Source organism: Microbulbifer maximicatervae (SeqCode) (assembly GCF_052466985.1).
On the sequence record NZ_CP174298.1, the window covers coordinates 3,307,672 to 3,365,342 of the forward strand.

The 57,671-nt window shown below is 49.3% G+C and carries 50 protein-coding genes and 1 tRNA gene (2 of these 51 only partly in view); 19 read left to right on the forward strand and 32 right to left on the reverse strand.

Features of this window, described 5'->3' with window-relative positions:
• A protein-coding gene (locus ACJJI3_RS14695) for a helix-turn-helix domain-containing protein (RefSeq protein ID WP_444940123.1) crosses the window boundary here: on the reverse strand, nucleotides 1–492 show its 5' portion. The gene continues 81 nt to the left of window position 1, outside the view; 492 of the gene's 573 nt are visible here — the first part of the coding sequence; its start codon is at nucleotides 490–492; the stop codon falls past the left edge of the window.
• Nucleotides 493–1,024: 532 nt separating this feature from the next.
• Here ACJJI3_RS14695 and ACJJI3_RS14700 point away from each other — a divergent pair.
• The 5 genes from ACJJI3_RS14700 to ACJJI3_RS14720 all read left to right on the forward strand — a co-directional run bounded on the left by ACJJI3_RS14700 (nucleotide 1,025) and on the right by ACJJI3_RS14720 (nucleotide 6,262).
• Nucleotides 1,025–2,245 carry a multifunctional CCA addition/repair protein gene (locus tag ACJJI3_RS14700; protein WP_444940124.1) on the forward strand — a complete coding sequence of 407 codons (1,221 nt, stop codon included), beginning with the start codon at nucleotides 1,025–1,027 and terminating at the stop codon, nucleotides 2,243–2,245.
• Between the two features lies 1 nt (nucleotide 2,246).
• On the forward strand, nucleotides 2,247–2,966 hold the full coding sequence (locus tag ACJJI3_RS14705; RefSeq protein ID WP_444942562.1) for a pteridine reductase: 720 nt from the start codon (nucleotides 2,247–2,249) through the stop codon (nucleotides 2,964–2,966).
• Between the two features lie 108 nt (nucleotides 2,967–3,074).
• The gene (locus tag ACJJI3_RS14710) at nucleotides 3,075–3,770 is read left to right on the forward strand and encodes a response regulator transcription factor (protein ID WP_413664232.1); all 696 of its coding nucleotides are present in this window, start codon (nucleotides 3,075–3,077) and stop codon (nucleotides 3,768–3,770) included.
• On the forward strand, nucleotides 3,754–5,001 hold the full coding sequence (locus tag ACJJI3_RS14715; RefSeq protein WP_444940125.1) for a sensor histidine kinase: 1,248 nt from the start codon (nucleotides 3,754–3,756) through the stop codon (nucleotides 4,999–5,001). Before ACJJI3_RS14710 ends, ACJJI3_RS14715 begins: the two co-directional genes overlap by 17 nt.
• Before the next feature lie 202 nt (nucleotides 5,002–5,203).
• Nucleotides 5,204–6,262, forward strand: coding sequence for a type 1 glutamine amidotransferase domain-containing protein (locus ACJJI3_RS14720; protein ID WP_444940126.1), 1,059 nt, complete (start codon nucleotides 5,204–5,206; stop codon nucleotides 6,260–6,262).
• A 21-nt stretch (nucleotides 6,263–6,283) separates the two neighbouring features.
• On the opposite strand, the gene ACJJI3_RS14725 is transcribed toward ACJJI3_RS14720, so the two are convergent.
• Nucleotides 6,284–6,745, reverse strand: a complete 462-nt coding sequence (locus ACJJI3_RS14725; RefSeq protein WP_444895328.1) for a winged helix-turn-helix transcriptional regulator — start codon at nucleotides 6,743–6,745, stop codon at nucleotides 6,284–6,286.
• 415 nt (nucleotides 6,746–7,160) lie between these two features.
• Between ACJJI3_RS14725 and ACJJI3_RS14730 the strand changes: the two genes are divergently transcribed.
• Nucleotides 7,161–8,273, forward strand: coding sequence for an NADH:flavin oxidoreductase (locus tag ACJJI3_RS14730; RefSeq protein ID WP_444940127.1), 1,113 nt, complete (start codon nucleotides 7,161–7,163; stop codon nucleotides 8,271–8,273).
• A 69-nt stretch (nucleotides 8,274–8,342) separates the two neighbouring features.
• Here the strand turns inward: ACJJI3_RS14730 and folK are convergent, their stop codons facing one another.
• From folK to tsaD, 3 genes are read right to left on the reverse strand one after another with little or no spacing between them, the layout of a single operon-like run.
• A complete protein-coding gene (folK, locus tag ACJJI3_RS14735) occupies nucleotides 8,343–8,834 on the reverse strand; it encodes a 2-amino-4-hydroxy-6-hydroxymethyldihydropteridine diphosphokinase (protein ID WP_444940128.1) in 492 nt (163 codons plus the stop codon).
• 2 nt (nucleotides 8,835–8,836) lie between these two features.
• Entirely contained in the window at nucleotides 8,837–9,226 is a 390-nt protein-coding gene (gene folB, locus ACJJI3_RS14740; protein WP_020411528.1) for a dihydroneopterin aldolase, read from the reverse strand.
• A gap of 44 nt (nucleotides 9,227–9,270) precedes the next feature.
• Entirely contained in the window at nucleotides 9,271–10,305 is a 1,035-nt protein-coding gene (gene tsaD / locus ACJJI3_RS14745) for a tRNA (adenosine(37)-N6)-threonylcarbamoyltransferase complex transferase subunit TsaD (RefSeq protein ID WP_444940129.1), read from the reverse strand.
• Between the two features lie 173 nt (nucleotides 10,306–10,478).
• On the opposite strand from tsaD, the gene rpsU reads away from it, so the two are divergent.
• The 7 genes from rpsU to ACJJI3_RS14780 all read left to right on the forward strand — a co-directional run bounded on the left by rpsU (nucleotide 10,479) and on the right by ACJJI3_RS14780 (nucleotide 16,692).
• A complete protein-coding gene (gene rpsU / locus ACJJI3_RS14750) occupies nucleotides 10,479–10,694 on the forward strand; it encodes a 30S ribosomal protein S21 (protein WP_020411530.1) in 216 nt (71 codons plus the stop codon).
• 197 nt (nucleotides 10,695–10,891) lie between these two features.
• Nucleotides 10,892–11,338, forward strand: a complete 447-nt coding sequence (locus tag ACJJI3_RS14755; RefSeq protein ID WP_108731584.1) for a GatB/YqeY domain-containing protein — start codon at nucleotides 10,892–10,894, stop codon at nucleotides 11,336–11,338.
• Between the two features lie 15 nt (nucleotides 11,339–11,353).
• Complete coding sequence (gene dnaG / locus ACJJI3_RS14760) at nucleotides 11,354–13,318, forward strand: DNA primase (RefSeq protein ID WP_444940130.1); 1,965 nt, start codon at nucleotides 11,354–11,356, stop codon at nucleotides 13,316–13,318.
• Between the two features lie 196 nt (nucleotides 13,319–13,514).
• Nucleotides 13,515–15,383 (forward strand): RNA polymerase sigma factor RpoD, encoded by a 1,869-nt coding sequence (gene rpoD, locus ACJJI3_RS14765; protein ID WP_444940131.1) that lies wholly within the window; start codon nucleotides 13,515–13,517, stop codon nucleotides 15,381–15,383.
• An 89-nt stretch (nucleotides 15,384–15,472) separates the two neighbouring features.
• Entirely contained in the window at nucleotides 15,473–15,892 is a 420-nt protein-coding gene (locus ACJJI3_RS14770) for a diacylglycerol kinase (RefSeq protein WP_444912029.1), read from the forward strand.
• A gap of 284 nt (nucleotides 15,893–16,176) precedes the next feature.
• A tRNA-Ile gene (locus ACJJI3_RS14775) sits at nucleotides 16,177–16,253 on the forward strand.
• Between the two features lie 307 nt (nucleotides 16,254–16,560).
• Nucleotides 16,561–16,692 carry a hypothetical protein gene (locus ACJJI3_RS14780; protein ID WP_444940132.1) on the forward strand — a complete coding sequence of 44 codons (132 nt, stop codon included), beginning with the start codon at nucleotides 16,561–16,563 and terminating at the stop codon, nucleotides 16,690–16,692.
• A 368-nt stretch (nucleotides 16,693–17,060) separates the two neighbouring features.
• On the opposite strand, the gene ACJJI3_RS14785 is transcribed toward ACJJI3_RS14780, so the two are convergent.
• From ACJJI3_RS14785 to ACJJI3_RS14800, 4 genes are all read right to left on the reverse strand, one after another.
• The gene (locus ACJJI3_RS14785; protein WP_444940133.1) at nucleotides 17,061–17,360 is read right to left on the reverse strand and encodes a hypothetical protein; all 300 of its coding nucleotides are present in this window, start codon (nucleotides 17,358–17,360) and stop codon (nucleotides 17,061–17,063) included.
• A 19-nt stretch (nucleotides 17,361–17,379) separates the two neighbouring features.
• Complete coding sequence (locus tag ACJJI3_RS14790; protein WP_444940134.1) at nucleotides 17,380–17,697, reverse strand: hypothetical protein; 318 nt, start codon at nucleotides 17,695–17,697, stop codon at nucleotides 17,380–17,382.
• 88 nt (nucleotides 17,698–17,785) lie between these two features.
• Complete coding sequence (locus tag ACJJI3_RS14795) at nucleotides 17,786–18,208, reverse strand: hypothetical protein (protein WP_444940135.1); 423 nt, start codon at nucleotides 18,206–18,208, stop codon at nucleotides 17,786–17,788.
• A gap of 3 nt (nucleotides 18,209–18,211) precedes the next feature.
• Nucleotides 18,212–24,751 carry an RHS repeat-associated core domain-containing protein gene (locus tag ACJJI3_RS14800; RefSeq protein WP_444940136.1) on the reverse strand — a complete coding sequence of 2,180 codons (6,540 nt, stop codon included), beginning with the start codon at nucleotides 24,749–24,751 and terminating at the stop codon, nucleotides 18,212–18,214.
• Nucleotides 24,752–25,654: 903 nt separating this feature from the next.
• Between ACJJI3_RS14800 and ACJJI3_RS14805 the strand changes: the two genes are divergently transcribed.
• On the forward strand, nucleotides 25,655–26,668 hold the full coding sequence (locus ACJJI3_RS14805) for a zinc-dependent alcohol dehydrogenase family protein (protein WP_444940137.1): 1,014 nt from the start codon (nucleotides 25,655–25,657) through the stop codon (nucleotides 26,666–26,668).
• Nucleotides 26,669–26,726: 58 nt separating this feature from the next.
• Here the strand turns inward: ACJJI3_RS14805 and ACJJI3_RS14810 are convergent, their stop codons facing one another.
• Entirely contained in the window at nucleotides 26,727–27,671 is a 945-nt protein-coding gene (locus ACJJI3_RS14810; protein ID WP_282934496.1) for a GlxA family transcriptional regulator, read from the reverse strand.
• Between the two features lie 508 nt (nucleotides 27,672–28,179).
• Between ACJJI3_RS14810 and ACJJI3_RS14815 the strand changes: the two genes are divergently transcribed.
• Both ACJJI3_RS14815 and ACJJI3_RS14820 read left to right on the forward strand, forming a co-directional pair.
• The gene (locus tag ACJJI3_RS14815) at nucleotides 28,180–29,268 is read left to right on the forward strand and encodes a hypothetical protein (RefSeq protein WP_444940138.1); all 1,089 of its coding nucleotides are present in this window, start codon (nucleotides 28,180–28,182) and stop codon (nucleotides 29,266–29,268) included.
• 128 nt (nucleotides 29,269–29,396) lie between these two features.
• Complete coding sequence (locus tag ACJJI3_RS14820; RefSeq protein ID WP_444892674.1) at nucleotides 29,397–29,672, forward strand: hypothetical protein; 276 nt, start codon at nucleotides 29,397–29,399, stop codon at nucleotides 29,670–29,672.
• 62 nt (nucleotides 29,673–29,734) lie between these two features.
• Here the strand turns inward: ACJJI3_RS14820 and ACJJI3_RS14825 are convergent, their stop codons facing one another.
• The 5 genes from ACJJI3_RS14825 to pepB all read right to left on the reverse strand — a co-directional run bounded on the left by ACJJI3_RS14825 (nucleotide 29,735) and on the right by pepB (nucleotide 35,908).
• Nucleotides 29,735–30,451 carry a CARDB domain-containing protein gene (locus ACJJI3_RS14825; protein ID WP_444940139.1) on the reverse strand — a complete coding sequence of 239 codons (717 nt, stop codon included), beginning with the start codon at nucleotides 30,449–30,451 and terminating at the stop codon, nucleotides 29,735–29,737.
• Between the two features lie 290 nt (nucleotides 30,452–30,741).
• Nucleotides 30,742–31,788, reverse strand: a complete 1,047-nt coding sequence (locus ACJJI3_RS14830; RefSeq protein WP_444940140.1) for a DUF3667 domain-containing protein — start codon at nucleotides 31,786–31,788, stop codon at nucleotides 30,742–30,744.
• Nucleotides 31,789–31,855: 67 nt separating this feature from the next.
• Nucleotides 31,856–32,998: a DUF3667 domain-containing protein gene (locus ACJJI3_RS14835; RefSeq protein ID WP_444940141.1), complete on the reverse strand. Its 1,143-nt coding sequence runs from the start codon at nucleotides 32,996–32,998 to the stop codon at nucleotides 31,856–31,858.
• A 232-nt stretch (nucleotides 32,999–33,230) separates the two neighbouring features.
• A complete protein-coding gene (locus ACJJI3_RS14840) occupies nucleotides 33,231–34,385 on the reverse strand; it encodes a DUF3667 domain-containing protein (RefSeq protein ID WP_444940142.1) in 1,155 nt (384 codons plus the stop codon).
• Nucleotides 34,386–34,618: 233 nt separating this feature from the next.
• Nucleotides 34,619–35,908: an aminopeptidase PepB gene (gene pepB, locus ACJJI3_RS14845; protein WP_444940143.1), complete on the reverse strand. Its 1,290-nt coding sequence runs from the start codon at nucleotides 35,906–35,908 to the stop codon at nucleotides 34,619–34,621.
• 165 nt (nucleotides 35,909–36,073) lie between these two features.
• Here pepB and ACJJI3_RS14850 point away from each other — a divergent pair, with 165 nt between their 5' ends.
• Nucleotides 36,074–37,492 (forward strand): hypothetical protein, encoded by a 1,419-nt coding sequence (locus tag ACJJI3_RS14850; RefSeq protein WP_444940144.1) that lies wholly within the window; start codon nucleotides 36,074–36,076, stop codon nucleotides 37,490–37,492.
• Nucleotides 37,493–37,549: 57 nt separating this feature from the next.
• Here ACJJI3_RS14850 and ACJJI3_RS14855 read toward each other — a convergent pair whose 3' ends face one another.
• The 9 genes from ACJJI3_RS14855 to ACJJI3_RS14895 all read right to left on the reverse strand — a co-directional run bounded on the left by ACJJI3_RS14855 (nucleotide 37,550) and on the right by ACJJI3_RS14895 (nucleotide 49,325).
• Complete coding sequence (locus ACJJI3_RS14855; RefSeq protein ID WP_444906538.1) at nucleotides 37,550–37,915, reverse strand: thiol-disulfide oxidoreductase DCC family protein; 366 nt, start codon at nucleotides 37,913–37,915, stop codon at nucleotides 37,550–37,552.
• A gap of 35 nt (nucleotides 37,916–37,950) precedes the next feature.
• A complete protein-coding gene (locus tag ACJJI3_RS14860; RefSeq protein ID WP_444906539.1) occupies nucleotides 37,951–38,418 on the reverse strand; it encodes a cupin domain-containing protein in 468 nt (155 codons plus the stop codon).
• A 53-nt stretch (nucleotides 38,419–38,471) separates the two neighbouring features.
• Nucleotides 38,472–39,875 (reverse strand): rhomboid family intramembrane serine protease, encoded by a 1,404-nt coding sequence (locus tag ACJJI3_RS14865; protein ID WP_444906540.1) that lies wholly within the window; start codon nucleotides 39,873–39,875, stop codon nucleotides 38,472–38,474.
• A gap of 138 nt (nucleotides 39,876–40,013) precedes the next feature.
• Nucleotides 40,014–42,176 carry a mechanosensitive ion channel family protein gene (locus ACJJI3_RS14870; RefSeq protein WP_444940145.1) on the reverse strand — a complete coding sequence of 721 codons (2,163 nt, stop codon included), beginning with the start codon at nucleotides 42,174–42,176 and terminating at the stop codon, nucleotides 40,014–40,016.
• 99 nt (nucleotides 42,177–42,275) lie between these two features.
• The gene (locus ACJJI3_RS14875) at nucleotides 42,276–42,860 is read right to left on the reverse strand and encodes a DUF6515 family protein (RefSeq protein ID WP_444942563.1); all 585 of its coding nucleotides are present in this window, start codon (nucleotides 42,858–42,860) and stop codon (nucleotides 42,276–42,278) included.
• A gap of 114 nt (nucleotides 42,861–42,974) precedes the next feature.
• Nucleotides 42,975–44,093: an efflux RND transporter periplasmic adaptor subunit gene (locus ACJJI3_RS14880; RefSeq protein WP_444940146.1), complete on the reverse strand. Its 1,119-nt coding sequence runs from the start codon at nucleotides 44,091–44,093 to the stop codon at nucleotides 42,975–42,977.
• A complete protein-coding gene (locus ACJJI3_RS14885) occupies nucleotides 44,090–47,185 on the reverse strand; it encodes an efflux RND transporter permease subunit (RefSeq protein ID WP_444912011.1) in 3,096 nt (1,031 codons plus the stop codon). The genes ACJJI3_RS14880 and ACJJI3_RS14885 overlap by 4 nt, the downstream gene beginning before the upstream one ends.
• Before the next feature lie 231 nt (nucleotides 47,186–47,416).
• Nucleotides 47,417–48,232, reverse strand: coding sequence for a LytR/AlgR family response regulator transcription factor (locus ACJJI3_RS14890; RefSeq protein ID WP_444940147.1), 816 nt, complete (start codon nucleotides 48,230–48,232; stop codon nucleotides 47,417–47,419).
• A 4-nt stretch (nucleotides 48,233–48,236) separates the two neighbouring features.
• Nucleotides 48,237–49,325, reverse strand: a complete 1,089-nt coding sequence (locus ACJJI3_RS14895) for a sensor histidine kinase (RefSeq protein WP_444940148.1) — start codon at nucleotides 49,323–49,325, stop codon at nucleotides 48,237–48,239.
• 121 nt (nucleotides 49,326–49,446) lie between these two features.
• Here ACJJI3_RS14895 and ACJJI3_RS14900 point away from each other — a divergent pair, with 121 nt between their 5' ends.
• Complete coding sequence (locus ACJJI3_RS14900; RefSeq protein ID WP_444940149.1) at nucleotides 49,447–49,917, forward strand: EVE domain-containing protein; 471 nt, start codon at nucleotides 49,447–49,449, stop codon at nucleotides 49,915–49,917.
• Here ACJJI3_RS14900 and ACJJI3_RS14905 read toward each other — a convergent pair.
• From ACJJI3_RS14905 to ACJJI3_RS14935, 7 genes are all read right to left on the reverse strand, one after another.
• Nucleotides 49,914–50,105 (reverse strand): DUF3094 family protein, encoded by a 192-nt coding sequence (locus ACJJI3_RS14905; RefSeq protein ID WP_413664201.1) that lies wholly within the window; start codon nucleotides 50,103–50,105, stop codon nucleotides 49,914–49,916. The two genes, ACJJI3_RS14900 and ACJJI3_RS14905, sit on opposite strands and share 4 nt — an antisense overlap.
• A 109-nt stretch (nucleotides 50,106–50,214) precedes the next feature.
• A complete protein-coding gene (locus ACJJI3_RS14910; protein WP_444940150.1) occupies nucleotides 50,215–51,996 on the reverse strand; it encodes an acyl-CoA dehydrogenase C-terminal domain-containing protein in 1,782 nt (593 codons plus the stop codon).
• Between the two features lie 180 nt (nucleotides 51,997–52,176).
• Nucleotides 52,177–52,536, reverse strand: coding sequence for an HIT family protein (locus ACJJI3_RS14915; protein ID WP_444940151.1), 360 nt, complete (start codon nucleotides 52,534–52,536; stop codon nucleotides 52,177–52,179).
• A gap of 118 nt (nucleotides 52,537–52,654) precedes the next feature.
• Nucleotides 52,655–52,972 carry an HIT family protein gene (locus ACJJI3_RS14920; protein WP_444940152.1) on the reverse strand — a complete coding sequence of 106 codons (318 nt, stop codon included), beginning with the start codon at nucleotides 52,970–52,972 and terminating at the stop codon, nucleotides 52,655–52,657.
• 139 nt (nucleotides 52,973–53,111) lie between these two features.
• Nucleotides 53,112–54,146 carry a S66 family peptidase gene (locus tag ACJJI3_RS14925; RefSeq protein WP_444940153.1) on the reverse strand — a complete coding sequence of 345 codons (1,035 nt, stop codon included), beginning with the start codon at nucleotides 54,144–54,146 and terminating at the stop codon, nucleotides 53,112–53,114.
• A gap of 56 nt (nucleotides 54,147–54,202) precedes the next feature.
• The gene (locus tag ACJJI3_RS14930; RefSeq protein WP_444940154.1) at nucleotides 54,203–55,093 is read right to left on the reverse strand and encodes a hypothetical protein; all 891 of its coding nucleotides are present in this window, start codon (nucleotides 55,091–55,093) and stop codon (nucleotides 54,203–54,205) included.
• Nucleotides 55,090–56,121, reverse strand: a complete 1,032-nt coding sequence (locus ACJJI3_RS14935) for an amino acid--tRNA ligase-related protein (RefSeq protein WP_444940155.1) — start codon at nucleotides 56,119–56,121, stop codon at nucleotides 55,090–55,092. Before ACJJI3_RS14935 ends, ACJJI3_RS14930 begins: the two co-directional genes overlap by 4 nt.
• 235 nt (nucleotides 56,122–56,356) lie before the next feature.
• Here ACJJI3_RS14935 and ACJJI3_RS14940 point away from each other — a divergent pair, with 235 nt between their 5' ends.
• Nucleotides 56,357–56,932 carry a 3'-5' exonuclease gene (locus tag ACJJI3_RS14940; RefSeq protein WP_444940156.1) on the forward strand — a complete coding sequence of 192 codons (576 nt, stop codon included), beginning with the start codon at nucleotides 56,357–56,359 and terminating at the stop codon, nucleotides 56,930–56,932.
• Nucleotides 56,933–56,997: 65 nt separating this feature from the next.
• Here ACJJI3_RS14940 and bioD read toward each other — a convergent pair whose 3' ends face one another.
• Nucleotides 56,998–57,671: the 3' portion of a dethiobiotin synthase gene (gene bioD / locus ACJJI3_RS14945; protein ID WP_413664193.1), read on the reverse strand. The gene runs 25 nt beyond the window's last position; the window shows 674 of its 699 coding nt (coding positions 26–699); its start codon lies off the right edge, out of view; the stop codon is at nucleotides 56,998–57,000.

The window sequence follows — 57,671 nt, forward strand, 5'->3', positions numbered from 1 at the left end:
TCCAGCATCCAGCCAACGGGCTTTCTCGCCATCGTCATCAGAAGGCACAACCAGAATGCTCAAATTTGAATACTCACTGCGGGATCTGAGGTAGTCCAGCACCTGAAACCCACTCTCCCCAAGCAACCCAGTGTCAACCACTAACAACACCGGCTTGGCACTCGCCATCAAGATACCGGCGGAAAAACTATCACTAGCTACTTCAACTTCACACCCCATCTGCTGAAGTGCCTGGCGTCCACCTGAAGTCAGCTCAGGATCAGTCGTTAACAAAAGCACTTTTCGACTGGGAACTGCCAGGTCGTTCGGAACTGGCATTGAGTTGTCCCGCAGGAAGCCCACGAAATCCTCAACACAGATACGGTGGTCACCACGCCCTGGAAGTTTGTATGCCTTGAGCTGGCCACGCTCAATCCAGCGAATCACCGTTCGGAAGTTAACACCGCAGTACCTGGCTGCTTCCCCGGTGGTTAGCACATGTAATTCGCTCATCTTTATTCTCCCCAACAACTGCGATTAAAAAGAAGAACAGTCAACTTCCCGAAAGTATCCTCTGCCCCACAGAGTTACACGTGAAATTATCCTGCCCAGCTGAACCGCCCCTATAAATTATGCTGTTTAATGCTGCAAACCCAGCCCGAAATTCGGTCCATGTAATTTATTAACGAACAGCGGAACAACCCCCTCAAAAAATACTAATAGATATAGTTGACAGGTAAGACAGGTTTCTTAGAATGACACTAGATTCGTGACTTGGGACTTGTCACGGGATCCTTTCCAGTGGTGTGGCCGTTAAGTCAGAGCCCCCACAGTTGGCAAAGAAATGTTTGCTAAGCGAATACCCTAAGACCCTGGGCCCCCTTGTTTTTTCGGGGCCTTTTTTTTATCTTGCCGAAGCTTCTTACACTCCTACCGCTCATCCTCCGTCCAGCAGACAAACCTGGAACAACGCCGGAACAAATGGACTTATGGCAGTACAATCACCTATCAGATCACTGGTCCCTCCAGCTCTGGAGCAAATGCTTTGAAGATCTACCTTGTTGGCGGCGCAGTGCGCGACAGTCTTTTGAATCGCCCAGTCACCGAGCGTGACTGGGTAGTGGTTGGGGCAGATGCAGATAGAATGCAGGACCTCGGATACAGCCCAGTCGGCAAAGATTTTCCAGTATTCCTACACCCTGAGACCGATGAAGAATACGCGCTCGCTCGCACCGAAAGAAAGAGCGGCCACGGCTATGGCGGTTTTACCGTTAACGCCGATGCCAATATCACTCTGGAAGAGGATCTCCTGCGGCGAGACCTCACTATTAATGCCATTGCAGAAGACATCGACGGCAAGCTAATAGACCCCTACGGCGGGCAGAAAGATCTGGAGGCACGGCTTTTGCGCCATGTTTCTCCTGCATTTGCCGAAGACCCCCTAAGAATACTGCGAGTGGCCCGCTTTGCCGCCCGCTACCATCACCTTGGCTTTAGCGTTGCCCCTGAGACCATGATACTCATGCGCCAGATGGTAGAAGCGGGTGAAGTGGAATATCTGGTGGCCGAGAGGGTCTGGAAAGAGGTAAGCCGGGCGCTTACCGAGCCAGACCCCGATATATTTATTCGAGTACTGCGAGACTGCGGTGCCCTCTCGGTACTGTTACCAGAATTAGAGAATTTGTTTGGTGTTCCCCAACCGCCCAAACACCACCCCGAAGTGGACACTGGAGAACACGTACTACTAGCCCTGCGCGCCGCACCGGCAGAGCTCCCCTTGCGTTTTGCAGTACTGCTACACGACCTGGGCAAAGGACTGACTCCCGAGGAGATTCTCCCCAGCCACCACGGCCACGAGGCCGCAGGCGTACCTCTTGTAAAGGCCGTCTGTGAGCGCTGGCGTACCCCAAAAGATCTGACTGCACTAGCTGTCGGGGTCTGCGAATATCACCTGCACTGCCACAGAGCCTTCGAATTGCGCCCACAGACCATTATGAAAATGATCCGCAGTCTGGATGCCTTGCGACGTCCCGAGCGATTTGAAAACTTTCTTCGCGCCTGTGAGGCAGATGCCCGAGGTCGTGAGGGGCTGGAGAATCGAGATTATCCACAGGTGGAATTTTTGCGCGCCGCTCGAGATGGGGCAGCGGCAGTAACTGCCGAGGAGTTGATTAAACAGGGCTACCAGGGTGCGAAACTGGGGCAAGCACTGGACCGGGAGCGCATCAAGGCAATCGCCAGAGTAAAGGATAACTACATTGCGTAATGTGTTGATTACCGGTGCCGCCGCACGCCTGGGCCGTGCTATTGCTGAAGAGCTGCATAGAGATCACAGAGTTGTTATTCACTATCGCAACTCGGCTGATGCTGCCAAGGCCCTGGCAAACGAGCTGAACCAACGTCGCCCCAACTCTGCCATAGCGTTGCACAGTGAGTTGAATAGCGCCGAAGCCTGTTCCAATCTGGCCCAACGTGCACAAGAGGCCTGGGGCGGTATTGATGTTCTGGTCAACAATGCCTCAGCATTTCACCCCACACCTGTGGGAAGTGCAACCGAGGAGGACTGGGATCGGCTGGTAGGCAGCAACCTCAAAGCTCCCTTCTTTCTCACTCAGGCCCTGAAAGAAACACTCAGCCAACAGCTGGGTTGCGTTGTTAATATGGCGGATATTCACGCCGAGCGCCCGATGCCCAAGCATACTATCTACTGCGCCGCCAAGGCTGGGCTGGTAATGCTGACAAAAAGCCTCGCTCTGGAGCTATCGCCCCAGGTGCGGGTCAATGCAGTCGCCCCCGGTGCCATTCTTTGGTCGGAGCAAGAGGCAACTAACGAAGCCAAGAAAGCACAAATCACCCAGCGCATTCCTTTGGCCCGAACCGGTGACCCCAGCGATATCGCCAAAACCGTGCGCTTCCTGATCTGTGACGCCCCCTATATCAACGGCCAGGTTATTGCCGTTGACGGCGGCCGCAACCTCAATATCTAGAGCGGTCCAACCAATATCTAAAACAGTCCAACAACGGGGCTTCACTTCAATTTCACCGGCACTCTGTCAGAATGCTTTGTAACTTCCTCTGCCAAAAGAGATTTGCCGGTGCGCTCACTGAAGATATTGTTGATTGAAGATAACCCCACTATCGCCCGCCAGCTTGCCGAATTCCTGCACGCTGAGGGCTGGCAGATAGATTATGCCCAGCGGGGCCGCCAGGGCTTACAGCTGGCCCTGGAACAAATCTTCGACCTGATTATTCTCGACCTGGGCCTGCCAGATATGGACGGCTTAGAGGTCTGCGAAAAGATCAAAGCACAAGCGCCAGTTAACATGCCAATTCTGATGTTAACTGCCCGAGATGCTCTCGCAGATAAAGAACGCGGATTTGGTATCGGTGCCGATGACTACTTATGTAAGCCCTTCGAACCAAGGGAACTGATATTGAGATGCCGCGCCCTGGCACGTAGACACCAGCTACATACCAGTGAAGAAATTAAGGTCGGTGATTTACAGATAAACCAGCGCCAGCAAACGGCCTACCGGGATAAACAGCCTCTGCCCCTGACAACTATCGGTTTTCGCATTCTCACTATGCTCGCCCAGGCGTCGCCAGCACCAGTAAGCCGCTCGGCAATAATCCACCATATTTGGGGTGATGAACCCCCAGAAACAGACGCCTTAAAATCCCACATTTATAGTCTTCGCCAAACACTGGATAAGCCTTTCCAGGCCCCTATGTTAAAAACCATCACCAATCTCGGTTATCAGTTGGAAACTCCCAATGCGCGAAACCAGTAATTTACAGAGGAAGGTCTTCGCTATTTTTGGCAGTTTTACCCTGCTGCTATGCTTGGTGTTTTTTGCCATTTGTATGATGGTGGCCTATGTAGTTGAAGATCATTTACTCGATAACTTATTGGCCGGAGAAGTCCGCTACCTCGAACAGCAGACAAGACTGACTAATACGACCCCAGAGCCACGCCTACCCTATTTAACGCTATACACTGAAAGCAAAATAATTCCGGCCGAACTGCGCACTGCCCTACCAAACTATGCAGAAAAGGCTGAGTGGTTTAGTGATACTGAACATCACTTCCATTTACGCAGAGTACATTTTCCGGACAACCATTCCGCCGTTCTCGTAGCTGAAGTCAGTGAATTGCTCACTGTTACGCAACAATCTTCAAAACTTCTTTGGCTCTTTGCCTGCGCCTGTATCTTGACCCTACTCTTAGCCCTCTATTGTGCTTTTCGTATTTCCCGTAAAACCATCGCTCCTGTAGTAACCCTTGCTAAAGCAGTTCAGCAGCAGAGAAACTGCGATTCTCAAATTTCCCTGCCCTATAACAATGAACAAGATGAAATCGGTTATCTTGCAAGTACGTTGCAAGATACACTTAACCAGCTCAAGCTAACATTGCGCAGGGAAACTGAGTTTACCCGGGATACGAGCCATGAGTTGCGCACCGGGCTAACCATTCTGAAAAGCACACTGGCTCTCAGTCAAAATCGGGAAATGACTTTAGCTGAGAAAAATGAGCTATTAGAAACTGTTACCGGTATGGAAAAAACCGTTAAGACACTATTAGCCCTCGCCCGCTCTGAGTCTCTACAGTCGGAAGATATCCCATTGTGCGCTTTACTAGAGGAACGTCTTTTAGCTCAACACCAGTTAATTGTACAAAAGCATTTTAATGTTGATTTAAAGTTAGGGCACAAAGTCAGAGTCCTGGCCAATCGACACCTGGTAAGTCTGCTCTTCGACAACTTGATCAGCAATGCATTACAGCACGCTACCAGCCCTGAATTGGTTATTACCTATAAGGGGGACACACTCTTTTTTGAGAACGCCACAGACAACCAATTAGATCTAGAAACCACCCTCTTACCCGGCCAAAAGAGGGAAGGCAGTGACGGCATTGGTCAAGGCCTTTTCCTGGCCAAGAGAATCTGTGAAGCCTTAAATTGGACCATCTCTATCCAGTGTAAAAAAAATATTTATCAGTGCGCTCTATCTTTTACACAGTAGCGTTCTAAGATTCAAATTTTTACCGTATGCGCTCGAGATGCACAGTGAATCGGCATCCATACCTTATACGATCTCGAGTGCAGCTTTTTCTTTCTTCCTAAATAGCAATTACAATCTCACCTGAATTTCACCTTCCATCCCTTATTCTCCTACGAACTCACTAGAAGATTTTCCGTCTGCTACTGCAATTTTGGAGATTAATATGTTGAAGAAAATTGTTATTTCCCTGGCACTGACTTTGTCCGTATTTTTTGGTTTTATTATTTGGATTAAGGGCCTAATTCCACCCCAAGAGCAGGACTTTTCCACTACGACAGTAAGTGACCTGCCGTATTTACAACAATTACCCAGAGAAAGCCGAGGAAAAATCTTAGCTGTTGTCACCAGTACTGAAACGATGGGAGATAGTGGCAAGGCAACTGGTTATGAATTAACTGAACTGGCACGCCCCTATTACATTTTTTCAGCTAACGGATTTATTGTCGATATTGCCAGTCCCAAAGGCGGCAAACCGCCTGCGGTGATCGATAAAGATGATCTGGGGCCTTTCGACTATGCCTTTCTCAATGACCCGGAGGCACAACAAAAGGTCAACAACAGTATTCCTATCGATCAGGTATCAGCAGAGGATTACCAGGCCGTATTTTTTGTCGGCGGTAAAGGCACCATGTTCGATTTCCCCGACAATCCCCATATCCAGTCCCTGGTGCGGGAAATCTATAACAGCGGCAAAATTATCGGAGCGGTATGCCACGGGCCAGCAGCCCTTGCCAATGTCACCCTGGATAATGGCAAGCCCTTAATCGCCGATCGGCAGATCAGTGCTTTTACTAACGCAGAGGAGCTTTTTCTTATCCCTGATGCCGAGCAACGATTTCCATTCCTGCTTGAGGATCGCTTACGTGAGCAAGGCGCGTTTTTTCAGGCTGGGCCCACTTACCTGGAACAAGTCAGTGTGGATGGCCAGCTTATTACCGGGCAAAACCCCTGGTCCACCTGGCTGGCGGCAGAGAGTATGGTAAGCGCGATGGGGTATACCCCTGTTCCACGCCAAATCACTCCGGCGGAGCAGACCGTCAAATTACTACTCACTTATGAGCAGCGCGGCTTTACCGAGGCCACAGAGAAATTACACAAGCTGCAGGAGAAAGGGGAAATAGACCAGCGCCTACTGGCCATGCACGGCGTTGTCTCTGTTATGCGTTGGGAGCCGGGCAGGGCTCTGGACATAATCAGACTGCTGTCCAAGAGCCAGGGTTGATAGAGCCCCTCAAAAAGCCAGCTAGCCAGCCTGCTCTAGGGGTTGGCCATTTTCATCCACAAATAATACATCGCGAATACTGAGTTTTTGTCCCTGGGCATTTTGCACAGCCACTTCGGAGATAGGCTCACCACTGTTTTTATCGACCAGGTGCATCCCATCTTTATTGCCGTTCCAGCGCAGATTCCACTGGCGCAGGGCGATTACCACCGTAAACAGGTCCCGGCCTTTTTCCGTTAAGCGGTACTCGTAGCGAGTGCCGTGTTCACCCGCATCAAAGCGTACCAGCACCTCGTTATCCACCAGACGTGATAACCGATCCACAAGGATATTTTTGGCAATTCCCAGGTTTCTTTGGAAATCCACAAAACGGCGGGTACCCAGCATCGCCTGCTTAATTATCAGCAGGGACCACCAGTCCCCCACTTCATTCAGAGCGCAAGCCAGGGAGCAATTGAGATCATCAAAGCGTTTACGTGACATATAGGGAGCCTCTAAATAACTCCGTGATACCTCTGGCATGCAGAGCGGTTCACAATCAAGGCGCGGCTTCACAGGAATGTCTAGACCTTTCAAGAAGTCGCAACGCGGAGTGTGAATCGCTCTGCACGCCCCAAAGGGCGGGCCTTGAAGGCCACAGCTGCTGCGTTGCAGCCCTTGCAAAGGGCTGCGGCCATTCGCGGCGAGCTGCGCCTAACATCTGCAGCCCTCATGGCCCGCAGAGGCATTACGGAGTTATTCAGAGGCTCCCTAGCCATTATACCGACAAAAGAGTTGCAATACGAAACCAAATGTTGAACTCAACTTCAAAATAAGGTCTTATAACGCAACCATTTTAGTTGTGACCTAGTGGGACCAATAAGTCCCAGTGTTGAATCGAGACATTCAGGAGAGAAATATGAGTGGTTCCCTGGACAACCTACTGCGTCCTTTCGAGCATAAATCCCTAAAGCTGCGCAACCGGGTCGCAATGGCCCCCATGACCCGCACTATGTCACCGGGCTACGCCCCCAATGACCAAGTGGCCGGCTATTACCGCCGCCGCGCCGAGGGCGAAGTGGGACTAATTATTACCGAAGGCACCTTCGTTAATCATAAAGCCGCAAACGGCTACGAGAATGTTCCGGCAATCTACGGTGAGGCCGCTCTCGCCGGCTGGAAAAAAGTGGTAGACGAAGTACACGCTGCCGGTGGCCAGATTATCCCGCAGTTATGGCACGTAGGCTCCGTGCGCAAAGAGGGCATAGGCCCGGATAAATCAGTGCCCGGCTACTCCCCCTCAGGCCTGTTCAAACCCGGCAAGCCCAATGGCCAGGCGATGAGCAAAGAGGACATCCAGGAAGTTATACAAGCTTTTGCAGACGCAGCCAAAGCAGCCAAGGAAATTGGGTTTGACGGTGTAGAGATTCACGGCGCCCACGGCTACCTGATCGACCAGTTTTTCTGGGAAGGTACCAACCAACGCGATGACGAGTACGGTGGCTCCATCGAAAATCGCACCCGCTTTGCAGTAGAAATTATCAAAGCGGTACGTGAAGCCGTAGGCGAAGATTTCGCCATAGTGCTGCGCTACTCCCAATGGAAGCAGCAGGATTACGAAGCCAAGTTGGCGCAAAACCCGGAAGAACTGAAACGCTTCCTAACACCGCTAGTTGAAGCTGGCGTTGATATTTTCCACGCCTCTACAAGACGCTTCTGGGTGCCAGAATTTGAGGGTTCTGATCTCAACCTGGCAGGCTGGACCAAGGAATTGACGGGAAAACCGGTAATTTCTGTCGGCAGTGTCGGCCTCGACGATGATTTTATCGGCGGCAATAACCAGGGCATGGGCGGCACTGCCAATCCTACTGATTTAGGCGAACTGACCCGCCGTATGGACAACCAGGAGTTCGACCTGATTGCCGTTGGCCGCGCGCTATTACAAGACCCACACTGGTTCGCCAAGGTGCGTGAAGATCGCGCGGAGGAAATCACTCCGTTCACCAAAGAAGCACTAATGAGCCTAAGTTAATTATTCCTAACAAAAAAGCAGCCTCAAAGGGCTGCTTTTTTATCTACATTTTTTAAAAATTTATTGGAATCACGGCCAAATAAATTCTACCGGCCATAATTTTTGCGAGTTCTGGTCGTACTCATTCCACAGTTGACGGTAAGTTTTCTGCTCGACCGGATGCAGTACTTCCGGTGCTATCTCTGCCAGAGGCTGCAATACAAAGGCATTTTTTACAATCTCACCTCGAGGCAATTTTACCCCGTCGACAGTTCCGGTCAGGTGGTCGTAGGTGAGGGTATCAATATCCAGGGTACGCGCGCTGAACTTGGGCCCGGAGCGCAGTCGGCCGTTGGCATCTTCAATACCGCGTAGACACAGGGCCAGCTGCCCTACCGGTAGGTCAGTCTGCAGCCCCACCACCAGGTTGTAAAAGTTATCGCCCTGGAAACCCACCGCTTCACTTTCGAAGACCCGGGACACCTGTAATTCGCCAAACCGCCCGGTCAGGGCATCCAGCGCTGCGCGGATATATTGCGCACGATTGATATTACTGCCGAGGCTGAGATACACCTGAGCCACGTTTACACTCCCGCAGACATCGCTGCTGCACCTTTTGCCGGCCTCTCGCCGCGCTCAATAATGACACCCACATCCCTGGACCCTCTGACCGCACCCGGCTTGGACAACCGCAGTCGCAGCCAGCTTACAGAAAACTCTTCCCTGACAATTGCCGCAGCCTGCTCTGCCATGGTCTCCACCAACAGAAACTCACTGCTTTCAATAAAAGCGATCAAGCGCTTGGCCACCGCTTTATAGTTAAGTGTGTACTCGATATTGTCTGTTCGCGCCGCCTCACTAATATCGAAGGCCATCTCCAAATCGAGACTGACCGTCTGGCGCACTTCCCGCTCCCAATCGTAAATACCAATAATGGTATTCACCTTTAAATCCCGTATATAAACAATATCCATTTATCGGCTCTTTTCTTTTTACTGCCAGGCTATTCCTGGGATTTTTAAAGTTCGGTCTTGGGCAATTCTGTCATAGGCCAGCGCGGACGCACATCTACCGCAAGGCTTGTCTGCTCCCCTGCTTTTAAACGTAAACTACCGGCGTAGGCGATCATGGCGCCGTTATCAGTGCAGAATTCATGGCGGGGATAGTAGACGCTGGCCTTATCCTTTCGCAGGCTCGTTTCCAAACGCTCACGCAATAATTTATTTGCGGAAACTCCACCGGCAATCACCAGGGTTTTATAGCCGGAAGCCTTAATAGCGCGACGACATTTAATCACCAGGGTGTCCACTACCGCCTCCTGGAAAGCCGCAGCAATATCTGCGCAAGTCTGCTCGTCCGGCAAACCATCCTCCAGGGCGTGCTTGCGCACCGTCGTCAGGGTGAAGGTTTTAAGACCTGAAAAACTGAAATCCAACCCCGGTCGATCCGTCATAGGACGCGGGAAGGTAAAGCGTTTGGGATCTCCTTTCTCCGCCAGGGCAGCCAAACGCGGGCCACCGGGATAGTCCAGGTCGAGCATTTTGGCGGCCTTATCAAAGGCCTCGCCGGCGGCGTCATCTAGGGATTCACCCATCAATTCGTAATCGCCAAGCCCCCGCACCTCCACCAGCTGGGTGTGTCCGCCGGAAACAAGCAGGGCCACAAAAGGAAAGGCGGGCGGATTATCCTCCAGCATTGGGGCCAGCAGGTGGCCCTCCATATGGTGCACCGCCACCGCCGGGATATCCCAACCATAGGCCAGTGCACGGGCCGCGCAGGCCCCGACCATCAGCGCTCCCACCAGACCGGGGCCTGCGGTATAGGCGATACCATTGAGTTCTGAAGGGCTGGTATCGGCCTTCTTCATTACCTGTCGAATCAGCGGCAAGAGTTTGCGCACATGATCGCGGCTCGCCAGCTCGGGGACTACTCCGCCATAATCGGCATGCAGGTCCACTTGACTGAACAGGGCATGGCTGAGCAAACCGGACTCAGAATCGTAAATAGCGACGCCAGTTTCATCGCAGGAAGTTTCTATACCAAGGACGCGCACTTGATCTCATTCTCGTGACTACTTCGAGGGGTGGTTATCATACTGGAAAATGGGGTTGCGATCCCGTATAGGAGTGTTTAGAATTTGCGCCCTCGCTGTGAACCGGCCACCGGATGCAACTGCGAGAGCATTGCCGGAATGGCCGAGAGAAACGAATTTTAACAGGTATCCTAATGCCCTCTGTACGAATCAAAGACAACGAACCTTTCGATATCGCCCTGCGCCGTTTCAAGCGCTCCTGTGAAAAAGCAGGCGTACTGTCTGAAGTACGTCGTCGCGAGTTCTACGAGAAGCCCACCGCTGTTCGTAAGCGCAAAGCTGCTGCCGCTGTAAAGCGTCACGCTAAAAAGCTTCAGCGCGAAAACCGCAAGTTCCAGCGTCTCTACTAAGAGCCGCAGGCTGCATAAGCCTGTCGCAGCGAGGCGGCCGGACGGGCTTAGCCCGTAGCGGAGCTATAAAGAACGGCGTGCGAGCCATACTCGCGCGCCGTTTTTCGTTTGGGCTAACACATTTCCCCCGCCCAACAGACAAGCTATCCTAAGCCCCTGATCCAAAATTCATTGCCAACAATTTCGGAACACTCACTATGAGCACTCTCAAGGAAACCCTGACTCAAGCCACTAAAGACGCAATGAAAGCGCGAGACAAAGAGCGCCTGGCCACCCTGCGCCTGATCAACGCCGAGATCAAACGCGTTGAAGTCGACGAGCGAATCGACCTGGATGACGCCCGCATCCTTGCCCTGCTGGACAAAATGACCAAGCAGCGCCGCGACTCCATTACCCAGTACGAGAAAGCTGGCCGGGCTGAGCTGGCAGCAGTAGAGCAGGCTGAAATTGAAGTTATCCAGGAATTCCTGCCGAAGCAGCTGAGCGAAGCTGAGATCACCGATATCGTTGCCTCCGCCGTCAAAGACACCGGTGCCAACAGCATGGCGGATATGGGCAAAGTCATCGCCCAGGTTAAACCCCAGGTGCAGGGCCGTGCAGATATGGGCGCGGTGAGCAAACTGGTGAAGGCCCAACTGGCCTAAGCTGAGCGAATTCCCATGGCCGGCAAGATACCCCAGCACTTTATCGACGATCTGCTCGCAAGGGCAGATATCGTCGAGCTGGTGGACAGCCGGGTCAAGCTGCGTAAAACAGGCAAAAACTACTCTGCCTGCTGCCCCTTCCACGACGAGAAAACCCCATCGTTTACCGTGAGTGCGGACAAGCAGTTTTATTACTGCTTCGGCTGCGGCGCCAATGGCAATGCCATCGGCTTCCTCATGGAGTACGACCGTCTGCCCTTCCCAGAAGCGGTGGAGAAACTCGCAGCCACCCGTGGACTGGAAGTTCCCAGGGAACAACTGGCACCGGGGCAAGAAAAGCGCCAGCGGGAGAGTCAATCTCTCTACCAGCTCACAGAGAAAGCCGCCGACTACTACCGTGAACAACTGCGCAACCACCCCGCCGCAGGCAATGCGGTGGCCTACTTGCGCAATCGCGGCCTCTCCGGTGAGATTGCCCGGGACTTTGGTATCGGTCTTGCGCCCCCGGGCTGGGACAACCTGCTCAATGCATTAGCCGATACCCCCGAGAAAGCGGATCAACTGGAATTGGCAGGCCTGGCCATTCGCCGCCAGGACAGTGATGGCAACACCAAGCCCAACGCGCGCCATCACTACGACCGCTTCCGCAACCGTATTATTTTCCCGATCCGCGACCAGCGCGGGCGCGCCATCGCCTTTGGCGGGCGGGTACTGGGCGACGACAAACCCAAGTACCTGAACTCCCCGGAAACCCCGATTTTCCACAAGAGCCGCGAACTCTACGGCCTGTGGGAAGCGCGCCAGGCCAACCGCAATTTAGAGCGCCTGATTGTGGTTGAAGGCTATATGGATGTGGTGGCCCTGGCCCAGTTCGATATCCGCTGCGCCGTCGCCACCCTGGGCACCGCTTGTGGCGAAGACCATATTCAACTCGCCTTCCGCCACACCTCGGAACTGCTGTTTTGCTTTGACGGCGACCGCGCCGGCCGCGCCGCCGCCCGCCGAGCTTTGGAGTCGGCCCTGCCGCAGATGCAGGACGGGCGCAGCCTGCGCTTCCTGCTGCTGCCGGAAGGCGAGGACCCGGACACCCTGGTACGCCAACTGGGCGGTGAACGTTTCCAGCAGTTAATCAAAGAGCAATCCCTACCGCTGGAAGACTTTCTCTTCGACCTACTGAGCGAAGATATCAACCTGCAGACCATGGATGGCCGCGCGCGCCTGTCCAAACTCGCCGCTCCCCTGCTGGACCAGCTGCCCGATGGCGTCTACCGCCAGCTGATGTTCCAACAACTGGCCTCGCGTACCGGGCTCGACAAGGAAACCCTGCAAGAGGTTATCCGCACAGAAAAAGCTCGCGCGCCGCAACAGCCCCACCCGCAACCTACAGCTGCACCGGGAGAGCCAAGCCAAGCACATTCCCCTCACGAGGACCTGGAGCACCGCACACCGCCGGAACCCTGGCAGCGCGACAACAACTTCAGTGAAAGTGCAGCACCGAGTTACGACAGTCCGCGCCGCCAGAGCCAATATCTCCTGCCACCGGAGCGCATGCTGATCGCCCTGCTGTTGCACCACCCGGAGCTGGCAGCACAAATCGAAAATCCACAGCAATTCCCCATCGACGGCAATGCAGACCTGGCATTGTTTATCCAGCTGGTAGAGCTATACAAAAGCCGCCCCCAATTAAATTTCTATCAATTGATCGGCCACTGGCGTGCACACCACAGCGCAGAATCTTGCGATACCCTGGCCAAGCTCGCTATTTCTCCACTGGTATCGGTCGCGCGGCAACTCGCCCAGGATGACAGCAACCTGGAATACGATCCGCACACCGAATTTAACGACTGTCTGCTGCGCCTGAAACAAGCTGCAGACAAGCAGCGCAACCGCGATTTACTCGATCAACTCAAGAACAGCGCCCAGTTGAGCCCCGAAGAACAACTGGCTCTATTAGCCAATTGGCGAAAAAAGCAGAATTAATAAGCGCCAACCCCTTGAAAACTGCGGGCTCAGCACTATATTCACTCACCCCCGCCGGGCGGGATCGGGAACCCCAGCACCCTAAACATCGCACCTACGCCGTTACTTGACAGCTAGAGTGGTTATTGCTAGTGCAAATACGCTATAATCCCGCGTCTTTGTCCCGTATTTTCATTCCCAGAATTCAGGGTTGTGCATGACCGACAAAACCCAGCAACAGTCCCGCATTAAGGAACTGATCGCCCGCGGTAAAGAGCAGGGCTATCTGACCTATGCCGAGGTAAATGACCACCTACCGGAAGATATTTCCGATCCCGATCAGGTGGAAGACATTATTGGCATGATCAACGACATGGGCATCAAGGTGTTTGAAACCGCACCGGATGCCGAAGAGTTGTTGATGGCTGAAGGCGACAGCTCCGCTGATGAAATCGCCGCAGCCGAAGCTGCCGCTGCCCTGGCAGCCGTAGAGTCCGACGTAGGCCGAACCACCGATCCAGTACGCATGTATATGCGCGAAATGGGCACCGTAGAGCTGCTCACGCGCGAAGGCGAGATCGCCATTGCCAAGCGTATCGAAGAGGGCCTGCGCGAACTAATGGCCGCCCTGGCCTACTGGCCGGGTGCAGTGCAGCAGATCATCAATGAGTACGCTCTGATCGAGAAAGAAGAGCGCCGCATCCCCGATATTATCTCCGGTTGGCTCGACCCCGCCGACGAGGTTCCGCCCGGAGCCCAGGCTGGCCAAGCCGCCGCCGCTGCCAGCGCGCCGGAGTCATCAGATTCCGATGACGACGCCGAAGACGACGATAACGAAGACGACAGCAGCGACGAGGAAGAGGAAGCTACCGGCGGTATCGACCCCGAAGAGCTCGCCGAGCGCATGAACGCGCTGATCGCCGCACAGAAAGCTGCCGACGAAGCCATCGCCGCCCACGGTCGCGATTCCAAAGAAGCTGGCCAGGCCCTCGAAGCCGTTGGCGATGTATTCCGCTTCTTTAAACTGGCTCCCCGCCAGTTCGACCCGCTGTACGGCGAAGTTCGCTACGTACTCGACAGCGTGCGCGAGCAAGAGCGCGTGGTGATGGCCATGTGTATCAAACGCGCCCGCATGCCGCGCAAGACCTTTATCAAGGAATTCCCCGGCAACGAAACCAATGATGATTGGATCCCCGCGATCATCAAGAAAAAGCGCGATTACTCCGATGCCCTGCGCCACGTCGTAGACGAAGTTGTTCGCGCCCAGCGCAAACTGGCACAGTTCCAGGAGCGCGCCAAGTTAGAAGTCGGCCAGATCAAAGAGATCAACCGCCGCATGTCCATTGGTGAGGCTCGCTCACGCCGCGCCAAGAAAGAGATGGTCGAAGCCAACCTGCGTCTGGTTATCTCTATCGCCAAGAAGTACACCAACCGCGGCCTGCAATTCCTGGACCTGATCCAGGAGGGCAACATCGGCTTGATGAAGGCTGTGGATAAGTTCGAGTACCGCCGCGGTTACAAGTTCTCCACTTATGCCACTTGGTGGATTCGCCAGGCCATTACCCGCTCTATTGCGGACCAGGCCCGCACCATCCGTATTCCGGTACATATGATTGAGACTATTAATAAGCTCAACCGTATCAGCCGCCAGATGCTGCAGGAAATGGGTCGCGAGCCCACTCCGGAAGAACTGGGCGAGCGCATGGAAATGCCGGAAGACAAGGTGCGCAAAGTCCTCAAGATTGCCAAAGAGCCGATCTCCATGGAGACGCCTATCGGCGACGACGAAGACTCCCACCTGGGTGACTTTATCGAGGATCAAAATCAATCCTCGCCGGTGGATACCGCCACTCAAACTGGCCTGCACGACGCTACCCGCTCCGTACTCTCCGGCCTCACCGCCCGTGAAGCCAAGGTACTGCGTATGCGTTTCGGTATTGATATGAATACCGACCACACTCTGGAAGAGGTGGGCAAACAGTTTGACGTAACCCGCGAGCGTATCCGTCAGATCGAAGCGAAAGCATTGCGCAAACTGCGACACCCCTCCAGGTCGGAGCATTTACGCAGCTTCCTCGACGAGTAAGCGCTAGACTAAAGCCCGGTTCAACCGGGCTTTTTTTGTGACATAAAGATGACCTCCCAGCGCAGGCTTAGTGAAAGCAGGAGATAAGCATGCAAAAAGAAATGGCGAATAAGCAGGAAAAATCTGAAGAGATTGCCAACAAGCCCGGCAAGAAAGGGTTTGCGCGCCTCCTGGCTGCCACTAGCTACTCCAGTCAGGGGCTCGTCGCTGCATGGCGCAATGAAGAAGCTTTTCGCCAGGAAGTGATTGCCGCCTGCCTAATGGTGCCTCTCGCACTCTGGGCCGGGGAGACACCTACTGAGCGCGCCATATTGATTGCAGCCGTGATGTTTGTCCTCCCAATCGAACTTATCAACAGCGCTATTGAGGCGACCGTGGACCGCATCGGTCCCGAGAAACACCCGCTGGCCAAGATTGCCAAAGACACAGGCTCCGCCGCCGTGGCCGTCGCCCTCTTCGCTGCATTCCTGGTTTGGTGCTGTATTCTTATCCCCAAACTGCCGATTTAAATACTTTAGTATGGGATTTTAGCCTCCATTTCGCATAAACAAGACAGCTGTACCAATTACAACCTCTAATTAATACTATCGAACCAATTAAGGTGTTTGGCAGCTATCGCAAGGTGGACGTCTATTCCATAAAGATCAGTTGTTGGCGAAAGCTTGAACAACAGGGAAAGAAGATTTCAAGAATTTGCCCATATCGGCTTTGAGTGCTAACAAAGGCATTGATTTGCAAGGGAAAATCTTGTACTTTTCCCAACCGCTTGCAACGATCCTCGCAAGCAATGTGTGGGCCCTTAGCTCAGTTGGTTAGAGCATCCGACTCATAATCGGCAGGTCCTGGGTTCGAGTCCCGGAGGGCCCACCATTTTTAATCTCCTATAAATCCAAGTCATTTCTAGGTAATTCAACTCCCCCGCTATCCTTAGCTTTCAGGGGAAGCGATCACTTACTCGCCACCTTATAAAAAATTAGCTAAAGAAATATTCGTAGCTTTCTAGGGCCCGCCGATTACTAAAAGCTCAAACATTTATTGGCCCACTATTGATGCGGGAAAAGGCCTCGTAAGGAAAATCGTGTAATTCACGAATCCCTGAATATTTCTATTATTTTTGAGATGTCACTGGACTATCTGATAATGGGCCAGCCGATGGAAAAAGGTCCCATCCGCAACGATGATGCTATTTAAGCGTTTCAAGCTGCTGGAGACTTTTGATGATCAAGACAAGGACACGGTGATTCGGATGATCGATGCGATTATCGCCCAGCGCCAGGTGGAGCATGCCATGCGGCCATTGGAGCGCTAACTACTGATAGTTAGCGCTCTACTTTTCTTACCGCATAGGTGATTAAGATTGGCTCTGACCACAATCATGAACCGCCGCAACCTTCTTCACTCGTGAGCATCAAGAGACAGCAGAATGAAACAAGCTCTCTTTATCTTAATTCTAGCCTTAGCTAGCTACATTCCCGCCGTCCGCTTAATCAGAGAGTACAAAAAAAGAAGATGCCCCCTCTGCGGGGGCCGATTAGCGCTCTCTAGAATTAGTGATCCTACAGGGAAAAACTTATCAAAAAGAATCACCCTCTCACTCTATCAGGGACCTAAAAAGGTCAGCGAGCAATGGAGCTGCACAAAATGTAATCACAACCAGCAAATAAAATATTGGTCAAACTAGGCATTACGGTTATTTTTGGGCAAAAAATACTTGAAGAAATAAATAAGCGAAGCCACCCAGGAGAAGAATATCAAACAAAAACCCCAAACAAATTTATACTTTATCTCTGTATTGTCAAAAAAGTCAGCAAGAATTAAAAACCAAAAAGAAAACGCACCTAAAATCCCAGCAACCAATAGAAGCTGATCAAACAACATCAAATTAGAGAACTGAAAAGACACATACCCAGAAAAGGAAAATCTTAATAGCGTAAAAACAAACAACGCCAATGAAACAATTGCAAAATTCTTTTTCATTACAAATCCAGAATTATCACTATTCAAAGTCTAAAGTTCCTTCAAGTCCAAGCACTGCTGAAGCCCCAAACTCTAACTTCCAAAACTCTTTTGAAGACACATTCCAAGGCGTAGAGAACACCGGTTTAAACTCAAAAGGTTTACCTGACAAAATGCTCATCACACTGTCTTTTCCGTAAACGAACGTTGAAAACTCTTGATTTCTAGACGCATCGAGCCCCAGTGAAAATCCAGCAATATCTACTGAGATAGCAAAACTCTGATTTGCATACTCTTTACCTGTAATTACACTAATTTCTTTTGAGGCAACATCAAGATCAATCTTGGCCCCCAACAATTTCGTAAGGCCAACCTTTGCTCCGGCTTGCAGCCCATAAGTAAATTTCAGGTCAGAGTCATCCTTATTCCCCTTTTGTGCAAATTCTTCATACCATAATTAGCAGCGCAACTGAGCAGACAAGGCTCAACAGTGAAACCACTGGATAAGCTTTTGCAAGTTTTGGTAAGCTGGAATTCGCAGTAGCTTCAGAATTTAACAAAGATTCGCATGCCCTATCAACATCACCAATGGCACAAACTTTACGGTATACGATCAAAGTCAGCACAAGTACCAGTAAACCGACAATTGTCAAAATCACCTCTCTTTGGGTATTAATCGCATCGATAGAGAAATAGATGCTCAGCAATGCATATACCACAAAGAAACATGACACAAAATTCAAAGTTATCAACACTGCCACTTGAACTGAAGCGGATACTTTTGCTACAAAAATATCTTTCTCACGTTTTTTCTCAGAAAACAATATCTGCCAGAAAACTAATAAAAATAGCTTATAAATAACTTTCATGATCTATGGATTATTTGGATCGGAATGATATTCAGCATTTGTATACAGCCCTGCAGCTCCAACAGCCAATCCAGCTGGCCCTTTAAACATTAATGCTCCCATTAACATATCAACTCCAGATTTTCGTGCTCCACGATAATTTCCGCTCGTAAACTGAATGCTATAGTCAGTTGCACTGACTACATATCCAACACCACCTAAAACGTTGCCACCAATTTTCAGCGCTCTAGCAGCCCGTATCTTATCAGCATAATTATACATACCTATGTATTCATATTTTATGGGGGTTATTGGAAGCCTACTCGACCCTGCCAGAAAAGTTTTTTCTCCAACAAGTAAGAGGCCCGCAGCGGAAAATAGAGTTGACCCAACAGTAAGTGGATCCTCATGAGGTTGCGGATAAGTGGGGTTATTCACATTGGGAGTAGAACTTACAGGCGATCCTGCGCAAGCCATGGGCACCGCACATCCATCCTTTTGTGCACCAAATCCAGCAGTAGTATCACCTACATTCGGCCCCGAAGTTACTGTAAAAAGGGATAGGATTCCACTACTGTTATCTTTTTCCTCATTCCCTACCGAGTGATCGCCCTCTGGATTTAATCCTTCTAATGCTTCATTAAGACTCTGATGATTTAGCTCATAATTTTGTCCATCTACAATCGTAATGGTAATAATGGGTCCCCAATCTCCACCAGGCTGCACACCAGTGACGACCACCTCTTCTATATCGCCACCGCCATCACCGCCACCGCCACCGTCGTTATCTTTATTAATTTCACGCTTTTTCTTACCTTCACCTTCATCATCGGCCTCATACCCGGTGGGATCCGTAAAGCTCAACGGATTATTAAACACGTAGCTATAGCGGTTCCAACTCTGGCTATAGCTCGGTGCCTGCACAATCGGGTCGGGACTCAAGAAGCGGCCCAAGGTGGGGTCGTAGATACGCCCATTCATATGGATTAGGCCGGTTCTATCCAACTGCTCGTGGCCGGTATAGCCTCGGTTGGTGGTGATATGTTGTACTGCCAACAGGTCTGATACCTGTAGTTGACTAAGGTCTTTACTCCAATCTTCCTGCCGACGGCTGCCATCGGGGTTAAAGGCGGTGCTTAATATTTCCACACCCTCCTTATCCGTAATTTTCTCAACGGAACCCAGGTGGTCTCGGTGAAGGTACTGATACTCGCCAGTAGCAGTATTTCCCACCGAGTCAGTGATAGCCACATGCTGCACCGAGCCGCTCAGGCTGGTCCGTTGGACTCTCCAGATTGCTGCATCGTGCTCAGGCCATACCACTTCAAAGCTACCAACAATATAAGTCTTTTCAGTCTTAAGCTGACCATTCTCCATCCAGTTACTTTCACGGTAGTAGCGCTGGCCATCCGGACCATATTTAAAGCGGTCCCTAGCAGTGGGTGTACTATCACTTTGGCTGCCGCCTAAGACAATTTCTGTAGGCAACTGTCGGGCATTCCAGCTAATCCACTTGTCGTCACCGGTGGCTGCGTCATAGTGTTCAATCGCACCATTGGCATCGTAATGCAAGCTGTGCGATATACCATCAATAGTGACATTACTGACTGCATTGGGACCAGCATTGCCAAACTCGCCATACTGATAGCCCGTTACTTGTGTGTCACTGCTAACACTTGAGGTTTTCGATTGGATATTCCCTAATTTGTCGTACTGGGTGCTTAATACCCGATCGCCACCGACTACCATCGCGGCATCTTTTAGGCGATTGAGACCGTCATAGCTAAAGTTTTCCTGTTTCTGCAACGCTTGGGAGCCACTGTAGGTAAGGCGACTTTCCAAAGTACCGTTGGAGCGCCAGCGGTACTCATTGTTTTGTATTTGGCCCCCATCGGTCTTGATGGTTTGCAAGCGGCCTGTATTGGGGTCATAAGTGCGATTGGTGATCAGCCCATTGCCGTAGGTTTCCTGCTCCACTTGTCCCCAGGCGTTGATGCTGTCGAACGTTTGCAGGGGATTATTGCCGGCAGCATCACTGCTCAAATTCTGAAGGTAACCCCGTTCGTTGTATAAGTAATGAGCCTCCACGCCGTTGGGATAAATCACTTTATCCATTCGGCCATAGCTATCGTAGTCGTACCTATGGCGATAACTGGGATTTCCCCCATCAACCACTAGTGATGTCGTAATACTGTCCAGCTTACTATCAGAGCGATAGGCGTATTTTTCGAAGAATACTTCTGTACCATTTTCTGTATAACTACGACTGTCCAAACTGCCTTTTGCATTGGCGGCATCGTATTCCCATTGCGCTAGGCCATCCTCATCACTCTGTTCAAGTAAACGACCTAATTGGTCGTAGAGGTAAGTAATATTTTGGCTTTTGTTATCGACCTGCCGATCCAGTTCACCAAAAGCGTTGTAGCTGCTGGTTACCGTGCCTAAATTCGGATCTGTCAGGCTGGTGCGGAAGCCGGCAAAGTCGAAAACAAAACTGGATTCAATATTACGGCTGCCTCCATTAACCAACACGGTTTTTGGCAAGCCACTGCCGTAGTAGGTGTAGTCGGTAGTGACTGCTTCACCGGTCGCATCATCCACGGTTCGCGCTAAATCGCCATTGAGATCGTAATAGCTCTCCTGTACCTGGGTACTGGTGCTATCCAACCCCTCGATTAATTCCGTAACGCTAACCTTTACCTGCTTGCCACTACCGCTGGTGAAAACGCTGTAATCAATATCCACCGTGCCGCCACCAGCTTTCTCAATAAAATCGAGGCGATTGCGCAGGTCATATTCATAATTGGTTATGGGTTTATCACTGCCGATAAAGTAAGGGGCCGTCACGGTATTAAGGCGCCCGCGAGTGTCGTATTTGTACTCGCGGCGGGAATCACTGGCGCCGGAAAACGCCTGTACATCCTGCTGCACCAAACGACCCAGTTGATCGTAATAATATTTCGATGTGGGTGTAATTGCCGAACTCGTCTGCACCCAGTAAGGGACTTCAAGTTGATCGACAGTAGGGCAAATACCATGGCAGAAGTTGTACTCGCTAGTGAACGTCACCCCATCCGCATTGGTAGTGCTCACCTCCCGGCCGAAAGGGTCGTACTGAATACTGGTCGTTTGGTCGTTACTATCTGTGACCTCGTTGACACTACCGAAGCGGCGGTCATACTCCAAGCTAATCTCATGATCCAGGGTATTACTTAGGCTGGTGGGATAACGTCGATCGGAGAAGGCCCCATTCACCTGGATACTGCGAGTTTGGGAGCTGGAACTATTAATTGCAGCATCTACTCTGCCCGTTGCACTTTCACTGGTCACATTGCCGTAAGCATCATAATCGTAAGTTACTACCATCTGGTACTTGGCATCGCCGGGATACTGGGTTGCCGTATGTACCTTATTGGTATCGCCATAAGGCGTCATAACGCTGCTGGAATGCTGGTCTGGGCTACCTGAGGGATTGCCACTAAAGTGGCGCGACTCCTGGGCACTGGGGAAACCAATCAGCCAGCTCCCGCTAACGCGGTTATCCAGCAGTGTGGTGCTCTCTACACTGCGCTGGGTATTGCCGTAACTCGTCACCGGCAACACTTCGCCCCAGACACTCTGGCTATCATTGATTTGAGTGGTTTCTATAACCCGGGTTGTATTGATCGTACCGCTTATCAAGTCACCCGCACTGCCGTATGACGTCACTTCGGGTGCATTATCCCGAACAGCATAGCCAAGTGTTTGCCCCCCCTCCAACAGGGTATCCAGGCTCTGCGTCAAATAAGTAAGATAGGTAGTATTACTGCCGCTATCCAATTCGAGCACATCGTAGCTAAACCGCTGATGAGTCAGCAGTTCGCCATATTGGTAGTTATTAAAATACTGAACTTGACGGGCTACCTTGCCAAAATAAGGGAAGTCCTGGCGGAACTGGCGGTAGGTGACAATATTGGCTTCGCGATCATAGATACGCTGAGCGGTATAGCCGAGGAATCCCCAACCCTTGTCACTACTCAGACCGACACCTTGATAGGCGTATTCGGTAATATACCAGCCATTATTGTAACCATTGGAGCGATGTACCTCTGTCACTACCGTGCGGTATTCCCCATCCTCTGGCTCTATTGGGCTTGCATCGGGAATAGCGCCAACTGAAGCGCCAAATACCGCACTACCTTCGTCAAACCGGGTTACGTATTGTTCGCTGTCATTATCGGAGATACGCTCAAGAACAAATTTAGTCTGGGCGCCGAGGCCATTGGTAATCGTTTCAATACCGGTTTCGAAATCATCCTCAATAGCGGGATCAGTATATTTCCAACCGAACTCCAGTGGCGTCAAGCACTGGCGACCGCTTCCAACTTCATCATAGGCACATAGCTGTACCTGCTTAAGGCGACGATAATGGTCCTGTTCGGGATCGGCGGGTTCCTCTTCAGATATCAGCTTGTATTCCCGCAGTAAATTGCCATCCAGATGCACTCGAATATGGTGCAATAGCACCAACTGTTCTTGCTGAATATCCTGTATTGGCACGGGAGGAGCATCGGTACGAGTACCGTATTGGAATTCTATTTTGGCATCGCCCTGGTTACCGTAGGTAATTTCCAGGGGATAGTTAATTCCTTCAATTCCATCTTGATGGTATTTGTATTCCATCGTATTGCCAAAGGCGTCGGTAAGCTTATTTATACTCCAGCCCAGATAAACTGGTGTGCTGTGGTCGACGTCAACTCGCAGGCTACTCCCTCCCTCAACCCCATACTCGCTCGTTGATCCATTAGGGTTTTTGACCACAAATGAAACTCTATCACCGGTTAAATCATGGCTGATCATCTGCAATTCAACCAAGCGGAAGCTATCACGCAGGGTGCGATACTGAGCCCCGTCTTCCCAATGAGTACCAGACACCAGTACCAAAGGCTCACCATCAAGACACAGAGCATCTGTTTCATCTAGAAGAATCTTGCTTCCGCTAAGTTGATTTACTACACACCGGCGAATACTGCTCAAGCCACCTAGACGCCAGCCGTAACCGAGCGTGTCTTCGGGTAGGGATTCCGTCATGCGTTTTTGAAAACGGGAACTGCTGTAATGCAAGGATAAGTTTGGCTGTAACCCATTTACGCCCGGGGCTGGTTGAAGCGGGACATTAACAACTGCATTGCCGGTTGCGCTCACATCAGCGCTATATGGCAAAGTTCCAGGAGTATCCGCTATTTCCGTAGTCACTGCCGGCGCTTCGTCCGTGTTCGCCAGGTCGTGCACTCTGATCCAGGGGCTTAATACCGAGGCACAATTATCTGCAAAATCAATACAAGCATTCAGTCTATATCGGTAGGTACCAGGTGCAGTTCCACCATCAAAATAGCTGGTACCTGTGGTATGGGTAACTACGGTTGTCCAACTAGTTTCCCCGGTGAGAATGCGCTCCAGTTGATAACTACTGGCTCCAACATTTTTCCAGGTAATATTTTGATCCAGGTTAAAAAACTGAGTAGGCAAATCATCAGTAAACTCAGGCTCAGGAGGCGTGGGTGGCGTTAACTCCTTAGTTGTTGACCAGGGCCCGCAGCCAGAGTTATTACAAGCCCTTACTCGGAACTTATAAACCACGGCCATAATATCTTGGCCAGTTGTAGCTTTATTAATAGTGACTAAAGTTGAAGTAGGCTTATTATTAAAGATATCTTTATAGCCGCTGCCGTCAACACTCCACTCTAAATCATAGCCAGTGACAGGGTCGGAACTGTCAGGATTACTTACTGAGTTCCATTTTAACTGGAAGCTGGGGCCAGGTAGCGTACTGCCGCCGGGCTCCTGCCAACCACTAACCTGGTCGGGATAATGCTTAACGTAAAGCGTTGAGGAGGTACGCCAGCCACTGTATTGGTAATAACTTCCGGCCTTTGCAAAGGCACGCACTCGATATCGATACTTGCCGGTGGGCATAGTACCTGTTGAGGTGGGCAAAGTCCTGATTAGAGTACCACTACTTACTTTGGGACAGCTGCTGTCAGACTGCCAGCTATCATTAGTTTCCTGACACCACTGATAGCCAGAGACTGAATGCCCTCCATTGGGAGCCCCCCAATGGATTCTATATTTTCCAGTCGTATCAGTATTTCCGCTTTCTACCCAAGAAAATGTCAGCGATGATGGCGTATTAGGTTTAAGCGCCACATTGACAGTATGTGTGCCGAGTTTTGTCGAGCTAAACTGAGATGCGGGGCAAGAGTCAATAACATCTGGTGGCGGAAAGGTAGTTATGCGACAAGACTCACGCCAATACTCATATGAGTACTGCCCTGTCGAAGACACCGAGATAGCCTTCGTAAAATTAGAGGGCGATGTACTTGTTTGTAACGCGATATTGCGTACAAAATTACCATTTTTATATTCCTTGAGATATACACCCATTGTTCCGAAAGGTATAGCAGGCAAATACGTAAGGGAGAAATTCCCATCCGCATCTGTATTGGGCCCACTTAAATCATCTGCAAGAGCTGCCTTACTGAGCAAGCCTACCAATAAGAGCAGAAATACACGAATAAAACGCATATCTATATCATCCATGAATATAAAAATTTTGGCGACACTAACATATATTTTGCCGGCATAAATGCAACAACAAGGTCCCCAAACGCAATAAACTGACAATTCTTGATATTTAACCCAAAAAATATCGAAAGAGCTTCAACGCAAGCACCAACCACGCACCCCAAACAATTAAACTTAATTAACTAATCGTTTTAATTTGAAAATAAATTTTTAACCTAATGAAGAAAAAGCAGGTAAAATCTACCTTTCCCATTTATCATACTGATCCCCAGCCGAACCAGAACCACTTTCCTAAAGCAATTTATCTCATCGACCTGAAACACAGGTACCAATCTTACTGACCTAATCTCCCAACAGAACCCAAAAACCCTACAGTTATAATAAACCTGCTCTTCGATATTTTATAAACGATTGAAATTCCCCATAAAATGACCCATTTATCAGTCTTACTCACCCACTTCACGACCAGCCAAAAAATAAATAATTATTAAGTACATCTAACAGATTAGAAAAACATCATCGACATCAAAAAATAACGATACATATATTTGGTGAAGAAAATAACTTGCGTGGAACAAAGGGCGGCTGACTCTCAAAAAAATGCAAGCAATCTCCTTTTAAAAATAGGGTCACATTTACAGTTAAGTATTAGCTTCTGTCGACTAAAATTCGATGACTAAGCGGGTAGCCCAGCAAAGGACTACTAAAGAACAACATCCTTCCGGCACCTATTGATATACATCCTTTTTTTAATTCACCTATAAATATTATTATCTAGAGGTGCTTTACTTAGCTATAGAATGATTAATTTTCAATTAATATAATAATTTCAAAGCTTAGAGAACACTCCAAAAGCAAATCTATCTTTAACGAGTTCATAAACCAGTAAAAGGCAAGAAATCCATGCAGGCATTGACGCTAAAAGCACCAGGCAGACTAGAAAATATTTCGGTTAGCGACATCGCTAACCCGGGAGCACCCGGCCCAGGCCAAATCCGCGTTGCAATTAAAGCTTCCTCCCTCAACTTCCATGATCTTTTGGTTGCCAATGGCAGTATTCCCACAGAGGACGGCCGTATTCTGATGTCTGATGGAGGCGGTATCGTGGATGCAGTTGGTGAGGGAGTTACCGATTTTCAGGTTGGCGATTCTGTTGTGTCGTGCTTTTTCCCACAGTGGCCAGCAGGTACGCCTATGGCTTCCGTGGGTAACTTTGCCAATACGCCTGGTGACGGTATCGATGGGATGGCCGCTGAGTTTGTTGTGCGCGATCAGAGCGCTTTTACCCTTGCCCCAAAAGGCTGGAGCCACGCTCAGGCGGCAACCATTACTACCGCAGGTCTTACTGCTTGGCGAGCATTGGTAGTAGACGGAAAGGTAAAACCTGGCGACACAATATTGACTCTAGGCACTGGCGGAGTATCTATTACGGTAATTCAGATTGCCAAAATACTGGGGGCCAAAGTTATTGTTACTTCTTCTTCCGACGAGAAACTGGAGCGCACCAAAAAATTAGGCGCCAATCATGGCGTCAACTATCGCACGCATACACAGTGGTCAAAAAAGGTTATGGAGCTGACGGAAGGCAAAGGTGCGGACCATATTATTGAGCTCGGTGGCCCCGGTACACTAGAGCAATCGATCCATTCAGTCAGAGTTGGCGGCCATATTTCATTGATTGGTGTTTTAACGGGCCGCTCGGGAGAAGTGCCCACAGCACTGTTGATGGCCAAGCAGGCCCGGTTACAGGGCTTGATCGTTGGAAGCCGTAGGGATCAACGGGAATATGTCACCGCATTGGAAGCCAACCAGATACAGCCAGTGATTGATAAGACTTACCCTATGGAGGAACTGGCTGCAGCATTTGAGTACCAGGCCAGCGGGTCGCACTTTGGCAAGATCTGCGTCGAGTGGTAATGGAATAGCTCTCAATCTCGCCGCACTCTTAAAACTAAGACACTTGTGAGAGCGCGGCTTAACGATTCCTACTGAAATATGAGGGGGACACACCAAATTGGCCATAAAAAGCCCGGCGAAAGCTATCATAGCTTGCAAACCCTACCTGCCGAGCCACCTGAACAAGACTTGCTGATTCACAGGTGATTAAATCCCGCGCCCGGTTTAAACGGAGTTGGTTTAGATAATGTCCGGGGGTGCTATTAAGATGTTGCTTGAACAAGCGAGTTAACTGGCGATCGCTAACAGAAATACGCTCCGCCATATCGGAAACGCTGATTGATTTCTGGTAATTCTCCGACAGCCACTCCAATAGAGGATTGAGCCTCATACTGTCACTGGATTGCACTTTAAGCAGATCAGAGTACTGGGACTGCCCTCCCCTGCGTTGCAGATAAACCACCAGGTCTTTAGCCACACTGGCCGCAATAGTATTACCATAATCCTGGCGAATCACTTCCAGGGCCAAGTCGACTCCAGATAGAATTCCCGCTGAAGACCACAGTTTTCCGCTTTCAATAAATAAGGGGTCCTGCTCAACCTGATAATTGACTGCTTGCTCGGCAAGCTGCCGGCAATGCCGCCAGTGAGTGGTAATACGGTGCTTTTGTTCCGGAAATATATCTGTTAGCAAGAATGCACCTGTACAGATACTCAAGACACGCTCTGCTTTGTCTGCGATTGCACGTAGCGCATTTACCTGCTTAGGGCTTAAGCGCAGCTGCCGCATCCCAGTACCGCCAGTAATGACCAGGTAATCAATTTCCCTATCCTGGTAAATATCAAAATCCACTGATAGGGCTTGGCCGTACGCGGTTTTAACTGATGCATTGGTTAAACCTATCAAACGACTTGTATAGGCCTCACTAACGAAACTATTAGTCTCCATAAAGGCATCCAAGGGCCCGAAAAGGTCTAACGCCTGGAATCCATCTGCAACAAAAAAACCTATCTTCTTGGTCATAGCATCTCCTCCACACAGGGAATTGTACTCCAGTGGGCGCGTCTGCTATGACACATTTACGACACAAAACGACATTGGTACTTCACCTAAACTAGTTCAACATAGAACTACCTCCATGAAACTGAACCACCCAACCTCATAAGGCTGGCAAAAGATTAGCTAGTCAGTCCAAATCCCAAAGCAATTAAAACTCTATCGTTCAGCTGCTTAATATTTGTAAGGCTCTTATTATTCAAACTGTTCGTACCAAGTTGGTCAGCTCTTATCCTAATAGGAAGTTTTACTCAATAACAAATAAGCATTATAAAAATACTCAAGATGCAACTGAACCAACCATGATGCCGGTCAAGTAATAAAAATTAATTTAGAGTTAACCTTCAGTTTTATTCACCAAACAAACTGCAGTTGTATTTTTCACCCACACCAAGTTTCCACCCCATAAAAAACAACTTATTACTCCAAAAGTACCAATACCTAAAGCACAAGAAATACAGTAAGGATGTATTAAATGGCGTTACAGAAGTCCCCCGGACAAAAAAGAAAATCAGTGGTACGTACAGTATGTATTTTAGTTTTCCTTATTCTGACTTACTTTCTGTCAAACTATTACTCTCGTGCCAACAATGAATCATTAAGTTGGGTCGAAAATCATCAAGCTCTAGATGCTGAAGTAGTAGCGTTAAGAGAGGAGGAAGAAGAGTACCGGGGCCGCAAAGGTAAAAAGCGCTATCGTACAAATTACTATATTGACTACCAGTTTAACCATGAAGATGAGGACTTTGAATCCTCCGCAGAGGTTTCAAAAGTAATTTACAGTCAATATGAACAAGGTCAACCTATCGAAGTATGGTTTCCAGAGGGCGACATCTACGGTCATGTATTGGCGCAGAATGCTCAAAGAGATATCGAAAGTAACACACCTGTAGGAAACCTGATTCAAGCAGCACCTATCACTATAGGTATCTGCCTCGTCTTATATTGGATTTTAAGCTTCTTGTTTGTAAGGGAATCAAAAAAAGCACTACCCGAGGGCTTTTATACTGAGACGTCCTGGCTTGATATCGATGATAACTACCTCGTCGCCTTAGAAGGAGATGAACTCGTCTATTTTGACATCCCGAAAAAGCAGGCTTTAACTGCTCAACCTGCCTACCAAGCGGGGAAATCCCCTGAAGAAATATATCACTTGTGTAAACCTGAGACCGCAGCCCGAATCCCTCTCAATGAAATAAATTCACTTAGCAGTGACCACAATTCAGATGTAATAACTATCAAGCACGGGGATAAGACCCATTCTATTGAGTTCTTAAATCAAACAGTAAAAGCGCACGCATTAGAACGTATCGAGAAACAACTACCTGAGACAATGGATTATCAGCATATTCAGAGGTCTCGTTTGCAAGCCACTCTACCGTCACTTGTGATAGCAATACTGGTAATAGGCCTTATCTACTGGCTTGACTCATTTATTTTCCGTGCGATAGTTGGTTTCATTGGGCTAACCTCTGTGGCCCCGAATCTTTTGTCCAAATTAATTAGTCCGACAGAGACACGCCTCTGGGAGAAAGTCGAAGAAACCTCTGTAGAGCACGCATAGTGCAGAAGATGGCCAGCTTCGGCTGGCCGCTTTAATAGAGCTATCTGTTGCTCATAATCAAGCTCAGCTATACTGTCCCCAGAATAAACATAACGTCAGTCTGAAGACCCATTGGGATAGCAGAGATTATGAACTTCTCTTCATTAGCTTTTGCCATGCTCACCACAGCTACTACTCCTAATAGTTGCACAGATGGTATCGCTTTACTCCGTGGAGTAACAGCCATTGCCGCTGAATACCCTTGGCTGAGTGCAGATAAAAAAGATTATATAGTCCGAGACTATCCACGAATGTACCTCGTGCTACCTAAAATACCAGGGGAGCAAACAGTCGGTAATGAACAGCCTAATGCTGCGGTGGATAAAGAAAGCTGCCAGGTTATTAATGTGTTTCTTTCGAGCTGATCTTATTTAGTATCTCAAAGCTCCCTACGGCTTAGTTCCGGGAGCTCTCCCCCTATCTACTACTACCCTTGCTCGGCATAAGTCAGTGTATTGTTATTTTCGTTACACTCATCGACGAGATTGGTAAAGTCAGCAGTTACCTCTAAAACCGCATCCGGATCAAAAACCCAGTAACCCAAAGTAAATACAATACTTACAGTGCCACCTGCTGGAATTGCAGGCGTCGCCTGTACATCGTTGGCTAGTGTATCAATATCTAAAAGGCGAGCCTGGCTGATTGGCGCTGCCAGAGCACCTATATTAGTGATATCGACCACGGTAATGGATTGCCCGGTTCCAGGATTCCAGATCGGATCATAGATTTGGCTCACTATCAGGTCAGGTTTATTACATACACACAGACACATATAGTGATCATCTTCTTTGACACCATAAGGGGTTCCGACATAGCAAACCGGCTTATCATCAAACTGATTGCCATAGAGCCAGTGAGATGATGGGTCATTGACAGGTTTCTCGATTATTTCAGGGTCGCGAGTTACCTTACAAACACTGGTAGATTCAAAATCATCTATCAAGTCAGTAGCAACCTCTGACTCAGGTACCCCTCCAACCCAAATTGCGCAAGTCCGACGACATGTCAGTGGGCCCTGTCCCTGCCAATAATTTGGAAACCAACCCGCTTCATAGTTTTGCATACTTAAATCTTGAATTGGGTCTGCATAACTGCTAGAAGCTAAAATAACTAAAATAACTACACGCAATATAGATTTAAACATAACGCCCTCCATTTAAGTGAATACACCTATAAATTTACCCATTCCAGATTCATTTAACTTAGACTGAATTTATGGGCAGGGCGATTGTAAACTGTGCTTAATGAATATCTATGGAGACAGTAAAATTCTGGCGGGCATTAATTTTCTTTCTATTGAATGCAAACAAAAACAAACGCCTTCAAACCGTGTATTTCTAATAACAATTAGAATAGAAAGCCATCTATCATACAATTATAAATAGCAAAATAACGCAGCTGGATCAAGAATCACAAATTGGAATAACTAGAAATTTATAATTCAGCCAAACTATAAAATGCGGCCATTACCGTACAGAGCATAATTAATGGCAGATAAACAAAATTTAAAACCGAGTATTTAATATAGGTCGAGACCCACCCCTCTTTATAAATATTCTTTTGCATCACTAGTAAATTTATTGGCATCCAAAGGAAAAGCAGTAGCAAAACCCCATAACATAAAATTTCCACCCAGAACAAAGGCTCAACAAATTCTTGCAAGAGAAAAATAGCAGTTCCTAGCAACAACGTTAGACTCACATAGGCATGGCTATGGAGCGATACAATAACATGCTCCATATACAGTTTTTCTCTACACGCATAAAGTAGCCACAATATACCTGAATATATTGGCAGCATAAGTAACAGCATTGTAGGAAGAGATCCGAAGAAAGCCTTAGCAAAGATTGTAGGGTTTTCCGACACTCGCTCAATATTACTTCTCGCCTTTTTGAATTCGATATCAAACCAATGACGCCATGACTGCGGTATAAACTCTACGGTATAGACTTTTTCTTCAATAATTGAGAGTACCCGATTAAAAGATATCGACCATACTTCTTGCTTATTTTCTGCTCCACGAATGTCCAATTTCCTGCCACCAGGTAAATCCCAGTCAAATTGTTTTTCTGTCTCACCTGTGGACGACGGAGCCATTTTGGCGGCAACATTATCGCTAGTGCGGATAGGCTGCTCTTGAGCAATACTCCAATCACTACTAATACGAATCAGAAAAAAGGCGCTTACGCAAAGAAAGATAAACAGCTTTACCGGGCTTACATATCGTGCTCGCCTTCCAGATAAGTATTCTATCGTTAAAAACCCTGGGGATAACAGTAAAGCCGGCAGTGTTTTCCACAAGTGTGAATCAAATGCCACAAGGGTATTTAGAAAGTCTCTAATTACACTTGATAAGCGTCTCACAATACCTTCTGCTGACTGTCCACAGCCATAACAGAAATACCCCAATAAAATTGTATTACAGTTAGAGCAATAATCTTGCCTATCTACCGACGTTTCCTTTCGACTTCTAATACCCACTATATCTTCCGACTATATATAACTGTAAACTTTAAATGTCCATCAATTTATATCGCTAAAACCGTTATTACAATCCAGCCAAGCTCCAAACGATGGCAAAAACCGCTCCAATTGATAATAGACACAAGTAAGCCATCCCCAATACTGAATATTTACAAAAGGTTACAAACCAGCCTTGCCTATATATACGCTTTTGCATCCAAAGGAGATAAACCAGAACCCAAAAAATCAATAAGGTTATCAGGGCCTCTAAAGCTAATGTTATAGGAGTATACCCAGCCATGTTAACACTTAGCACGTATAAGATATTTCCAATCAGGATACTTAGAAATATAAAAGCATGACTATGTAAAGCTACAATTAAGTGCTCCATATATAGTCGACGCTTAAAGATATAGAGCACCCATAACATCATGGCAAACATTGGCAACATGATTAACAGTGCATAAGGAAGCGTCTTAAGAAATGCTTTCTTGAACCGATTTGGATTTTCAGTAACTTGCTTAATATTCTGGTTGGCATTTTCAATCTTGGCATCCATCCAGTCTTGCATGGGCTTTGGCAGGCCTTTGATATCCATTCTTATCAATTTATTATCTGGATCATTGGCTGATGACTGCCAAACCGGCTCCGAGTCCTCTTGAGAAATTATTTGCCCCTCATCACTGCCTTTAACAATCTCATTTTTAATACCCTCTTTAACCTCCTCTTTAGCTTCGATAAGACTTATTTCAGCCTTCTTAATTTCTCCTAGCAGGTCTTTTTGTTCAGGAATTTCAGTATGTACTGGCCGATCCGCCTGCAAAAGGAGGTCGACACCCGACGCTTCTAACTGAGGTCCTTCATTTGAAGCATCAGCATCCATAAAATTGATTGTCCAGTCTCCACTCAAACGAGTTACAAAAAGACTGGTGATACAGAGAAAAATAAATAGCCGTACAGGGCTTACATATCGAACACGACGACCAGAAAAATACTCTGTTGTTAAAAACCCTGGTCGGAAGAATAGCGCAGGTATGGTTTTCCATGTTCTGGAGTCAAACGCCAACAAGGTATCTAAGAAATCACCGATTACAGATGAAAAATGCCGCACCATACCTTTAACTGGCTGACCACAAGCATAACAATGGGGACCTAACAACTGTGTACAGCAGTTTGCGCACTTATTATCTTCATTACAAACACTTGCTATTAATGTCGTACTACTCAAGATCTACTTCCTTCGACATTCCCTTTAACTACTTACCACCAGTAATCGAAAGTCCAATTTTCTGAACAGAATTACGGATATAAAAATTTGCAATACAATATTCTGAATATAGACAGTGCTGCGAGTAAACTCTCTAGTTTGAATAACTTAACATCTAAACAGCACAGTTTCACCAACACCAACCATTTAACGCTTATGCGTTTAATGGTTGGAATCCTATTAGGATATATCCTTATAACTCTGCCAAACTCCAAAATACAGTAAGAGCCGCACCAACAGATAATAAAATTAGATAGACCAACCCCAAAAAAGAATACTTAAACAATGTCATGAACCAACCCTGCTGATATACACGCTTTTGCATCCAAAAAAGATATACAGGAACCCAAAGAACTAATAGTGCCATCAGGCTATTAAGAGATGAGGATATAAATGCGTATCCTTCCAGTTGACTACTAATACTATAAAACAGGTTGCCAATCAGGATACTCAGGCAGATAAAAGCCTGGCTGTGTAACGCTACAATCAGGTGCTCCATATAAAGTCTGCGTTTAAAGACGTAAAGCACCCACAGCATCATGGCAAATATTGGCAGTATGACTATAAGAGTTGACGGAAGAGCTCCCAAGAATGCTTTTTTGAAACGATTTGGATCATCGGTCACCCTTTCTACATTTTTATGGGCGCTCTCTACTTTACGGTTAACCCAATCTTCTAATGGTTTGGGAAGCCAATCAACTTGAAGAAACTCTCTATCTAACTCACTAATAGTCTCATTCAATCCTGAGGCCAGTTCCTCTTTAGAAAGGTTTTCCGATCCATTCTGGCCTCCATCAATCTCACTTAAATCCTCATTGAATTTATGCAAACCACCGGTAAGCTTCTCTTGTTCTCTAATCAGATTTTTCTCAACATCTTCCAAAACAGCGACAGCATAACTATTGTTAACGTGCTTTTCTTTGCCTTTTCGAATATCTTCGATGGCATCGTTATAACCTTGGCTCGCTTTTTCAACATCGACTGACTCAACGTCAACATCTCCAAAATTAATAGCCCAATCACTATTTATCTGGGTTACAAAGAAGCTGGTGATACATAGAAAGATAAACAAGCGTACAGGGCTGACATAACGGACCCGTCGACCAGAGAAATACTCAGCGGTTAAAAATCCAGGTCTAAAAAACAGAGAGGGTATTGTTTTCCATGTGCGGGAATCAAAAGCAAGCAGGGTATCAAAAAAGTCTCCAATGACTGAGGAGAAATGACGAACCATGCCTTTAACCGGCTGACCACAGGCATAGCAATGGAGCCCCAATAGCTCTGCATGACAATTGGCACAATGGTTTGGATTATAATCCGAATTATTTGTAGAGGTTGCAGTGCTCATTACCGCTCACCGAATCACTGATTATCTTATTCACCTGGCAAAAGCTTCCAGGCCCAAGTATCTGCTAACGAACCAGAACCGAAATACCTCAATTAGCAGAATTCTACTAATATCCCGATTATCAGCTGGAGTACAATTTTTTTTAATGACTTATAGGTATTAAGGGAGAGGTAAAAGAAACGCGCCGACTATTAGGCGCGTTTCGAAGGGAAATTGGCATAAATTGCCGGTTGCTAATTATCCAAAAGGAAGCGTGCAATTGTACGCAGGCCGTGCCCTTTAGCACCTGGCGCCCACTGATCATTGCCACTGGGCTGGTAAGAGCCGGAAAGGTCCATATGCACCCAATTGCGCCCTTCATCCCGTACAAAGCGCGCCAGGAAGGAGGCTGCCGTAGATGCACCAGGACTTCCCTCAATACCAACATTGGCGATATCGGCAAAGTTGGACGGGGTTTGCTCAAGGTGGAAACGCTCTAAAGGCAGTCTCCACGCCTTTTCATTTTCCTCAGAAGCTGCTGACAATACCTTTTGTGCTGCTTCATCTTCAAAACTAAAGACAGAGTTGAAATCCCGACCTACAGCCATCTTTGCTGCACCGGTCAGAGTAGCTGCATCCAATAACCAGCGAGGCTCTTCTTCCGAAGCTGCAATTAAACCATCGGCCAGTACCAAGCGCCCTTCAGCATCGGTATTCAGTATTTCTACACTCACACCGTTTTTATATTTAATAATATCGCCCAATTTAAAGGCATGGCCGGAGATCAGGTTTTCTGCGCAGCAGAGATAGAGTTTGACCCGCTTGTTGAGACCTCTGGCTATTGCAAGAGCCAAACCTCCAGTTACCATGGCCGCGCCACCCATATCGGATTTCATTGTGGCCATGTTGTTGGAAGGCTTAATGCTGTAGCCGCCGGAGTCAAAAGTAATTCCTTTACCTACCAAACACATATCAACCGGCGCCTGGTCATCACCCGTCGGGTTGAAGTCCACTTGTAACATCACGGGCTCACGTACACTACCACGCCCAACGTTATGGATACCGACAAACCCTTCACGCAGCAGGTCATCCCCGGCAACTATACGGTAAGTTACCGCACTGGGAGCCAGCTTTTGCAGCATTTCTGCAGCGCTCTCCGCCAATACACGCGGAGACACATCATCAGGAGTACCATTAGTAATTTCACGAACCCAGCGACTGGCATTTTCACGGGCGGCAAGTTCTTTTAACTCGGCGCTGTCATCAGTCCCCCAGTCAATTTTGTTGGATTTACGCGGGTTAAAAAAACCTGCCCAAAATGCCCAGCGGCTTTCAATACTCCAGCTTTCTCCTTTGAGGACAACATCGTTGACCCCCATACCATCGAGCTTTCGGGCAGCTCGCTGCGCTGCAACCAACACAGCGCCTTTCGCAGCGCTAATATGAATATTGGCAGCGCTACCATCAAAGCTCAGCAGTGCTGATTCTCCCCAGGGTTCCGGCGCAAAGCCCTCAACCAAATGAATATGCATAGCCTTTGTCATACAACACCTATTTTGAAACTTGTGTACCAATTTTATCGGTATTTCTCCTGCATTCTAACAGGACATTAAAAATACTTGATGATTGCACCGCCACCGAGTCGACAGATAAACTGTGAACCAAGACAAAATAACTATTAAGTAGAGAAATTCGTTAGGGAAGAATAAATGGCTGATTCCTGCCACTATCACACTAGCAAGACTGCATCCTGGCAGTGCCAGCCCTGCAACCGTCAGTTCTGTGGCGAGTGTATTCCGGGTTCGAGTACCAATTACCATGGGCAGGGTCCCGAATGCCCGCTCTGCCGCGATAGCCTGGAATATATTGGAGCCAGTAACAACGCCAAGCCTTTTTGGCAAATGGGGCTATTTTACTTTCTCTATGCTTTTAAGCCTGGCCCTCTAACAATCATGGCTGTTGCAGCAGCGGGCAGTATGGCAATAACGTCAATGGGTCTTCTGGCTCTTGTCGCTTTGGTAGCCATTGTAGCTGTTGTATCCCGCTACAATCTCTTGGTCATCGAAAGACTCGCAGGAGGCCAACTGGAAGCCCCTACACTGGCAGATGCACTTGATGGCAATGGTGCAATGTTATTTCTGAAAGTCATTGGAATGACATTGATCGCCGGTTTTGTTGGCTACAAGCTTGTACAATTTACTGGAAGCCTCAATGTCATAATGATTTATGCGGCCGCCCTGTCATTTTTAGCGCCGGCTGCAATGATTGCCTTAGCGCTTACCCATAGTTTGAGGTCCGCAATCAACCCACTCAAATTATTGGAATTTACCCTAATCATTGGCTGGCCCTATTGGTTGCTGTTAATTATTACCAATATCATTTCTTTCGCACCCAATATACTAATGGCCGTGGTAAGCGATAAACTGCCGGCTTGGGCAATTTTCCCGACCACAGCAGCCATTGTCTCTTACTTTTCCATCGTCTCAAGTGCTGTGATGGGGTATATCTGCTTAACTCGACAGCAAAAACTGGAAATAGCCTCAATACAAGAAGATGATGAAAATTACTTAGAGGAAAATGAATTTCTGTGTAAGCGCGCTCGGGCTGAAGCGCAAATATTTTTACGCGAAGGGGACTTCAAGGGCGCTCGCCAGGCTCTGGTTGAAGGGTTGCGCCGCTTCCCTAACGACGAAACTCTTAATGAGCGCTACTACCGCCTTTTACTTGCTACTGACGATAAAAAAGCCCTTCAGGAGCTGGGGCCACATCTATTAGAAAAATTTGTACAGATAAATCGCCCACATAAGGCAGCTGAACTGTATTTGGCCACAGAGCCCAGCCCGCCTGTGGCTAAGCCCGAGATACGCCATGCACTTGCCAAAGTGCTATACCAACAGCATAAGTACCAATTGGCAGCACAGCTGCTCAATAATTTACATAAAGAGGCCTATCCACAACTCGATGCTGCCTATCTGTTATTGGCACAAGTATATATGGATGGATTGGGTAGAGAGGACTTGGCAAAAAAACTACTGCACTTTGTCCGACAGAAATTTCCAGAGAGTGCTTTGCGTTCTGAAATCGATACCCTGTGGAAAGTACTTAACAGCACTGCCGAAATTCACTAAATAGCAAAATATGGGTAGCCATCTATGGTGGCTTCCCTAAACCTAGCCCGACATTCGCTACCAATGCTTTAGCGCCCGATTCCATAGATACAAACCTCGCGCAAAAACGTTGTAACCTTTATTCAAAAACCACCTAAGGCCGGCTAGCTTCGACACCCTAGCCTTCCATTGCTCCTTGGGAGAGTTCTCCCAAATTGTAATAAAAGCTTCGTAGCCTACTTTCAGATTTCCATCCGCATCCAATACATGCAACCGCTCACGGACAAACTCTAAATCTGTATTCAGTTCCTTGGCTTTATCTTCATCAATATGAACATCCTCCCAATCCACTTGGCAGGAGACGGACTTTTTCTTTTGTGCTGAAATTCCTGCGTTACAGACTGGACAAGCGGAATTATAAAAAACCCGAATCTTTTCAGGCATAAGCTAAAAATCCATTCTTTTTCTACCGGCGAAAACTACTTAGGGTGGTCAATGTCATCGCGGTTCACCAACTCCCAGGGTAAACCATTATTTCGGTAGATCCGCTGATTTTTTTCTGGGTAGTCGGCAACATCATGTTGCAATCGCTGGCCTACAACTATGCAGCGCAAGGTCACTTCTCCCACATTGCGCATCACATGAGCTGGGCCACCAGCGGGGTAGCCAATAAAATCCCCTGCAGAAACCTGGTGGTGATCGTCACCAATACGCACCTCGGCCCTACCCTCCAGGATATAAACACATTCGTCTTCAAAATAGTGACAATGGAATTCTGTGGATTCATAACCTGGCTCGATTTCAATCATATGGAAACCAAAGCCGGATATGCCGGTAAGATCACCCAGGGACTTGTTTTTACGCACCGCATTGGCATTAAGGAAATGTACCTTGCGCTCCCCCTCCATCCCTGCAATTTCGGTCCCGGTCAAAATATAGCGACTCACTCTGCCCCCAATACAATATTTAATTATTTATAAGACATACCAAATTATGTTCATCAACCTGAGGCAGCCATATCTTGGGTCATCTCTTTCACCTCGCGCGCGCGGCCTTCCTCACCCAGGCGACGATAGTAATTGACCAGAACCATTCCCAGCTTCGGAATCAAGGGGTGATTCACTCGCTGCTGTTTCAAGTGGCGCAGTAATTCCTCTAGCCACGGCCAGTCCTTTTCCTCCGCTGCACGCCGTGCCATCAATAAATTTGCCTTTCCGGTGAGCGCCTTTGGACTTTTTGTTGCCGCCAAGTAGCGGCGATAGCCACTTGCCAGGGTATGGCCATCGATCTCCAGATTTCCTGCCTGGGCAAATAAAGCGAGATTGGCCCGGTGGTAACCTTCACTCTCTGGCGCCGCTGAGGTCAGTTCTATATAGCGCTCAATCAGTGTTAACGCCTGTGGATATTGCCGCACCGCTGAGGCTGCCGCTTCAGTGGCTTCCAGGATTTTTCCCTCTTCCAAAAAACGATCAATCCGCGCCAAGGCTACCCTTTGGGGGGACGGGGCCTCCTCTTCCTCCGGCATAGGTTCCACCATCGGGCGCCAGTACAACACCGCCAAAGTCAGGGCAAAACCTGCAAGTAAACCACCAGTATGGGCCCAGTAGGCAATGCTGGCATCTCCATACAAATAACCGAAAATCTCTTTACCCAACCACAGCGGTAACACCAGCAGCGCCGGTGCACTGAATTCGCCAAACATAAAACCAATGGTGTAAAAGAAACGTAGCCGGCGCACACCGTAAACCGCGACGAACATGCCCATAATTGCCGAGACCGCACCGGAGGCACCCACCATCGGTACATGGCTGCCGGATTCCACCAGCACATGCAGACCTGCTGCCGCCAATCCTCCCACCAGGTAGAGCCCTATAAACCACAACCCTCCCAGGGCCAACTCAACAGACAAGCCAAACAACAGCAGAAACACCATATTGCCGATAAGGTGATCCCAGCTTCCGTGTAGAAACATATGGCCAAAGGCTCCAGCAATACTCGGGTCTGCCGGTATCAGCCCCAGTGCGTTGCTACTGACTCTATCCCGCAGTTGGGCAAACTCCTGCCTCTGTCTTAACCATTCGGTCTCACCCTCTGCTTCGAGCTTCGGCAACAACCAGTGGTGGAATTCAGGGTTACCCAGGGATTCCCGGTAAAAAAACTCCTCCCCTTCCACACCCATCTGCGCTCTCCACTCTGGGTGCATTTCATTGACATACACAAGAAAGCGTTGCTCTTCGAGGTCCGGTAAGTCACTCTCAAAATAGTAATCTTCAGCTTCCTGCCAGCGAGCTTCATCCCCCCCTTGATAGAAAACAAACATCAGTAAGTTAAGGGCAATCAACGCAAAACACATTAATGGCGGCCGGCGCCAGTCGGGTTTGTTTTGGATGGGGATGATCAGCACGGGCTTCCCTTATTGTGATTTCATCAGCGCCCTGAGAGAAAACGCAGTAACACCGGTAAATGAACTTGCACCAACACAAAGGCCAGTAGACTGAAAATACTATGAAATCCCGGAGGTGTCATGCCAGCCGGACTCCAGTTACTTCCTGGCGGTACGGCCAATGATCGCCGGAACATCCCAACTGCGCAGATGCAGATCTCTCTGAGGGAAAGGTACCTCAATACCCTTATCGCGAAATTCCCGCAACAACTCCAAGTTGTACAGGGCATAGGAGTCTCCCAGGGAAGTCACCATATTGCTGTTGACCCACACCACCAACTTGAAGTCGAGGGCATTATCCCCGAACCCCATCAGCCACACCTCGGTTTTTCGCTTCCAGTCGGTATGGGTGATATTGACTCGAGCGGCAGCTTCCAGGGCAGCTTCCCGCACCAAGTCTGGGTCCGAGGCATAAGACACACCAAAGGGTACGTGAATACGGCGCACAGGGTCATCCAGTGTGTGGTTAATAACCCGGCCCGCAACAAACTCAGTGTTGGGCACCAAGATGTCCACATTGTCCCGCGTGGTAATACGGGTTGAGCGCACGCTGATATCGCGGATGCGGCCAAAAACGCCCGACTCCAGCTCCACCAGATCACCCACTTTGAGAGGGCGCTCAAACAGCAAAATCAAACCGGAGATAAAATTCGAGAAGATCGCCTGGAGCCCAAAGCCAATACCTACCGACAGGGCTCCAGCGACCAGGGCCAACTTGGAGGTATCCAGGCCCAACATGCTGAGCACCACAATCAGGGCCGCAGAAATAAAGATGTAGTGCAACACCCGCCCAAGATTGTACATGGAGGATTCACTGGCATGCTCCCTGCGCACAAGCCGGCGCAGGAAGGCCTGGGTGAGTCCAGACAATAGCCAGGCCCCCACCAAGACCACAATCATCTTGGCGATCAACCGCAGGGTTATCGGGTTCTGGGCAACGGTAAATAGCTGATAATCCGCCAACTTACGCCAGCGGTTATAAGCTTGTCTTGCGCCCAGTGCGACTCGTTCGCGCACTGTTGCCCACCAACCCTGGCGCTCCTTATAAACTTCCAGCTGAGCCTTTTCATAGTGCTGAATATCCTGTTCGAGGTCATTGGCGCGGGCTAAACCACTGCCAATACGCTCAAAGTAAGACCACCAGCGGCTCAGGTCTTCGTTCTCTTCATCTTCACGCCAGGCCACCACCTGGCGCTGGCGCACCGCCAGCTCCCGCGACGCACTTTCAATCACAGAGTTGGCATTTTCCAATAAATCCCGACTGATAATCAGGGGGCGCTCTTCGCCCTCTTCATTCAGGACCTCATTGATGGATTGCAGCAACTCACTTTTGCGTTTTTCCAGCTGCTCCTCCAACAAGTCCACTTCAAGCTGCATCAGGGTGAGGTCTTTCTGCATATTGATGGTGGGGTCAGTGGAGGGTTCTGTGGTGCTTTGAATACTGGTGCGAGTCGCAGAAATACGTTCGATTTTCTTTTCGTTTGCGGCGATATCCTTATCTATTTCCTCTGCATCTTTACTGGAGTAGACGAGGGTATCCAGAAGTCTCCGCAATTTAATTTCTGCGCTGTTAATCTTTTCCCGCCAGGTTCCCAGGAAAGTATTAACGGTACTCAGCTGCTCAATAATATTTAGGTGATTTATTTGAGCTAAAAGTAGGGCCTGCGCCGCCTCGTCCTCCTCTCGTCCACTGGAATCGCGCAGCACAATCACTTGCTTGCGCAGTAAAGATAGAGACTGGGACTGGGTTGATTTAAGTTGGCGAGCCTCCAGTTCTACGCCTTTCAACCTACGTCGGCCACGGCTGATGGCAGAATCGGCCTTGGCCCAGTTCAATACCGTTGGGTTCTCTGGAAAATCCACATCCGGCATTAAAGGGACTTTCAGGTACTCCTCTCGTTTTTTCCAGGTAATTGCGATCCCTTGTAAACTTTGGCTAATCTTTTCTGCGCCTTCCTGTAAGGCCTCATCCTCCGGCAAATCCTTTTCCCACTCCTCCCAGCTCTTTGTGACCAAGCTAAGCCATTCTCGTCGCTCTTCGGGAGAAGCACTGGTCCATCCAGTCCACCAATCTGCAGAGGGGTCAGCAAAATCTGGAACCTCCGGCTTAAACTCCTTGGGTTTACTACCGGGAAGCTGGGCGACACTGGAAACAGAGACACAGGCGACACTAAAGAAAAGGAGAAATGAAAGGGCGAGGTGAAGAAAAGAAAATTCTTTGCCGGCACTACAACGAGGGATAAAAAGGCTGGCACCCGGCATAAAATACTTCTATCCGTGAAAAAATCCGGCACTAAAAAAATAGGCGCCTACTGGGCCATATTGTTCAGTGTAGCCCAGGGACTTCCCTGCCCCATGCATTTACCTAAAGCGCCGACTTTGACGCAAACATTTTCTGTATACCTTGCGATATTCACGCATAGCCTGCCTGGTTGTTTTACCAGGCTCACCCGTACGGCGCAGCAAATTTGCCGCCCGGGCTTCACAGTAAATATCCCAATCCTTACGATCGACTCGTTTACCCTCTGAGCGGTGCCGCAAATGGCGGGGCGGATACGCTCGGGGGTATATTTTCTTTTTCGGAGCTAGGGGATTGCGATTAACATGCTGCCAATTGGGAGGGGGCGTGACCACCACATATTGATTGTCCCTGGGGTCTAATAAGAAAAAGGTACCATTACCCGCAAGCATATAATGCTTGTTACCCAAGTTAATGGGGGTTCCAAAAGGTACTCGGGAGACCCGAGCTCCCAGAGGCGGCTCAATCCGGGTATAGGCGTCGGGGCCTTTGCGGTAGAAATAACCATTTTTATAAAAAACTGTCTGGTTATTCACTTCGATAGACTCAGCTCCGGGAGGCAGGTGGCCCGATCGAACCTGAGACTCCGAAACAGAACAGAAGAATACAAGAAATAGGGTAAGCAGGGATCGCATGGCTAATGTCATCAGCAAATTGCAATCCGCTAAGGGTATGGTGCGAGTTTGGCAATCCCAAGCTTATCAACTCAACCTATCAGCACAGCGATATGTGACTTCACAAAATTATGGTCAGGTTGGAAATTAACCGCTACCCGCCTGTAATGGCTCTTTATCTCGCACCACTTCCGACAGCACTTTAACTTCCTGTCCGGGCTGCAAGCGCTCAGCACCACGCACTATCACACGATCGCCCTTAGTGAGATCACCGCTTACCGACACCCATTCACCATCACCACTGCCGATGCGCACAGATAATCGCTCAGCCTTATCCCCCTCGCCCACTCGATATACGAAGGTATCGCCATTTCTTAAAACCAAGGCATCCCTTGGCACAGACATGGTGGCCTGCGCCTGCGCAATGGGCACAGAGACCTGTACCGGCATACCGACAATCCAGTCCCACTGCTCCGGCGCACTCTGTGGCAAAGTTACCATCAGCTTAACTCGCCGGGAGCGATCGCTGGCCACAGGCACAAATTGACGTACCCGTCCGCTAAATAATTGATCATCCACCCGAGCCTCTCCCGGCAGAGAGACAGAATCACTGCGCAGCGCCACTGTGTCACCGATGCGAATCAGCGGCAGGGCCGTCAGGGGAATATCCGCCTCCACTTCCATCTGTGACATATCCAGGGCTCGCAGTAATTCCGAACCGGTGCGCACATATTCTCCCGCCTGTAATTCGCGGCTCACTACCAGAGTGTCGAAAGGTGCATCAATCGCTGTTTTGGATAACTCGTAGGCACGACGATCGCGCTCAATCTGCGCCGCGAGAAGATCCTGGGCCATAGCCTCCCGCTCCGCCTGCTGCTCTTCCAATGCGGCTCGGGAGGTACTATTGGTTTCCGCCAACTTACTCAGTCGATTTAACTGAGCATCCATATAGGTCAACCGCGCACGCAATTGTGCGATGCGGCTGTCACTATTGCGCAGCTGTAATCGCCAGTGAGTACTGTCCAACTCGGCCAGGCGCTCACCCTTTTTAATAAAGCTGCCGGGTTCAGCGACAAATTCCAACACACCATCCAGTTCAGAAGAAACCAGGATATCTCGTCGGCTCACCACCTCACCTGCAGACCACTGGCTAGGAGCGATTTCCCGAACTTGGGCTCGATCCACCAATACCGCAATAGGATCACCCTGGGCCCAGACTCCCGTCGCGCCCAGCGATAAAACGATACCAGCGAGCAATTTCTTCATTGTGAACTCCTCAGGGCAAACCTTTCGCGCATAGCCGTAAATTTTGGTAACGGCAGGCTGCCGGTTTGCAGTAATGCCGGCAATAAAACCAGGGTAAAGAGCGTGCTCACTGCCATGCCGCCCACAATCACTGCGGCCAGGCCGCGGTAAATAACACTGCCCTCACCGGGAGCAACCAACAGTGGCAACATGCCAAACACGCTGGTCAGGGTACTCATAAAAATAGGGCGCAAGCGCAGGCGCAAGGCCTGCTCTACAGCGTCGACCCGAGTGCTACCCGCCATTTCTGCCGCTCGCGTCTGGTGTACCAGCAAAATAGCATTATTCACCACCAGGCCTAGCAGTATCACAAAGCCAATCATGGTGAGCAGATCCAGTGGTTGGAAATCGATCAGGTTTAAAATTTGTAGCGCCAACACCCCTCCCACTGTCGCCAGGGGCACGGTGAGCAATACCAGAGAGGCATCCCGCAAGGAGCGGAACAGTGCACTCATCAGCAGGAATAAAATCAGCAGCGCTAACAGGAAATTCTTGGAAAGCGAGGCCAACGCCTTATCCAGGTCACTGGCATTCCCTCCCACCAAAATACTCCCATCAGCGGGCAGAGCTTCGCGAATCTTCGGCAATACATCCGCCTCCAGCTGTGCGCGCACCTCTTCAAGGGACACATCTTCCGGCGGTACTATATTCAGTGTAATGGTGCGCCGACCATCGACCCGGCGCAAACTGCCCGGCCCCACAGTCCGCTCCACACTGGCCAGCTGACTGAGCGGCACCACTTCTCCGCGGGGTGTTACCAACGGCGTATTTTGCAGTTGTTCTGGAGTACTCCAGGGCTGCGCTTTAAAAATAATATCCAGACGCTTTTCACCGTCAAAATACTCGCCGACATAGAGACCATTGCCCAGCGTTCGAACCAGTCCGCCCATATCCTGGCGGTTCCAACCCTGTTCCAGCATTGCGCGATCATTGGGGCGCACTGTCAATTCAGGTTCTGATAAAGATAAGCCCGGGTTGGTCTGCACCGGTGTTCCCGGCATCACCTCTTCAACAACTTCAACCCCAAGGGCCGCCGCACGCATCAATGCTTCGGCATCACGGGATTGCAGATGTAAAGCAATGTTGCGGTCACCACCGAACTGGCCAAACAGATTACCCCGCGCAGCGAATCCCTGGAAATCAGGAATATCCACCAGGATTTCTTCCCGCAGGATTCTCTCCATCTCCTTGGCTTGATCCATATCCTTAACCCGCACTCCCATAGTGCCGCCATTGGGCCAGGTGATCACGTAGTAGTTCTTCAGGGCTGGTTCGCGCTCACCACTCATGTAGGGTGCCATGCGCTTATCCAACTCGTTGACGATTTCTGTTTCCAAAGTTTTGGTATTAGTGGATGCAGGGAAATTCATCCACACATCGACTGCATCCCTTTTTACCGGCGGTAAATAATCCAGGTTTGGTAAGAATAAATAAGTCGCAACCATGGGCATTAATAAAAGCCCCCCGATCACCTGCCAACGGCGGGTCCTGGTACTGGTCAAAGCCATTACCCGCGCAGTTATTTTTTCCCACACTCGGGAGAGGCGGTCTTCAGTAGAGATAGAGGGTAGCCACAGACGCGCAGCCAGGGGAACCACGGCCACCGCAACCAACAGGGAAAACACCACAGCCACGGCAATAGTCAGGGCCAGATCGCCGAAGACCTGCCCTTCGACGCTGTTAAGGAAAAATACCGGTAGGAATATCGCAACGGTTGTCGCAGTACTGGCCAACAGTGCACCCCACACCTGGCCTGCCCCCTGCTCCGCAGCCTCCTCTGCCCCCCGACCTTTTTCTCTCAGGCGCACAATATTCTCTAACACTACTATCGCGGCATCGAGCACCATACCGGTAGCAAAGGCCAATCCCGCCAGAGAGATGACATTCACGCTGCGGCCTGCAGCCGACAGCACCACAAAGGTCGAAAGTAATGAAATTGGAATCGCTGCGGCAACGATCAAGGTCGCACGCATGCGTCGCATAAACCACCAGAGGACTCCGACAGCTAATACGATACCTAAAATCATATTACCGCCGAGCAAGTTTAAAGCCCGGTAAACAAATACCGATGCATCAAATGATTGCACCAGCACAAGCTGCTCAGCTTTCAATTTAGTTTCATTCAGCTCAGCGACTTTTTGCTTAACCCGCTCCAAAGTCGCCAGCATATTGGCATTGTTGGTACGGTTAATACGGAGAGAAACTGCCGGATTGCCATTTTGCGTGGTGACACCGCGGGATTCGGAAGGCCCCACCTTGACCTCGGCAATATCGCCCAGGCGCACCGGCTGTCCATTGCGCCATTCCAACACTAATTCGGATAAGTCTTTGGGTTCATACTCGCCGACAAAGCGCAGGGTATAGCGACGACGCCCCACGTCGGTAAATCCGCCGGAGACATCCCTGGCAGACGCCAGCTGCCGACTCACTGTAGGCAGCTCTACTCCCAGTTCAGCTGCTTTCCAGGGATCAAAAATAATCTGTAACTCTTCCTGTGCCGCACTCCCAGACTGGGCCTGGACACTGGCAACCCCGGGCACCGACTCCAACTCCGGGCGCAGTACATCTTCAATCAGGCCAGCGTAGTCATCCAGGTTATTCTGGTTATCAGGTAATTTTTGCAGAAAGAAATAGGTCAGTGCTGTGGCATCGCCACCCCAGCCACCCAGCATTACTCGCGGTGGCTCCGCATCCCGGGGCAGTGGCGGCAGGCTGCTCATACGACTGATAACATCAATCAGCACCTTGTTCATATCGGTGCCCATGGCAAATTCCAGATTTGCCCAGGCGCCACCGCGACCGGCGTTGACTTGCATCATTTCCAGACCGGTGAGGCCCTGTAATACGGATTCGATCGGCTCGACAATTTCCGCCTCCACTTCTTTCGGTGCGGCCGCTCTCCAGCCCGCCTGGATAGCGATACGAGGATTGTCGATATCGGGGAAAAGTTGAACCGGCAGCTGGCTGGCGAGGAAAGCTCCAAGCAGAACAGCCATAACCACTGCGACCCCCGCAGCAGCGGGATTTTTTAAAGCGGCGCGTGTTAATGCCATTACTTCAGCCCCAGTTTTTTATTGGGACTGAAGGCTAGCGGAATATGAATTCCTTACAAGGCAGTTGCGACTAGTTGCCAGGAAAATTCGATCAGGCCATGAAGAGCCCGTTTATTCGCGGGAAAGAAAATAAAAATTCACAAAATGAAATCCATGCCTTAAGAGGCAGCGTTACAGTGGAAAGCCCACCTGCTTTGCTGCCTCACCTGAGAGCCATAAAAAATTTATGGATCAGAGGAAGTGCTGGACTTTATTTTTATAGCTGCGGCTCATTTTTAAACACTCGCCGCTATCTAATACCAGATGGTATTCGCCATTAATATGGGCACGTATTTCCCTTACCCGACTTAAATTGACGATGGTTGACCGATGTATGCGTTGGAAAAGTTTCGGGTCCAACTGCTGCTCCAGTTCTTTCATGGTGATACGCATCACATGGGTCTCACCCCGAGCGTGCACACACATATAATCACCGGCAGCATCGATCCAGTCGATTTCACTGGAGGGCACCAAAGTTATTTTGCCCGCATCTTTCACTGCAATTTTGTCCGGATAGGCACTGCCGGCAAATTGTCCGCTAACCAGCTTCTGCTCCAGCACCTCAGGGGATTCCTTGGTCAAATCGGCAACAGCTTCGAGTAATTGCTCTCGTTGGTTAGCGATATCAGCGTTGGCTCTCTGTTCCCTGACTCGGGTAAGAGCCAACTCCAAGCGCTCTTCTTCGATGGGTTTTAATACGTAGTCCACCGCATTGATTTCAAAAGCCTCTACCGCATACTGGTCGTAGGCCGTGACAAATACCACATGAGGCAGAGAGTCCAACGGAATCAACTGAACCAGTTGCAAACCGTTTACGCCGGGCATCTGGATATCCACAAATGCTACATCGGGCCTCAGCTCCAGTATTTTCTCCAACGCATCGCGACCATTGCCGCTCTCTGCAACCACCTCGATATCAGCCATCCGCTCCAGGCGCAGTCGCAAGCCGCGACGAGCCAGGGGTTCATCATCGACAACGATCGCCCTCAGGATCTCTACTCCACTCATTTCTTTATTCCTGTTCAAAGGGAATACGAATATTTACCGACAAGCCCCCTTCCGGACGATTGCGGAAACGCACTCTCTGGTCATCGCCATAAAGAGCCTTAAGGCGCTCACAGGTATTGCGAATACCCACTCCGTAGCCTTTGCCAATCAGGCGCAGCTCCTCTTCCGACATACCGGGGCCGTTATCACTGACCTCCAGTAACAGTTCGCCGGCGAAAACCCGCGACTTGATGCCAATCTCACCGCCCCACTCCAGTTGTGAAATCCCGTATTTGATCGCGTTTTCAACCAGCGGTTGCAACAACAGGCTCGGCACCAAGGCCTGGGGGGACTCACCCTGCAAATCCAAATTCACCCCTAAGCGATCGGCGAAGCGCACCTTTTCAATGTCCAGGTACAACATCAGCGCCTCAACTTCCTTCGCCAGGGTGACCTTCTGCATAGGATCATTATCCAGGGAGTGGCGCAAGAATTGGGACAGGCGCGTCACCATATTGTTGGCCGTGCGCCCGTCATTATCGAGGATCAAAGTAGAAATTGCGTTGAGCGTATTAAACAGGAAGTGCGGATTTAACTGGTAGCGCAGCATTTTTAATTGAGCCTGGTGCGCCATTGATTCCGCCCGCAGCGCCTTCTCCTGCTGGGCCTGAGAGGAGCGGTAATACTTGATGCCGTAATAGAGCGCCGCCCAGGTCATTAGAATCAGAAATGAATAGGTGAACCAGTAGATAGCCAGGAGTGCCGGGTGCTCATCACCATCGTGACCATAAAGCCACAGGGAGCCGGCGAATTTTATTGCTGCCCAAATCACCGCCGCCATGACCACCAGCAGTAAAGAGCCTAGCAATCGCATTGCTGGAGGCTTACTCCACAGGCGGTGGAACCCCTGGCGCATGCTCTCGCTGAGAACAACCCCCGCTGTAGTGGCAACTATGATGTAGCCAGAGTGAATCCAGTGATCATTCACCCAGAAAAAACTGCCTACAAAGGTCAACAGCGTATAGCCCCCCCAACCAGACAGCTGCAGGGCCCAGTACTGTGAGCGACGACTAGCCAGCTTCTGTGAGAGCCACTGAAGTGTTTTGCTTCCCATAATCTCCCGCTTATTGGGTAAAAATCTATGCGCCGATTTGACACTAATCAGCAGCTTCATACTAAATGGCGTCGAAAGCCGGCGAAACACCAACCGGCGCAGCAAAGAGACAAACTGCCGCATGACCTACTGGTTATTTAAATCTGAGCCCGATGAATACAGCCTCCAGGACCTCGCTGCCGAATCCGGCGGTTGCGGTCGCTGGGATGGTATCCGCAATTACCAGGCACGCAATTTTTTGCGCGATAAGGTGAAGGAAAGAGATGGCGTGCTGTTTTATCACAGTGCCTGTAAGGTGCCGGCAGTTGTGGGCACCGCTGAAGTGGTTCGCTCTGCCTACCCCGATCCGGCCCAGTTCGACGCGGAAAGCAAGTACTTTGACCCCAAGGCCAGCGAGGATAAACCGCGCTGGTACTGCGTCGATATTCGCTGGCAAAGTAAGTTCCAGCGGCCGGTGCCCCTCGCTGAAATCAAGGGCATCCCCCAGTTGGCAGAGATGGTTCTGGTAAAACAGGGGCGCCTGTCTATTCAGCCAGTTACCGATGACGAGTGGCAGCTACTTGAGCACTTGGGAAGCTCCACGCCGCGCTAGACGATACCTTTTGTCTGGGCGATATACAGGCTCAGCAGCGATAGCAGGGTCAATAATGCTAACAAACCGAGTAGCAGTACCCAGGGGCGGAAAGGCTTGCGCTCGACACTGTTGATGCCGGACTGCAGATATTTATCGACCTTGGCTTGGTCCTCATCGGAGAGTTTCTTTTCAGAGGGATCTAACATGGGCACTTTCGCTCGTTATTTTTGTGCCCTGAGTTTAGGAGAAAGCTTTCTACAGCTCCACAAAAAAGCCCCGCAATGCGGGGCTTTTTAACACTTTCGCAGGGAGCGGTTAGAACAGCTCCTCCTCCAAGTCCATCAAGCTAGCGCTACCTGCGTTGACACTGCCGGCCAATGCCTGGGTGCGTGGCAACAGGCGAGCAAAGTAGAAGCGCGCTGTCTTTATCTGGCCGTTGTAGAAGCTATCCGCTTCCGCTTTCGGCAGCGCCGCAGACACAATTTTCGCCCACATAAAGGCGTAAGCGACGTAGCCGAACAGGTGCAGGTACTCTACAGAGGCAGCACCCGGTGCGTGGGGGTCTTGCTGAGTGGCGGCAACCATATTCTCAGTTGCTTCACGCAGGCGTTGCATCTCAGCGATGAGCGGCTGGATAAACTCTGCCATTTCCTCTCGATCAATCTGGGCATCGATAAAGCCCTGTACATCTGCAGCAAACAATTCGAATAGAGCACCGCCAGTGGCTACAGTCTTGCGGCCCACCAGATCCAGAGCCTGGATACCATTGGTTCCTTCATAGATCTGGGTAATACGCACATCGCGTACCAACTGTTCCTGGCCCCATTCGCGGATATAACCGTGGCCACCGAAGACCTGCTGACCTAGGATCGTGCAATCCAATCCCATATCGGTAGTAAAGGCTTTGGCTACCGGGGTCAGCAAGGCAACCATATTCTCCGCGTTCTTTTTCTCTTCACCCTCGCCGAACTTGGAAATATCCAACCACTTGGCCACGTAAGTGGACAGGGCGCGGCCACCATTCACCAAAGCTTTTTGGGTGAGCAGCATACGGCGCACATCCGGGTGCACAATGATGGGGTCTGCGGCTTTCTCCGGCTGCTTGGCGCCCGCTGGAGAGCGGCTTTGGATACGGTCGCGAGCGTATTCAACAGCATTCTGATAGGAGCGATCTGAAGCGCCGAGGCCCTGGATACCGACACCCAGACGCTCGTAGTTCATCATGGTAAACATGGCCGCGAGTCCTTTGTTCTCCTCGCCGACCAGCCAGCCTTGGGCGCCGTCGAAGTTCATCGCACAGGTAGCGGAGGCCTTGATACCCATTTTGTGCTCGATCGAGCCACAGTTCACATCATTGTGCTTGCCGATGCTGTTGTCTTCGTTCACCTTGTATTTGGGCACCAGGAACAGCGAGATGCCTCTCGGTCCCTTGGGTGCGTCTGGCAATTTTGCCAATACCAGGTGAATTATGTTTTCGGACAGATCCTGGTCACCGCCGGTGATAAAGATCTTGCTGCCGCTAATGCTAAAGCTGCCATCGCCACGGGGCTCGGCCTTGGTGCGGATAATACCCAGGTCTGTACCGGCGTGAGGCTCGGTAAGGCCCATGGCACCAGCCCAGGTTCCCTCATACATCTTGGGCAGGTATTTTTCTTTCAGCGCATCACTGGCGTGGGCATCAATTGCCAGGCAGGCGCCGTTAGTCAGAACCGGGTAGAGTGCAAAAGAGATATTTGAAGCATTGATCATCTCTTCAACCTGAGCGCCCAGCATTTTCGGCATACCCATGCCGCCGTATTCCGGGTTGCCCAGCAGTCCACCCCAGCCGCCTTCACAGAAGGTGGCATAGGCTTCTTTAAAGCCTTTCGGCGTGGTCACCACACCGTCATTCCACTGGCAACCTTCTTCGTCGCCAGTGCGATTGATCGGATCCAGGGTGTTGGCAGCCAGCTTGGCCATCTCTTCGAGAATCGCATCTGCGGTCTCACGATCTACCGCTCCAGCCAACCCGGGCAATTCCGCCCAGAGTTTTTCCGCAGCAAATACCTCGTGAAGTAGGAAGTTCATCTCCCTTAGTGGCGCCTTATAGTCGGCCATGCTCCCGGTCCTCATTCAAGTGTTTCAAACGCTCGTTTGAATCTAGGGCCGAAGCGTCCCAATGTCAACAGTCTCGAGCCTTGAGGAACCTGACAAGCACTCAGTTCTAAAGAGTGGGAACAATCTGTTAAATGGGTGCGGTACCGCTCACTGGAGCCGGCTGAAAAAACTGCTGCTAGTCTACATTGGCCCCCTTCGCAGTAGAACGCTGACGAGTTCGGCTAACTTATCCTCAGCTAATAGTGGAATCTCATCACTGGGTACAAATGAATAGGGCTCATCTGCATATCGCGGGATGATTTGCACATGCATGTGATCTTCAGACTGACCTGCGGACACCCCAGAATTGCAAAATGTATGAATACCATCTGGCTGAAATGCCTCTCGCAGAATATCAACACCCGTTAGGATCAAATTGCTGACATCTGATAAAACTGCCGAGTCACAAGCGGTAAAATGATTCGTGTGCAAAGAAGGGATTACTAACAATGCGCCTTTACTGCGCTGCCTCGGATTTACCGCCAGGCAAGCGTGCTTCATCTCCTTTACCAGCGGAACATTCGAATGCATCAGTGTACATAGCGGGCACGGCCTTCGAACTCGAAACGTATAAGGCACAGCAAACTCAATACAAGTTATGATCGTTTTATAATAGGGGCTATTTTGAGCAATTGAGAGCACCGCGTAGACGTGCAGCTTCCTTCGCCCTCTCCGGCGAACTCCATTGCGGACACGAAAAAATATCCGTATAGCGATATTTTCTACCCGCTTTCCTGTCACTCCTGGGGACAATCTCCCAAACTAAGTGAAGATAGGATCGCCCCGTAATTTCCCCCCAATCACACCAGACATTGGTGCCATCCGGATCATAGAGGTTTTCTACTGCAAAAGTAGACTCCCTGACACACTTAAATAGATCGCGGAACTCACTCTGATTGAATGTGGAAAAATCCGTATGATAGACGTGAGGCACCACCACCACATTCCCCCTAATTCTCGGCCGTATCGGTATTAGTGCGGTCGCAACATCATTTTGGCAGACAATAAATTGCGACCTCTCCCCCGGAGTACTCAAGCAATAACCGCATGGGCATCCCTGTTTTGATAAAAGTAAGTTAGACAATTGTGATACGGGCCTCACTACCTTTCATTACACAAACATTAGCCAAAACACCGATTGGCAAAGTCAACATGGGATCTGTATGCCCAAAGCTTAAATTCGCCACTATTGGAAAGTCGAAATCCGCACAAGCCTCAAGAACCGTATCTTTTAGCGTGACGCCGGCTATATCAGTGCAATATGGAGAGCGTCCAATAAGCATACCTCTAACGTGAGAGAGTATCCCTGATTGACGCAGATGGGTAAGGGCACGACGAACCCTCTCTAGTCGCGCTTCTTCAGCATGGGCCTCCCAGAAAAAAATAATATCTGAGGGGATATTAAGATATGGCGTACCCACAAGCATATTTAGCGTCTCTATATTCCCTCCAAACAATATCCCCTCACCCAGCCCTTGTCGATAAACTATTCGGTGACTGTCTTTTTCCATCAAACGACGCCGTTGCGGACTTTCACCCCAGTCCGTAAATTCACGAGTCCATGCAGCAGGATCTCTTAGCTCTGTCAAGGTCTCATTATTACTGATGGCAGAAAAAAGGTTCTCGACCGTAAAAGCAAAAGGCTGTGGGTATTCACCAAACTGAGGTAACAGTGCGGGGCCAAAATAAGTAGTCCATCCACTCAAACTATAAATACCTAAAATCAAGGCTGTCGCATCGCTGTTGCCAATTAACACTTTGGGGTGTCGGCAAACAATATCTCGATTCAAGTGTTCTAATATTTCAGCTGAGTTAAATCCTCCAATTGAGCACATGATTCCCGCAATCGAGTGATCGAGTAATAAACTCTCAAGCGCCTGAGCCCGCTCCAATGCAGTCCCTGCCGTAAACCCTCTTGAAAAGCACACCTGCTCCGGCAGTACAACCTTTGTATTCAAGGTTCGCTCCAAGGCTTTAACGCCCCGAATTAATCGGTCAGGATATTTACTTGCTACATTTGAAGAGGGTGAATATATTGCTATCGCCTTTCCCGGTATTAGCTTAGGATAAAACCTGTTATTCATGTTGATAGCGTGAACTTTGCATTTCAAGCATTGTTTCTCTGGGCTTATGCCCAGAGCGTCCAAAGTTTACCGACACTGCATCATTATTCAGGCCAGTCAATGGTTAGCCCCTGCCGTCGTAACACATCAACAAGCTGATTATATTTTTGCCCCTCTAGTAACAAATCAGACTTTCCTATTTCATTAACCGCTCGCAGGAAAATTTGATGAAGGCTAGCTTGACTCAAATAAAGATCCTCAGACTTCAAAGTACGAGGGTGAGTATTATGAAGTTGTTCTACCCAGTCGGTCGGCAATCGCTGCTCTAATCGCCGATCCCCTTGTAATTTAACACCTGTAGCCTGTTGAATAAGTGGAATAATGGCATGTTTACGTGTAAAGGCGAGAGAGTCACAAGCCGCCAAACTTTCACCTCTTTTAATTTTAGCAAATGTATACCAAAGCCAGCCACAGTAGCGCGGGATAATCTCCTGCACTGACATTGATTTCGCACCAGACATGGTGTTTTGGCTGATAGGAATATCTTTACGCAAGACGATGAATGGTTCTGGGATACAGCAAGGTGGATCTGCACAATACAAAAAGCTTATATCTAACTTTACAATCCACTCATCTTTTCGAGTGTAGAAAACAAGTAAACTTGGAATTCCCGTATGCACAGCAGAGAATGTCACGCAAATATTAAAATGCTGTGTGAACATCTGCTCAAATTCAGCTCTGGCCCTATTGAGTGGATTAGTCGACATATAGACTGCCGTGACATCCAAATCACTAAAAGCATCGGCTTCGCCAGATGCGATGCTTCCACCAATTGTTATAGTCACTGGTGCATCTTGTCCATTTGCCCATGAGTTGATAAATGAAAATATGGGGCGTAAGTGCTGAGGCAATTTATCTTCAGGTAATCCCAAAGAGCTTATTCTTACCTGCTTAGAAATATTGTAACTTGAAGGGTCCCTATCGGAAGAACTCATGGTGACAATTCAAATCCGTTTCTGCGAGGCAATATCTGGAGATCCCGAATATCATCGTGTTGGAGCACCCACATTAAAAATCGTTCAACACCCATGCCAAACCCAGCAGTTCTCAATGGATAAACCCGCTTCATATTCGTATACCACTTATAGGATTCTGGATTTACCCCATGCACCTTCATAGCTGTGAGAACAGCCAAATCGTCAACATGTCTTTCGCCACAACCGACCACTTCGCCACACCCAAATAAGAGATCACTATTTAATGCGCTATAGCCATTTTTATCTATGGCTTGATAAAAGGGAACAACCCCATGATCCCACTTGGTAACCCAAACAAAGGGGCCAATAGTTCTGATAAGCTCTCGTTCTCCCGCTCTAGTAAGATTTCGCCCGTAATCAGTTTTATCGATAAACTCAGGCTTGTCCTGAAGAAGCTTGGCGGCCTCATCAAAAGTAACAGAATTAAAAGTTAAATCTCCGTTTGCCACTGACTCTAAGTGACTTAGGCTGCCGGCTGCTCGTGTAATCGACTCAGCTTGCTCCCTAAGCATCGCTTTGCTGAGCGCACGGATATACCCTTCAGCCAAAGACATAGCCTCAGCCAAGTCCCCACTAATTTCTACCTCGCTGTGCATAAACTGGCAGAGATGTGTAGCGTCCCAGTCCTCCCCACGAAATGACGGCATTAAATAATAAGCGCCCCGGGGCTTCATTCGACAACACAACTCAAGCTGAAACTGCATGGAGTCGGCTAAATATGTTTCCTGACCATTTAATTGAATACATACAGGAATTGAGTCACTTCCCAGCCCAACTGGACTTGAAATACTGCCCGTCGTAACAGGTAAGTGAACGGTGCCAATCCCCTGGTTCCACCAAAACACAGCTGTCTCTCGAGTAAGTATGTCTTGTAAATCTACCAGTAAGTTAAACCAAGGATTATTTGCGAGTTTCAAATATCTGCTGGGATCTTCAAGAATCGGTGGTTGCCAGCCATTTGTATGCCCATTCGTAGTCAATTTCACAACCCCAATCAGAGAGATATCCCCATAAGAATATATCCATCTACTTTTTACTGCCGGGTGATACAAATTTTTGCTGCGTGTTTTAGCTCCCCTTTAAAAATTCAATAACTGCAATAGCCGAGTAAGGAAATAATGAAAAATTAGAGAAAATCACGACAGTTTTATCAGAATAACTACATAGACTATAAATTAAACATTGCCATGAATATTCTTGCGAAAAGCTTCACAATTAAAGATGAAAAATCAAACTTACATTCTTTTGGTTGATCTCGAATGTACTTGTGATAACGAGCCGCCCCTCCCTCCAGAGGAAGCCGAAACCATAGAGTTGGGTGCGATAGTGGGAAGTTTGACACAAAAAGCTTTTGTTCAATTAGATGAAAGGCAGCTTTACGTAAAACCCACTATTCACAGAGAATTGACACTATTTTGTACCGAATTAACGGGTATTACTCAGGAGCAGGTTGATAAGGCCTCGTTGTTACCCGGGGTACTGGATAAATTCAAAGATTGGCTTTCCAACTATGAATTAGCCGCATGGGGCAGCTGGGGAAATTTTGATGCATGGCAATTGCACATGGAAACAGGCGGAAAGGAAATAGCAAACCCCTTACAATACCTGCCTCACATTAATGTGAAGCAAATATTCGCTGACAATAAAGGATACCGCGTCGACCTAGCCAAGGCTATTCAACTATCGGGGCTTAAATTTAAAGGGCGACAGCATTCCGGTATCGATGACACACGAAATATCGCCCAACTTCTGGAAAATGATATCGCCCTACGAACTAGTTTTTTAAATCAGATATAATCAGGCCTAGTAATATCACCTTGTAAGAACAGCATTCTGCGTCTTCTCCTTACCCTACCGCCCCATCAGTGATCGGCTTGGGCAATTAACCCATCGATATCCAGGTACTGGGCAGCATTGCGATAGTTCGCGGCGCTATCGAATGGAAGGGAGCCTAGAAGAGGAGCCGGCAGTAGAGCTTTAAGGGTATGCAGATTCTCCTCTGCGCGAGCCATACCCTCACCACGTACAAAGTTGGCTACCCAACCCACTAACGGAAGCCCATCACGGCGGATTGCCTCTACCGTGAGTAATGCATGGTTGATACAGCCAAGTTGCATTCCCACCACGAGTATGACCGGTAGGTTTAGTTCCCGGGGCAACTGGGACAGAAAGCTTCTTGGGCCCAACGGGGTGCGCCAGCCACCAGCACCTTCTATCAAAACCAGATCGGCACCTGCAGACATCACTCCCCGACAGACGCCAGCCATCCGCGCAACATTTAACTGCTTACCCACCTCTGCGGCCGCTATATGCGGAGCAATAGCGGGCTCCAGGGCAAAGGGGTTTACTTGCTGGTAAGGCAGCTTCAGAGTCATCGCTTCCTGGAGCAAAAGGGCATCTTCATTGCGCAGGCCATCATCCGTGTGCTCACATCCAGATGCCACAGGCTTCACTGCCGCCGTTTGCAAGCCTGCCTCCGCCGCTGCCGATAGCAGTGCGGCGCTCACATATGTCTTGCCGACCTCGGTGTCAGTAC

Excerpts from the sequence above, each read along its gene's own strand:
- ACJJI3_RS14715 (WP_444940125.1), top strand. The coding sequence starts at position 3,754 with ATGCGCGAAACCAGTAATTTACAGAGGAAGGTCTTCGCTATTTTTGGC.
- ACJJI3_RS14720 (WP_444940126.1), top strand. The coding sequence starts at position 5,204 with ATGTTGAAGAAAATTGTTATTTCCCTGGCACTGACTTTGTCCGTATTT.
- ACJJI3_RS14725 (WP_444895328.1), bottom strand. The coding sequence starts at position 6,745 with ATGTCACGTAAACGCTTTGATGATCTCAATTGCTCCCTGGCTTGCGCT.
- ACJJI3_RS14730 (WP_444940127.1), top strand. The coding sequence starts at position 7,161 with ATGAGTGGTTCCCTGGACAACCTACTGCGTCCTTTCGAGCATAAATCC.
- folB (WP_020411528.1), bottom strand. The coding sequence starts at position 9,226 with ATGGATATTGTTTATATACGGGATTTAAAGGTGAATACCATTATTGGT.
- rpsU (WP_020411530.1), top strand. The coding sequence starts at position 10,479 with ATGCCCTCTGTACGAATCAAAGACAACGAACCTTTCGATATCGCCCTG.
- ACJJI3_RS14755 (WP_108731584.1), top strand. The coding sequence starts at position 10,892 with ATGAGCACTCTCAAGGAAACCCTGACTCAAGCCACTAAAGACGCAATG.
- dnaG (WP_444940130.1), top strand. The coding sequence starts at position 11,354 with ATGGCCGGCAAGATACCCCAGCACTTTATCGACGATCTGCTCGCAAGG.
- rpoD (WP_444940131.1), top strand. The coding sequence starts at position 13,515 with ATGACCGACAAAACCCAGCAACAGTCCCGCATTAAGGAACTGATCGCC.
- ACJJI3_RS14770 (WP_444912029.1), top strand. The coding sequence starts at position 15,473 with ATGCAAAAAGAAATGGCGAATAAGCAGGAAAAATCTGAAGAGATTGCC.
- ACJJI3_RS14780 (WP_444940132.1), top strand. The coding sequence starts at position 16,561 with ATGATGCTATTTAAGCGTTTCAAGCTGCTGGAGACTTTTGATGATCAA.
- ACJJI3_RS14785 (WP_444940133.1), bottom strand. The coding sequence starts at position 17,360 with ATGAAAAAGAATTTTGCAATTGTTTCATTGGCGTTGTTTGTTTTTACG.
- ACJJI3_RS14795 (WP_444940135.1), bottom strand. The coding sequence starts at position 18,208 with ATGAAAGTTATTTATAAGCTATTTTTATTAGTTTTCTGGCAGATATTG.
- ACJJI3_RS14800 (WP_444940136.1), bottom strand. The coding sequence starts at position 24,751 with ATGCGTTTTATTCGTGTATTTCTGCTCTTATTGGTAGGCTTGCTCAGT.
- ACJJI3_RS14805 (WP_444940137.1), top strand. The coding sequence starts at position 25,655 with ATGCAGGCATTGACGCTAAAAGCACCAGGCAGACTAGAAAATATTTCG.
- ACJJI3_RS14810 (WP_282934496.1), bottom strand. The coding sequence starts at position 27,671 with ATGACCAAGAAGATAGGTTTTTTTGTTGCAGATGGATTCCAGGCGTTA.
- ACJJI3_RS14815 (WP_444940138.1), top strand. The coding sequence starts at position 28,180 with ATGGCGTTACAGAAGTCCCCCGGACAAAAAAGAAAATCAGTGGTACGT.
- ACJJI3_RS14820 (WP_444892674.1), top strand. The coding sequence starts at position 29,397 with ATGAACTTCTCTTCATTAGCTTTTGCCATGCTCACCACAGCTACTACT.
- ACJJI3_RS14825 (WP_444940139.1), bottom strand. The coding sequence starts at position 30,451 with ATGTTTAAATCTATATTGCGTGTAGTTATTTTAGTTATTTTAGCTTCT.
- ACJJI3_RS14840 (WP_444940142.1), bottom strand. The coding sequence starts at position 34,385 with ATGAGCACTGCAACCTCTACAAATAATTCGGATTATAATCCAAACCAT.
- pepB (WP_444940143.1), bottom strand. The coding sequence starts at position 35,908 with ATGACAAAGGCTATGCATATTCATTTGGTTGAGGGCTTTGCGCCGGAA.
- ACJJI3_RS14850 (WP_444940144.1), top strand. The coding sequence starts at position 36,074 with ATGGCTGATTCCTGCCACTATCACACTAGCAAGACTGCATCCTGGCAG.
- ACJJI3_RS14855 (WP_444906538.1), bottom strand. The coding sequence starts at position 37,915 with ATGCCTGAAAAGATTCGGGTTTTTTATAATTCCGCTTGTCCAGTCTGT.
- ACJJI3_RS14870 (WP_444940145.1), bottom strand. The coding sequence starts at position 42,176 with ATGCCGGGTGCCAGCCTTTTTATCCCTCGTTGTAGTGCCGGCAAAGAA.
- ACJJI3_RS14875 (WP_444942563.1), bottom strand. The coding sequence starts at position 42,860 with ATGACATTAGCCATGCGATCCCTGCTTACCCTATTTCTTGTATTCTTC.
- ACJJI3_RS14880 (WP_444940146.1), bottom strand. The coding sequence starts at position 44,093 with ATGAAGAAATTGCTCGCTGGTATCGTTTTATCGCTGGGCGCGACGGGA.
- ACJJI3_RS14885 (WP_444912011.1), bottom strand. The coding sequence starts at position 47,185 with ATGGCATTAACACGCGCCGCTTTAAAAAATCCCGCTGCTGCGGGGGTC.
- ACJJI3_RS14890 (WP_444940147.1), bottom strand. The coding sequence starts at position 48,232 with ATGAGTGGAGTAGAGATCCTGAGGGCGATCGTTGTCGATGATGAACCC.
- ACJJI3_RS14895 (WP_444940148.1), bottom strand. The coding sequence starts at position 49,325 with ATGGGAAGCAAAACACTTCAGTGGCTCTCACAGAAGCTGGCTAGTCGT.
- ACJJI3_RS14900 (WP_444940149.1), top strand. The coding sequence starts at position 49,447 with ATGACCTACTGGTTATTTAAATCTGAGCCCGATGAATACAGCCTCCAG.
- ACJJI3_RS14905 (WP_413664201.1), bottom strand. The coding sequence starts at position 50,105 with ATGTTAGATCCCTCTGAAAAGAAACTCTCCGATGAGGACCAAGCCAAG.
- ACJJI3_RS14910 (WP_444940150.1), bottom strand. The coding sequence starts at position 51,996 with ATGGCCGACTATAAGGCGCCACTAAGGGAGATGAACTTCCTACTTCAC.
- ACJJI3_RS14915 (WP_444940151.1), bottom strand. The coding sequence starts at position 52,536 with ATGAAGCACGCTTGCCTGGCGGTAAATCCGAGGCAGCGCAGTAAAGGC.
- ACJJI3_RS14930 (WP_444940154.1), bottom strand. The coding sequence starts at position 55,093 with ATGAGTTCTTCCGATAGGGACCCTTCAAGTTACAATATTTCTAAGCAG.
- ACJJI3_RS14940 (WP_444940156.1), top strand. The coding sequence starts at position 56,357 with ATGAAAAATCAAACTTACATTCTTTTGGTTGATCTCGAATGTACTTGT.